Source organism: uncultured Pontibacter sp. (genome assembly GCF_947492645.1).
Taxonomy (GTDB): Bacteria; Bacteroidota; Bacteroidia; order Cytophagales; family Hymenobacteraceae; genus Pontibacter.
In genome coordinates this window covers 345,041-402,711 of record NZ_CANLMZ010000006.1, presented here as the reverse complement: position 1 = coordinate 402,711, position 57,671 = coordinate 345,041, and the positions used below count along the sequence as shown (strand labels likewise).

Annotated in this window: 46 protein-coding genes and 2 tRNA genes (2 of these 48 running past the window's edge); 17 read left to right on the top strand and 31 right to left on the bottom strand. The window is 42.2% G+C overall.

Annotated elements, in window-relative coordinates; genetic code table 11:
* The 4 genes from pckA to Q1A23_RS08280 form a co-directional block, all read left to right on the top strand.
* Nucleotides 1-935 carry the 3' portion of a phosphoenolpyruvate carboxykinase (ATP) gene (gene pckA, locus Q1A23_RS08295; protein WP_299821896.1) on the top strand. Its footprint begins 676 nt before the window's first position, so only the last 935 of its 1,611 coding nucleotides appear in the window; its start codon lies beyond the left edge, outside the window; its stop codon occupies nt 933-935.
* 147 nt (nt 936-1,082) lie between these two features.
* Nucleotides 1,083-1,802 carry a 16S rRNA (uracil(1498)-N(3))-methyltransferase gene (locus Q1A23_RS08290; protein ID WP_299821894.1) on the top strand — a complete coding sequence of 240 codons (720 nt, stop codon included), beginning with the start codon at nt 1,083-1,085 and terminating at the stop codon, nt 1,800-1,802.
* A 28-nt stretch (nt 1,803-1,830) separates the two neighbouring features.
* Complete coding sequence (locus Q1A23_RS08285) at nt 1,831-2,508, top strand: DUF4159 domain-containing protein (RefSeq protein ID WP_299821892.1); 678 nt, start codon at nt 1,831-1,833, stop codon at nt 2,506-2,508.
* A 156-nt stretch (nt 2,509-2,664) separates the two neighbouring features.
* On the top strand, nt 2,665-3,537 hold the full coding sequence (locus Q1A23_RS08280) for an FkbM family methyltransferase (protein ID WP_299821890.1): 873 nt from the start codon (nt 2,665-2,667) through the stop codon (nt 3,535-3,537).
* Between the two features lie 68 nt (nt 3,538-3,605).
* Here Q1A23_RS08280 and Q1A23_RS08275 read toward each other — a convergent pair whose 3' ends face one another.
* On the bottom strand, nt 3,606-4,124 hold the full coding sequence (locus Q1A23_RS08275) for a hypothetical protein (protein WP_299821888.1): 519 nt from the start codon (nt 4,122-4,124) through the stop codon (nt 3,606-3,608).
* A 443-nt stretch (nt 4,125-4,567) separates the two neighbouring features.
* Between Q1A23_RS08275 and smc the strand changes: the two genes are divergently transcribed.
* Nucleotides 4,568-8,104, top strand: a complete 3,537-nt coding sequence (gene smc, locus Q1A23_RS08270; RefSeq protein WP_299821886.1) for a chromosome segregation protein SMC — start codon at nt 4,568-4,570, stop codon at nt 8,102-8,104.
* A 168-nt stretch (nt 8,105-8,272) separates the two neighbouring features.
* Here smc and Q1A23_RS08265 read toward each other — a convergent pair whose 3' ends face one another.
* The 6 genes from Q1A23_RS08265 to Q1A23_RS08240 form a co-directional block, all read right to left on the bottom strand.
* Complete coding sequence (locus Q1A23_RS08265) at nt 8,273-8,617, bottom strand: MmcQ/YjbR family DNA-binding protein (protein WP_299821884.1); 345 nt, start codon at nt 8,615-8,617, stop codon at nt 8,273-8,275.
* 20 nt (nt 8,618-8,637) lie between these two features.
* Nucleotides 8,638-9,189: a 1-acyl-sn-glycerol-3-phosphate acyltransferase gene (locus tag Q1A23_RS08260; RefSeq protein ID WP_299821882.1), complete on the bottom strand. Its 552-nt coding sequence runs from the start codon at nt 9,187-9,189 to the stop codon at nt 8,638-8,640.
* 81 nt (nt 9,190-9,270) lie between these two features.
* Nucleotides 9,271-9,894, bottom strand: coding sequence for a hypothetical protein (locus Q1A23_RS08255; RefSeq protein ID WP_299821880.1), 624 nt, complete (start codon nt 9,892-9,894; stop codon nt 9,271-9,273).
* A 242-nt stretch (nt 9,895-10,136) separates the two neighbouring features.
* A complete protein-coding gene (locus tag Q1A23_RS08250) occupies nt 10,137-10,913 on the bottom strand; it encodes a patatin-like phospholipase family protein (protein WP_299821878.1) in 777 nt (258 codons plus the stop codon).
* 1 nt (nt 10,914) lies between these two features.
* Nucleotides 10,915-11,757 carry an MBL fold metallo-hydrolase gene (locus tag Q1A23_RS08245; RefSeq protein WP_299821876.1) on the bottom strand — a complete coding sequence of 281 codons (843 nt, stop codon included), beginning with the start codon at nt 11,755-11,757 and terminating at the stop codon, nt 10,915-10,917.
* Nucleotides 11,758-12,077: 320 nt separating this feature from the next.
* The gene (locus Q1A23_RS08240; RefSeq protein WP_299821874.1) at nt 12,078-13,028 is read right to left on the bottom strand and encodes an acetyl-CoA carboxylase carboxyltransferase subunit alpha; all 951 of its coding nucleotides are present in this window, start codon (nt 13,026-13,028) and stop codon (nt 12,078-12,080) included.
* A 221-nt stretch (nt 13,029-13,249) separates the two neighbouring features.
* Between Q1A23_RS08240 and Q1A23_RS08235 the strand changes: the two genes are divergently transcribed.
* A tRNA-Asp gene (locus Q1A23_RS08235) sits at nt 13,250-13,323 on the top strand.
* 55 nt (nt 13,324-13,378) lie between these two features.
* Nucleotides 13,379-13,452, top strand: a tRNA-Asp gene (locus Q1A23_RS08230).
* A gap of 595 nt (nt 13,453-14,047) precedes the next feature.
* Here the strand turns inward: Q1A23_RS08230 and Q1A23_RS08225 are convergent.
* The 8 genes from Q1A23_RS08225 to Q1A23_RS08190 all read right to left on the bottom strand — a co-directional run bounded on the left by Q1A23_RS08225 (nt 14,048) and on the right by Q1A23_RS08190 (nt 24,918).
* Nucleotides 14,048-14,791 (bottom strand): glycosyltransferase family 2 protein, encoded by a 744-nt coding sequence (locus Q1A23_RS08225; protein WP_299821872.1) that lies wholly within the window; start codon nt 14,789-14,791, stop codon nt 14,048-14,050.
* Nucleotides 14,792-14,835: 44 nt separating this feature from the next.
* A complete protein-coding gene (locus Q1A23_RS08220; RefSeq protein WP_299821871.1) occupies nt 14,836-16,560 on the bottom strand; it encodes a carbamoyltransferase C-terminal domain-containing protein in 1,725 nt (574 codons plus the stop codon).
* 108 nt (nt 16,561-16,668) lie between these two features.
* Complete coding sequence (locus tag Q1A23_RS08215; protein WP_299821869.1) at nt 16,669-17,829, bottom strand: glycosyltransferase family 4 protein; 1,161 nt, start codon at nt 17,827-17,829, stop codon at nt 16,669-16,671.
* Nucleotides 17,816-19,675: an asparagine synthase (glutamine-hydrolyzing) gene (gene asnB, locus Q1A23_RS08210; protein ID WP_299821867.1), complete on the bottom strand. Its 1,860-nt coding sequence runs from the start codon at nt 19,673-19,675 to the stop codon at nt 17,816-17,818. The genes Q1A23_RS08215 and asnB overlap by 14 nt, the downstream gene beginning before the upstream one ends.
* 518 nt (nt 19,676-20,193) lie before the next feature.
* Nucleotides 20,194-21,249, bottom strand: coding sequence for a glycosyltransferase family 4 protein (locus Q1A23_RS08205; RefSeq protein WP_299821865.1), 1,056 nt, complete (start codon nt 21,247-21,249; stop codon nt 20,194-20,196).
* Nucleotides 21,250-21,257: 8 nt separating this feature from the next.
* Nucleotides 21,258-22,640, bottom strand: coding sequence for an O-antigen ligase family protein (locus Q1A23_RS08200; protein ID WP_299821863.1), 1,383 nt, complete (start codon nt 22,638-22,640; stop codon nt 21,258-21,260).
* Nucleotides 22,641-22,720: 80 nt separating this feature from the next.
* The gene (locus Q1A23_RS08195) at nt 22,721-23,839 is read right to left on the bottom strand and encodes a glycosyltransferase family 4 protein (protein ID WP_299821861.1); all 1,119 of its coding nucleotides are present in this window, start codon (nt 23,837-23,839) and stop codon (nt 22,721-22,723) included.
* Nucleotides 23,840-23,841: 2 nt separating this feature from the next.
* A complete protein-coding gene (locus Q1A23_RS08190) occupies nt 23,842-24,918 on the bottom strand; it encodes a glycosyltransferase (RefSeq protein WP_299821859.1) in 1,077 nt (358 codons plus the stop codon).
* Nucleotides 24,919-24,977: 59 nt separating this feature from the next.
* Between Q1A23_RS08190 and Q1A23_RS08185 the strand changes: the two genes are divergently transcribed.
* Together Q1A23_RS08185 and Q1A23_RS08180 are read left to right on the top strand one after the other, a co-directional pair.
* Nucleotides 24,978-25,907, top strand: a complete 930-nt coding sequence (locus Q1A23_RS08185; RefSeq protein ID WP_299821857.1) for an NAD(P)-dependent oxidoreductase — start codon at nt 24,978-24,980, stop codon at nt 25,905-25,907.
* Nucleotides 25,900-27,012: a glycosyltransferase family 4 protein gene (locus Q1A23_RS08180; protein ID WP_299821855.1), complete on the top strand. Its 1,113-nt coding sequence runs from the start codon at nt 25,900-25,902 to the stop codon at nt 27,010-27,012. Before Q1A23_RS08185 ends, Q1A23_RS08180 begins: the two co-directional genes overlap by 8 nt.
* 139 nt (nt 27,013-27,151) lie before the next feature.
* On the opposite strand, the gene Q1A23_RS08175 is transcribed toward Q1A23_RS08180, so the two are convergent.
* From Q1A23_RS08175 to Q1A23_RS08110, 14 genes are all read right to left on the bottom strand, one after another.
* A complete protein-coding gene (locus Q1A23_RS08175; protein WP_299821853.1) occupies nt 27,152-28,339 on the bottom strand; it encodes a glycosyltransferase family 4 protein in 1,188 nt (395 codons plus the stop codon).
* A complete protein-coding gene (locus Q1A23_RS08170) occupies nt 28,340-29,500 on the bottom strand; it encodes a glycosyltransferase (protein ID WP_299821851.1) in 1,161 nt (386 codons plus the stop codon).
* 11 nt (nt 29,501-29,511) lie between these two features.
* On the bottom strand, nt 29,512-30,303 hold the full coding sequence (locus tag Q1A23_RS08165; RefSeq protein ID WP_299821849.1) for a hypothetical protein: 792 nt from the start codon (nt 30,301-30,303) through the stop codon (nt 29,512-29,514).
* A complete protein-coding gene (locus Q1A23_RS08160; RefSeq protein ID WP_299821847.1) occupies nt 30,300-31,214 on the bottom strand; it encodes a glycosyltransferase family 2 protein in 915 nt (304 codons plus the stop codon). The genes Q1A23_RS08165 and Q1A23_RS08160 overlap by 4 nt, the downstream gene beginning before the upstream one ends.
* Nucleotides 31,215-31,229: 15 nt before the next feature.
* Entirely contained in the window at nt 31,230-32,327 is a 1,098-nt protein-coding gene (locus Q1A23_RS08155; RefSeq protein WP_299821845.1) for a glycoside hydrolase family 99-like domain-containing protein, read from the bottom strand.
* A gap of 36 nt (nt 32,328-32,363) precedes the next feature.
* Nucleotides 32,364-33,515: a glycosyltransferase gene (locus Q1A23_RS08150; protein WP_299821843.1), complete on the bottom strand. Its 1,152-nt coding sequence runs from the start codon at nt 33,513-33,515 to the stop codon at nt 32,364-32,366.
* Nucleotides 33,516-33,522: 7 nt separating this feature from the next.
* Complete coding sequence (locus tag Q1A23_RS08145) at nt 33,523-34,455, bottom strand: class I SAM-dependent methyltransferase (protein ID WP_299821841.1); 933 nt, start codon at nt 34,453-34,455, stop codon at nt 33,523-33,525.
* Nucleotides 34,440-35,678: an ABC transporter ATP-binding protein gene (locus Q1A23_RS08140; RefSeq protein WP_299821839.1), complete on the bottom strand. Its 1,239-nt coding sequence runs from the start codon at nt 35,676-35,678 to the stop codon at nt 34,440-34,442. The genes Q1A23_RS08145 and Q1A23_RS08140 overlap by 16 nt, the downstream gene beginning before the upstream one ends.
* A gap of 4 nt (nt 35,679-35,682) precedes the next feature.
* Nucleotides 35,683-36,534, bottom strand: a complete 852-nt coding sequence (locus Q1A23_RS08135) for an ABC transporter permease (protein ID WP_299821837.1) — start codon at nt 36,532-36,534, stop codon at nt 35,683-35,685.
* A 132-nt stretch (nt 36,535-36,666) separates the two neighbouring features.
* On the bottom strand, nt 36,667-37,779 hold the full coding sequence (gene gmd, locus Q1A23_RS08130; protein WP_299821835.1) for a GDP-mannose 4,6-dehydratase: 1,113 nt from the start codon (nt 37,777-37,779) through the stop codon (nt 36,667-36,669).
* Between the two features lie 235 nt (nt 37,780-38,014).
* Nucleotides 38,015-38,962 carry a GDP-L-fucose synthase gene (locus Q1A23_RS08125; protein ID WP_299821834.1) on the bottom strand — a complete coding sequence of 316 codons (948 nt, stop codon included), beginning with the start codon at nt 38,960-38,962 and terminating at the stop codon, nt 38,015-38,017.
* 57 nt (nt 38,963-39,019) lie between these two features.
* The gene (locus Q1A23_RS08120; protein ID WP_299821832.1) at nt 39,020-41,404 is read right to left on the bottom strand and encodes a tyrosine-protein kinase; all 2,385 of its coding nucleotides are present in this window, start codon (nt 41,402-41,404) and stop codon (nt 39,020-39,022) included.
* 12 nt (nt 41,405-41,416) lie between these two features.
* Complete coding sequence (locus tag Q1A23_RS08115; protein ID WP_299821830.1) at nt 41,417-42,196, bottom strand: polysaccharide biosynthesis/export family protein; 780 nt, start codon at nt 42,194-42,196, stop codon at nt 41,417-41,419.
* A 129-nt stretch (nt 42,197-42,325) separates the two neighbouring features.
* Nucleotides 42,326-43,159 (bottom strand): DUF481 domain-containing protein, encoded by an 834-nt coding sequence (locus tag Q1A23_RS08110; RefSeq protein ID WP_299821828.1) that lies wholly within the window; start codon nt 43,157-43,159, stop codon nt 42,326-42,328.
* Nucleotides 43,160-43,460: 301 nt separating this feature from the next.
* Here Q1A23_RS08110 and Q1A23_RS08105 point away from each other — a divergent pair, with 301 nt between their 5' ends.
* From Q1A23_RS08105 to Q1A23_RS08095, 3 genes are all read left to right on the top strand, one after another.
* The gene (locus tag Q1A23_RS08105) at nt 43,461-43,946 is read left to right on the top strand and encodes a hypothetical protein (protein ID WP_299821826.1); all 486 of its coding nucleotides are present in this window, start codon (nt 43,461-43,463) and stop codon (nt 43,944-43,946) included.
* A gap of 41 nt (nt 43,947-43,987) precedes the next feature.
* Nucleotides 43,988-44,653: an HD domain-containing protein gene (locus tag Q1A23_RS08100; RefSeq protein ID WP_299821824.1), complete on the top strand. Its 666-nt coding sequence runs from the start codon at nt 43,988-43,990 to the stop codon at nt 44,651-44,653.
* A 133-nt stretch (nt 44,654-44,786) separates the two neighbouring features.
* Complete coding sequence (locus Q1A23_RS08095) at nt 44,787-46,781, top strand: cation:proton antiporter (protein WP_299821822.1); 1,995 nt, start codon at nt 44,787-44,789, stop codon at nt 46,779-46,781.
* A gap of 68 nt (nt 46,782-46,849) precedes the next feature.
* Here the strand turns inward: Q1A23_RS08095 and Q1A23_RS08090 are convergent, their stop codons facing one another.
* Entirely contained in the window at nt 46,850-47,449 is a 600-nt protein-coding gene (locus tag Q1A23_RS08090; RefSeq protein WP_299821820.1) for a DUF4136 domain-containing protein, read from the bottom strand.
* Nucleotides 47,450-47,707: 258 nt separating this feature from the next.
* Here Q1A23_RS08090 and Q1A23_RS08085 point away from each other — a divergent pair, with 258 nt between their 5' ends.
* The 5 genes from Q1A23_RS08085 to alr all read left to right on the top strand — a co-directional run bounded on the left by Q1A23_RS08085 (nt 47,708) and on the right by alr (nt 57,325).
* Entirely contained in the window at nt 47,708-48,538 is an 831-nt protein-coding gene (locus Q1A23_RS08085) for a DUF1206 domain-containing protein (protein WP_299821818.1), read from the top strand.
* A gap of 463 nt (nt 48,539-49,001) precedes the next feature.
* On the top strand, nt 49,002-50,366 hold the full coding sequence (locus Q1A23_RS08080; protein ID WP_299821816.1) for a sigma-54 dependent transcriptional regulator: 1,365 nt from the start codon (nt 49,002-49,004) through the stop codon (nt 50,364-50,366).
* Between the two features lie 239 nt (nt 50,367-50,605).
* A complete protein-coding gene (locus tag Q1A23_RS08075; protein WP_299821814.1) occupies nt 50,606-54,877 on the top strand; it encodes a PAS domain S-box protein in 4,272 nt (1,423 codons plus the stop codon).
* Between the two features lie 133 nt (nt 54,878-55,010).
* Entirely contained in the window at nt 55,011-56,168 is a 1,158-nt protein-coding gene (locus tag Q1A23_RS08070) for an amidohydrolase (protein ID WP_299821812.1), read from the top strand.
* A gap of 5 nt (nt 56,169-56,173) precedes the next feature.
* Complete coding sequence (alr, locus tag Q1A23_RS08065) at nt 56,174-57,325, top strand: alanine racemase (RefSeq protein WP_299821810.1); 1,152 nt, start codon at nt 56,174-56,176, stop codon at nt 57,323-57,325.
* A gap of 8 nt (nt 57,326-57,333) precedes the next feature.
* Here the strand turns inward: alr and Q1A23_RS08060 are convergent, their stop codons facing one another.
* Nucleotides 57,334-57,671, bottom strand: the final stretch of a protein-coding gene (locus tag Q1A23_RS08060) for an ion transporter (RefSeq protein WP_299821808.1). Its footprint extends 493 nt past the window's final position; the window shows 338 of its 831 coding nt (coding positions 494-831); its start codon lies beyond the right edge, outside the window; the stop codon is at nt 57,334-57,336.

Below are 57,671 nucleotides of genomic sequence, written 5' to 3'. Positions count from 1 at the left end.
TGGGTAAAGATGGTGATACAGCCATTTTCTTCGGTTTATCGGGCACAGGTAAGACAACACTTTCCGCAGACCCTAACCGCGGCCTGATTGGCGACGATGAGCACGGTTGGACAGCAGACAGCGTGTTTAACTTTGAAGGAGGCTGCTACGCTAAGGTTATAGACCTGACGCGTGAAAAAGAGCCGCAAATCTGGGATGCCATCAAGTTTGGTGCCATTGTAGAAAACACCCGTTTTGTGGATGGCACACGTACTGTGGATTACACAAACAACTCTGTAACAGAGAATACACGTACCGCCTACCCTATCAACCACATCGATAACGCGATTGAGCCATCAAGAGCCGATATTCCTAAAAATATTTTCTTCCTGACTGCAGATGCGTTTGGTGTGTTACCTCCAATCTCTAAGCTGAACACAAGTCAGGCCATGTACCACTTCATCTCAGGTTATACTGCAAAGGTAGCCGGTACTGAAGTTGGCGTTACTGAGCCTCAGACAACATTCTCTGCTTGCTTTGGAGCTGCGTTCTTACCGCTGCACCCAACAAAGTATGCCGAAATGCTTGGTAAGAAAATGGAAGAAAACAACGTGAATGTTTGGTTGATCAACACAGGTTGGACCGGTGGCCCTTATGGCGTTGGTTCACGTATGAAGCTACCTTACACGCGCGCCATGATTACGGCTGCCTTAAACGGTGAACTTGACAATGTTGAGTTTACGAAGCATCCAATTTTTGGCGTTGATATGCCAAACACTTGCCCTAATGTGCCGGATGAGGTACTTAACCCACGCAATACCTGGGCAAACAAAGAAGAGTATGACGCCAAAGCAACTGACCTGGCTTCTAAGTTTGTTAAAAACTTCCAGAAGTATGCAGACTATGCCAACGACGAAATACTGGCCGGCGCGCCTAACGTAGAAGTCACAGCCTAAACTGCTGTTGCATAACTATAAAAAGCCTCTTTGCCTTTCTGCAGAGAGGCTTTTTATTTAAACAGGCTAAGCCGGAAAGTCATAGTTTCGTATATTTAAAGAACTATCAAAGTAACACCACTAAACTAAACTTAACATTAACTAAAAGTGCACCTTTTTTATACTCCTGATATCACCAATAATGGATTCTATACTTTACCTGAAGAGGAATCGAAGCATTGTACACGTGTGCTGCGTTTGCACCACGGCGATACCGTATACTTAGTGGATGGTGTGGGAGGACTATACACAGCAGTAATTCAGGATGCCAACAACAAAAAGTGCCAGTTACAGATTATTGATAAGCAAATAGAATACGGAAAGCTACCATACTACACGCATATAGCCGTTGCCCCTACTAAAAACATAGACCGCATGGAGTGGTTTGTAGAAAAAGCCGTGGAGATAGGTGTAAGCGAAATTACGTTTTTGCTGTGCGAACACTCCGAACGCAGGCAGCTGCGCTTAGACAGGCTCGAGAAAATTGCGGTAAGCGCTATGAAACAATCACAGAAAGGCTACCTGCCCCTGCTAAACGATCTAACGCCATTTCACAGGTTTGTGCAGAAGTCGCTACCAGCGTCTACTTTTATAGCTCATTTAGAGGATGATGCAACCCAAAGTATCAAGCATTACTATACCTACGGGCAGCAGCATTGTATTCTTATTGGCCCTGAGGGAGATTTCTCAACTACTGAAATTGCGGCAGCTTATGAAGCCGGCATACGGCCTGTTACCTTAGGTAAAAGCCGGCTGCGCACCGAAACGGCTGCCTTAGTGGCATGCCATACTTTAAACGTACTCCACGACCTGAGTGCCCCTTTGTAAAACCAGTTTTTAACCTTAGTTATCCTGCATGCTGAAGCGTATTTTTTTCACGATAGTAATACTGTTAACGACCAACCTGGCTTCTGTGGCTCAGAACTACAGTTTCAGAATTGCTAAACTAAAGTATAACGGTGGCGGTGACTGGTACGCGAACAAAACATCTTTGCCTAACCTGATACGGTTCTGCAACCAGAACCTGAACATGAACATTGCCCCTGACGAGGCAGTTGTAGAGGTGGGCAGCCCTGAACTGTTTACATACCCCTTTGTACACATGACCGGGCACGGCAATGTTGTCTTCTCAGATTCGGAAGCGCTGAACCTACGCAACTACCTGCTCAGCGGCGGCTTCCTGCACATAGACGATAATTATGGATTGGACAAATACATCCGGCAGGAGATGAAAAAAGTATTCCCAGAGTATGAATTTGTAGAGCTACCCTACGACCACCCTATTTATCGCCAGAAGTTTAATTTTACCGGTGGCTTGCCTAAAATTCATGAGCACGACAACAAGCCTCCACAAGGTTTTGGCATTATTCATAAAGGCCGCTTAATTTGCTTTTATACTTATGAAACAGACTTAGGCAATGGCTGGGAGGACGCTGAAATACATAACGACCCGGAGCATGTTCGGCAGCAGGCTTTGCGTATGGGCGCCAACATCGTAACCTACGCCATCACTCATGGCGACGGATTGCAGTAACCCTGATTTAGCATTGGCACAGGTAGTTTGTGCAAATTAATTGTGGTGTAAAGATTTATCTTTCTGGTATTAATGTTTATACATCCTTTGTTAAGTATAAAAATTTATGCGTCCTTTAAGATACATACAGCTTACTATCTCACCACAAATAACCTTATGCTCCCTAAATTGCTACTTAAAAAGCTTTCCTTATTAACCGAATCAGGTGCTAAAAGTAAACTAAGGCAAGAGATCATATCCTACTACAGCAGTTTGCCCTCCGCTACAACCGACCCTGAGATAAAAGAGGCGTTGGCATACTTAAAAGATAACCGGCTGCAGGTATTCCCATACAATTTTACCTCTAAATACAAGGCCGTAGACACCAAGGTATACTTAGATAAAGCGCTGGGTATGCGGTATGTTATACACGAAGGCAAAAAGTTATACTTTAAAAGAACCTGGGGCGAGCGTAAAATTAAGCGCAATTATAGTTTCTTACTTTTAGAGCAGGATCTGATGTCGCCGCACAGGTACCTAACAGACGCTTTTGCTGTAGCCCAAGGCGATGTGGTGGCAGATGCCGGGGCTGCTGAAGGTAACTTTGCCCTTAGCGTAATCGATAAAGTCAAGAAAATTTACCTTTTTGAAACGGATAATAAATGGATTGAAGCCCTGGAAGCAACTTTTGCCCCCTGGAAAGAGAAGGTTGAGATAGTGAATAAGTTTGTAAGCAACTCAAACGATGCACATAACCTCACCCTTGATAGCTTCTTCGAAAATAAAGGCAACGTAAACTTTATCAAAGCTGATGTAGAGTGCGCAGAAGCAGATTTGCTGGAAGGTAGTAAAAAAATATTAGCTCAAGATGGCCCTTTAAAAGTGGCTATCACCACCTATCATAAGCAACAAGACCAGCAGGAGTTAAATGGTATATTGCAGGGCTATGGATTTAAAACGGAATTTTCGAAAGGCTACATGTTATTCCCGTATTACGAGCCAATAAAGCCGCCATACTTTAGGCGGGGCCTCATAAGGGCAACAAAGTAAAGCAGCAAAGGCCCGGTTATTATGCCGGGCCTTTGCTGCTTTACTTTGTTAAATTATACCTTCGTAAATCAAGTATACTTTCTGTTAAAGATTTCAGACAGGATAACAGCATCGCGAACCGTGGCGGGGTTTTGAAGCATGGCAGCATAACGGCTCGGCTTCGTATTTAGGCTTTCAGTATTGCCTTTAAATATGGGCTGCTTTCGAGCATCAGATCTTCTCTGAGCTTGGATGGCCTCAGCGGGTTTTTCCCAGGAAAGTGCCTTTGGAGCCATATCATCGTAATTTCTATACTTTGGGGCGCTTTCAACCGTCGCCATTACAGGCGGTATTACTTCCCTGGCTCTTTCTCTTGCATTTTCTACCTCGGCTCTTCCTTTCTCCATTTTTGGCTGAAGCTCACGCAAGATGTCCTCAAACGAAGTTACTGGTCTTGCAGGCTGTTGCGGCTGCACACGCCTTTGCTGTGGTTTTGCAGGTGCTTCGTCTTCCCGTGCATCAGACGAATTAAATGCCTTACGCCATTGCGAAAACAGAAAATAGGCCACAGCAGCCAGTATATAAAGTATGATTTTAAAATCGTCCATAGCAGCAGGTAGGTAGCTTTACCAAATATAGAGTTTTAGATTGGAATAAAAAATTGCACCTATTTGTAGCATATGCATAAGTAATTCACCTTGTTCAGATACTGGTCGGCGCTACTCCCGTTGCTCTTCATCCTGGCATACTTTTAATCTCCCACATAAACGTGTATACTACGCTGCTGACCTAGTTTATAACTTTACGCATCTCTTATAGTAAACGGTGCTTCCGACATAGTAACGCAACAAGGGCATACTCCTGCATCAATACCCAAACACCCTTTACTGAAAACATATAAAATAAGAAGGCCTTAGTACTGTTTTCGAAAAAGAAGCTGTGCTACCAAAATGAACCGCTTTTTCTTTACAAAGTTGAGCTAAACCAACTAGCTAATTGAGAAATTTACCTTACTTTTGAAGATAGAACAGAAGAGATTCCGCGAACGCGAATGCAAGTATCAAGATTAGAAATTAAGGGATTCAAAAGTTTTGGCGACCGTGTCGTTATAAATTTTGACAATGGCATTACCGGAATTGTGGGGCCTAACGGCTGCGGCAAATCCAACATTGTAGATGCCATTCGCTGGGTATTGGGAGAGCAGAAAACACGTAACCTCCGCTCTGATAAAATGGAGAACGTGATCTTTAACGGTTCCAAAACCCGCAAGCCAACACAAATGGCCGAGGTATCCATCACCTTTGATAATAACAGGGGTGTTTTGCCAACAGAGTACTCACAGGTAACAGTTACCAGAAAATATTACCGTAACGGTGATAGCGAGTACCAGTTAAACGGGGTAACCTGCCGTCTGAAAGATATAAACGAACTTTTCCTGGATACAGGTATCGGGTCTGACAGCTACGCCATTATCGAACTGAAGATGGTGGACGAAATCCTGAACGACAAGGAAAACTCGCGCCGCTTGCTTTTCGAGGAGGCCGCCGGCATCTCTAAATTCAGGGTGCGCAAAAAGCAGACACTTAAAAAGCTGGAAGAAACAGACGCTGACCTGGAACGCGTGGAAGATGTACTTTTCGAGATCGGGAAGAACATGAAAACGCTGGAGAGGCAAGCAAAACAAGCCATTAAGTACTTCCAGCTAAAGGAAGACTATAAAAAGCACAGCTTGGAGTATGCGCGTCGCAATATATCTCAGTACCAGAACACGCTGGAGCGCTTACAACAGGACGTAAAAAACGAAACCGAGCTAAAAGAAGGCTATGTAAGTGCTGTAACAGAAGCTGAGGACGCCATTGCCGACCAGAAAGAGGAACTGAACCGCACCCAGCAGGAACTGGCCGAAAGCCAGAAAACAATGCAGGTGCAGACAGCCAAGCTTCGCCAGCTGGAAAACGACATAAAGTTAAAGTCTGAGCGCAGCAACTACCTGAAAGAGCGCATGCAGCAGTTGCGCCAGCAAATCGGTCAGGATACTGCCAACCTGGAACACACCCAGGAAAGTATACTTGAACTGCGTGACGAACTGATACAGGTGCAGGACAAATTTGCGGAGTCCGAAGCACAGATGGCTGCTGTTAAAGAACAGCTGCAGGAAGCAAACGAGCAGAAATCCAGCCTACAGGAAGCACATCAAGCCCTGGTGCAGCAGCACAAAAACAAACAGAACGAAGTATACCAGCTAAGCAAATCCCTGGAGATTGGCCAGGTACAGATACAAAACATTAACCAGGAACTGGAGCGACTGCAACAACAGCAACTAAATGCTGACGAAGATGGCCGCATCCTGCAGGAGCAACTACAGGAAGCGCAGCAGGTACTCGAGGAAAATACCTCTGAACTGGTAAGGCTGCAGGCCCACGAAGAAACGTTGGCCCAAAGTATAGAAACAACTGAGGTGGCCATAGATGAGCTTAAGGCACAGCTGGCAGAGTTAAACAGAACACTTGATTCAAAGCAAAACCAGTACAACCTGACCAAGTCGCTGGTGGAGAATATGGAGGGCTTTCCGGAGGCAATCAAATTCCTGAGCAAATCCGACAGCTGGTCTAAACCTGCCCCACTCCTATCAGACATACTTGTATGCGAGCCTGATTATAAACCGCTTATCGAAAGCTACCTGGAGCAGTACATGAACTACTTTGTAGTGGATGAATTGCAGGATGCAGTAGATGCCGTAAGTTTACTTAAAAGCGAAAACAAGGGCCGCGCTAACTTTATCATACTTTCAGAGATTGAGGAACTGGAGCCAACGGCTACTTTTAGCGAAGGAAGCCTGAAGGCTGCTTATGAAGTTGTGTCGGCTGATAAAAAGTATAGCAACCTGATGAAGTACATGCTGCGCAATGTATACATCTCCGATGACTCTGAAGATGAATTGTACGGCAGCGAGTACAAAACCATTATACTTAAAGACGGAAGCGCCATCCGTAAACCGCTTAGCTTATCCGGTGGGTCTGTGGGTGTGTTTGATGGAAACCGCCTGGGCCGCAAGCAAAACCTGGAGAAACTGGCCACAGAGGTAACAGCCTTACAAGAGCAGGTTGATTTACTGCAGAGCCGCATCAATACCCAAAACCAGATTCTGCAAAACCACCGCAACGAGTCTAAAAAAGACGCCATTAAGCAACTGGAGAAAGATGTCTCTAAAATGCAGCAGGACTTGCTTACTGTTCGCATCAAGTATGAGCAATACCAGCAAAACCTGAAAAACTTTGACCAGAAGCGCGACGAACTGCACGAAAGACTAGTAGAGTTGCGTGAGCAAAGTATGGAAGTATCGCCGCAGGCCGAAGCCGACATGCAGGAGCTGAAACGCCTAGAGCAGGAAATAGCCAGTTTTGCCGCACAGCTGGAACAGCAGCAGGAACAAATTACTGTTATCTCCGGCAGCTATAACCAGGAAAATATACAGTATCACCAGTTTAAAAACCGCTTTACAAGCTTACAGCAGGAAATAAGCTATAAGCAGAAAACTGTTGAGGCGAACCAGGAGCGTATTAACAGCCTTAAAAGCGAACTGGCAAAAGCCGAAGAAGAAACCGTTGAGTCAAGTGAATTTATAGAAGAAAACGAAGCGGTAGTAACGCAAATGACGGAGGCGCGCCGAGAGTTCGGCTACGAACTGGAAGCAATTGAGAAAAAGTACTTCAGCCTGCGCGGTGAACTAGACGAGAAAGAGAAAACCATCCGGGAACTGCAGCGCAAACGCCAGAATGCAGACGAGCTATTAATGCGCATGCAGCAAACGCTGAGTGATACCAAAATAAAGCTCGTTTCTATTCAGGAACGCCTGGCAGCTGAATTCAACATCTCTCCGGAAGACTTTGCCACAGCACCTCCTGAGCCTGTAGAGTTAATTCCTTTATCTGATGAGGAACTGAATTACCAGATCATCTCTGTTAAATCAGCTTTAGACAAGATGGGGCCGGTTAATGCCATGGCAGCAGAGGCCTACACAGAGATTGAGGAGCGCAATAAATTTATATCAGAGCAACGCGACGACCTTATCAACGCGAAAAACACGCTCATCGACACCATCAACGAGATTGATACTGTTGCAAAGGAAAAATTCATGGAGTCGTTTGAGCAGATTAGGGAGAACTTTAAGAACGTGTTCCGCAGCCTGTTTACCGACGAAGATAATTGCGAACTGGTAGTTTCTGATCCTAAAAACCCGCTGGAGTCTAAGATTGAGATCATGGCACAGCCTAAAGGCAAGCGTCCTTTAACGATAAACCAGTTGTCTGGTGGCGAGAAAACGCTTACCGCTATTTCGTTGCTGTTTGCTATCTACTTACTTAAGCCGGCGCCGTTCTGTATTTTCGATGAGGTGGACGCCCCACTTGATGACGCGAACATCGATAAGTTCAACAACATCATCCGTAAATTCTCTGGTGAGTCTCAGTTTATAGTGGTAACGCATAACAAGCGCACCATGGCCTCTACCGATGTGATGTATGGTATCACCATGATTGAAGCCGGAATATCCAGAGTAATTCCGGTAGACTTACGCCAGATAGCATAGCTAATTTATACTTATAAAAACAAAGGGAGCCGCTTATAACAGCGGCTCCCTTTGTTTTTATAATAGTTGAAGTATGACTTAAGATTATTATAGTATAAAAACTAAATACCAGCAACTTACAATAGAGATAAAAGTCAATAACAAGGCAGTTTTATACTTGAACAAAAGCTATACTTCCAGGGCTTTGAGTTTGCTCTTGGGTAGTTTCGCCTTAACCATTTCGTAAGACTGCTTTACATATGTCTGCCACGCTTCATCGGTTATACTTGTCCATTGCTGCACCTGCACCCACTTATAGCGGGCTAAGTATGGGGCGGGCACAATTTGAGTAGACACGGTAAGCGCACCAAAATCCTCGTCTGTTACTTTAAAGGAAACCTGGTGTGGCGGATCTATACTGGTGGCACAAAACATTTTGCCGCCCACCAGAAAGCACAAATCCGCTCCCCACCTAATATCTTCTGTTGCTCCGGGCAAGCTAAGGCACAAGGCGCGCAAGGCTTCTATATTCATCTTACAATACTTCTTGACTACTACCTAACGCCATGTTCGGGATATTTGGCTGTTTTTGTGCGGTAAAAAGCCATGATAGCCTCTATGTCGGCATCAGCATCGCCGGTAGGATAAAATGCCGGCCCCACGCCTGCTTCTTTTTTGGCATAGTCCAGGTAACCAAGTATAATCGGTACGCCTGCTCCTACTGCCACATGATAAAAACCACGCCTCCATCTTGGCTGGTATTTACGCGTACCTTCCGGTGTTACCATCACACACATGTCTCCTGGCGTTTCGTTAAAAATCTGGATCATGGCATCTACCATACGGGTGTTCTTTGAGCGGTCTATCGGCAATGCTCCCATAGCCTTCAAAAGGCCGCCAAACGGAAAGCGCATAAACTCTTTTTTGATGGTGAACCGAATAGGCGCATCCATGAGGTAAAAGGCGGCGCGTGCATAAACAAAATCCCAGTTGCTTGTATGCGGGGCAGCTACCATGACACAGCGGCGCAACTCCGGAGCAAGGTTGCCATTTAATTTCCAGCCGGTAATTTTAAAGAAGAATTTAGATAAGGATTTAGCGATCATGTATAAGTAAATATATACTGCCTGTACCACAATTTACGACAGTACGAAACAAAACGTATAAATACATACATTTTGCCATATTTACAAAGCTCTTTTGATTACATGTGCTTTTTTACGCAATAAATAGGCCTGTATGCCCACGCCAAACACGGGTCCCATGGCAGTATACTTCTTATCGCGCAGCGTCTTCTGAAAGTAACGCAGGCTTAATGTCGGCTCTATCGAAAACTTTTCGTTGAAAAAGAAAGCATAGCCTACCCCTGCTGTACCCTCAAACAGATTATACTTATCGCTCAGAGAGAAATTGTTTAAGCCAACAGCTGCAGTTACTTCTCCAAAAATGCCGTTATCCAGGTAATAGCGCACAAAAGGCCCCATTAGGGCAAATGTTTGATTGTCAGGTTTGCGCTCAGGGTCAGATGTGATCGTTATACTTTCATGGTCCACAATAAAGTCGAGCCCCACCACGAAGTCGTGTTGCAGGAAGTAGCCGTTTTTGGCCCTGAAGATAACGTTTACCTTATTCCCCTCCAGGGTTTGCTGCGGTGATGAGATTTCATCCCTGATACTGTAAGCAGAGGCATTTAAAGTACCTCCAATTAAGATAGTACCTTGCTTAACTTTGGCTTTGATCAGGAAGCTTTCATTTTCCTGGGCAAAAAGGACGAACGGTAGCAAGGCTACGAGGAGTAGAAGTTTACGCATAACCAAAGACTTAGATTTTAAGCCTTTTACGTTACTATGTTAATATTAAGATGTACTTTTCTAATTTTATAGACTAAAAGTTTTACTTACTGCCTCCGCAACGGTGCATTGCAGCTCACCCCGGTTATTAGCATCTCTTTTCTGCTAGTCTTCAGGGAAGGTAGCTGGAAGGCTCCTATTGCTACGGCGCCATAGAAAGACCACTTAGGCTGCTAGTTACACCTATCGCTTGTCTGCCAATTTTACGTTCTATGAGGTTTGTTCAGCAGATGCCGTATGTGTTTTTCAAGTTTCATGGTATGCGCATACCCTATCTCAAAAATCTCATCAGCTTTCCTGAAGTTTGTCAGACGGTAATATTTAAGTTCCTGCGGCTCAATTAGCAGGTCGCAGAGGTGCATCCGGAGTTTTACGTTGTTGTTGATGGCCAGCAGCAGCGTTCGCTCCACCATCGACCTGATAGAGGTTACTTTGGCGTGATGGTTGATAGGGTTAACGTGTACCGCTATTTTAACGTCGCAGTTGGTGTGCAGCGGGTCGATGGGCAGGTTGTTTAACAGGCCCCCATCATTAAGCAGTTTGCCCTGGAACTGAATGGGATGATAAAGTATAGGAACAGCAGAAGAAGCAAGCAAAGGTTTTATCAGCTCACCGGAAGAAAAGTACGCCGTAACGCCTTCATTCATTTCGGTGGCACTCACAATTACTGGAATTTTTAGGTCTTCGAAACGGATATCAGGCCCCAGGTGCTTGTTATATAGTTTCTCTACTTCTTCCAGGTGCATCAACCCTGCCTTGCCGAAAGCAGGTCTTACAATTTTAAATATACTTAACTCTTTAATCAGTTTCAGTACCTGGTCGGGTGTATAGCCTGCCGCATACAACACACCGGCAATGGCACCAGAGCTTACACCGGAAATCATACTTATCTTGATACCCAGTTCATCAAAAGCTTTAAGCACACCCAAATGGGCTATTCCTCTTGCGCCACCACCCGACAGGGCCAAACCTACCCGCATCCTATAGCTCGCTTAATGAGAACGTGTCCTTCAGGCGAACTCCTTTTTCGGTGTGCTGAACGGTGCAGCACTCGTTTACGGCATCATGTTCAAAGTATAAAACCAAATCTTCGGTAGCAGCCATGTTCAAAAAGGCGGCTTTCTCTTCCATTGTCAGCAGCGGGCGCGTATCGTAGCCCATTACGTAGGGCAACGGTATATGCCCTGTAGATGGAAGCAAATCAGCCATAAAAGCTATCTTTCTGCCTTTGTAGGAAATGATCGGCACCATCATTTTATCTGTATGCCCATCCGCATAAAAGATCTCAAATTGCTGTATTGGCGAGGGTTGATTTGGATCGATAAACTTTAAGTTTCCGCTTTCCTGCATCGGAAGTATATTCTCTTTCAGAAAAGAGGCTTTCTCGCGTGGGTTGGGTTTGGTTGCCCACTCCCAATGGTCGGCATTAGACCAATAGGTGGCGTTTGGAAAAACCAGTTCTAAAGCGCCGTCCGCATTTTTATACTTTACGCCTCCGCCACAATGGTCAAAGTGCAGGTGCGTCAGAAACACATCTGTGATATCATTATGTGTAAATCCGGCTTTGTGCAGCGACGAACTTAAACTCGCATCCCCGTGCAGGTAATAGTGGCTAAAGAACTTTGCATCCTGCTTGTTTCCAATCCCGTTATCAATCAAAATAAGCCTCTCACCGTCTTCTATCAGCATACAACGCATGGCCCAGGTACAAAGGTTGTTCTCGTCGGCAGGGTTGGTGCGCTGCCACAGCGTTTTGGGTACTACGCCAAACATTGCACCACCATCCAATTTAAAAAAACCTGTATCAATTACGTGTAGCTTCATAGAGTTTTAGAGTTAATGAGTTTATGCTTATACTTTATACTACTAAATCAGTTTTAAAATTTGCTAAATCGCCCTGCAATGCCTCCTCAGATTAATCTAACGCACTTAACTTAGTATTTCTACCGTAGATCGAAGTCCAACTGATTACGATCTCAGGTAATAGTGCAGATTTAGCACGAAGTTCGAAATAAAACTAAGTGCTGAATTAAAAAAGGAGACTTGCCTGAGAACCAACTATAGCTAAATGTAATAAAACAAAAAGAGGTAACAAAGCCTGCCAGCTTCATTACCTCTTAATCTAACTATCATTGCTTAGGCTTCTACGCTTCAAGCACCACGCCCATGTTAGAGAACTTCTCAATGCGCTGCATGATGCGATCTTCTGCCTCTATGCCTTCCAGCTCATCAAGCATTTTCGTTATTTCTTTCTTAAGGCTGCGCATCATTTTCTGCGGCTCTGTGTGCGCGCCTCCTAGTGGCTCTTTAATGATGCCATCTATCAGCTTGTTCTGCAGCATATCGGTTGCCGTTAGTTTAAGCGCTTCGGCAGCCTGCTCTTTGTAGTTCCAGCTTCTCCAAAGTATAGAGGAGCACGACTCCGGGGAGATAACCGAATACCAGGTGTTTTCCAGCATCATTACTTTATCGCCAATAGCGATACCTAAGGCACCTCCAGAGGCACCCTCGCCAATAATGATACAGATCACAGGCACCTTCAGCATAAACATCTCTTTCAGATTGCGCGCAATTGCCTCGCCCTGTCCGCGTTCTTCCGCCTCAAGTCCCGGAAAAGCACCTGGCGTATCGATAAACGTAACGATTGGTCTTCCAAACTTCTCAGCCATCTTCATCAGGCGAAGCGCTTTGCGGTAACCCTCTGGGTTTGCCATACCAAAGTTGCGCATCTGGCGCTGCTTTGTGTTTCGGCCTTTTTGTTGCCCGATAAACATCACGCTACGGCCATCAATATCCCCGAATCCGCCTACCATTGCTTTGTCATCGCTAACGGTACGGTCGCCGTGCAGCTCTACAAACTTGCTGGCAATGCCGTTAATATAATCCAAGGTGTATGGTCTGTCCGGGTGGCGCGACAGCTGTACGCGTTGCCAACGGGTTAAATTGGCGTAAGTCTCCTTTTTAAGGTTCTTGATCTTCTCTTCAAGTGCCTTAACTGCTTCCGATACATCAACCTGGCTCTCGGTGGCCAGCTTCTTCATCTCCTGCAGTTTGTTTTCTAAGGCAGCAATCGGCTGTTCGAAATCTAAAAGCATATTCTTTCGCTGTTTACAGCTACAAATTTAACAGTTTAGCCATACACTAGTAACGAAACGTAAAATTTATGCACATCAAAAAAATAATTTTGTTGAAAATGAAGCTATTACAGAAAACTTGATAAAATATAGTGTTAAAAAGATGCTTAACACTTGCACAATCAAAATTAAGGCTATACTTTTGTATCACTTTAACGGACGAAGTTAAAGAAAAGACAAAAGGTCTGGTAGTTCAGTTGGTTAGAATGCCGCCCTGTCACGGCGGAGGTCGCGGGTTCGAGTCCCGTCCAGACCGCAGCTTACAACCTGCGGTAATAAAAGAGCAGAAGGCTCTTGCAGTACAAAATTTTGGTCCGGTAGTTCAGTTGGTTAGAATGCCGCCCTGTCACGGCGGAGGTCGCGGGTTCGAGTCCCGTCCGGACCGCTCTTTAAAAGAGCCCTTGAATTAATTTTCAAGGGCTCTTTTTTTATGTCTCTCCCTTTGGACTTCCAGGATTACTTAGTTTAATAGAGTCGTAAAAGTGCTTCTTTTAAAGCGCATACTGTTCCATACTTCCTGATCCGTATTACTAAAAACTGAAGGTACCCAATCTATCACAAAGTATAACAAACCACTCCTGAGAGGTGCTTCCGCAATTACCCTCCTCATTTTTACCTAGAACGAAAGTTCCGAAAGGCTTAACAGCCCTGTAGTGATGCACATAAAAAGTTTGCTGTAAAGCTATGGAATAAGGTAGGATTGAAAACTGGCATCGGAAGATGGGTACTCTGCTGCGGCTCGAAGGTGAACTAAATATTATATGGGTTTCAAAGTCTGAGTTTCATCTTCAGCGCCATTGTCCGGACAGGTCGCGACCTGCCCCTACGAGAATTTATTCCTATTATACAAGAAGGTTGAGGCAAGACTGATAGGTAAGACTACTGCCACGTCTATAAGGCCATGTGTGGTAGAGATAAACACGTTGATCTAGCTAATGTGTTGAAGAAGCTCGCGCTATGGTTACTAATTCATGCTAAAATCAGATAAACTGTGTCAGCTTACGGAGCGGCTTCAGGAAACGTGTATAAAAAGGTGGTTGCAGGCCATTTGTCAGCCAGGCCTGGTAATCTTCTTTATTGGCACGGATACGATTCCTGAGCGTCACATTACTTTTGCCTCCTACACGCATTTTCACCAGCTTAGCGGGAATGTACGCAGTAGATATTTTATACTTGTACAGGTAGCGCAACATTAATTCATAGTCGGCAGCGCTTTTAAATTGTGTGTTGTACAGCCCCAGGTTATTATATACTTCCCGCTTCACGTAAAAAGTGGGGTGCGGTGGCATCCAGCCGTACAGAAAGTTAGCTCTATTGTACTCTCCGGATACCCAATTCCGAACAATCTTCTCCGTATTCTCTTTCCGCACATAAAGCAAATCACCATATACACTCTCAGCGCCACTCCTGGCAAAAGTTGCTACAACCTGGGCTATGGCATCCGGTGCGTAAAAAAGATCATCAGAGTGTAGCAGCCCGATTACATCCCCTGTAGCTAACTTAATGCCTTTGTTTATAGCATCGTATAAGCCATTATCCTTTTCAGAAACAAAGGTAGAGATGCGGCCTCCGTAGCTTTTCACTACCTCTACTGTCCCATCCGTAGAGCGCCCATCTACCACAATATACTCTATATCAGGATGAGTCTGTCCCAATACCGACTCTATAGCATCGGCAATGGTTTCACGGTTGTTATAGACGATGGTAATGATGGAAACTTTCAAAGCTATTCAAGAACAAACTACAACTGGTATAAAATTAAGCGGTGCTATCTCTCAATAATAATGTTCTCAAGCACAAGCATATCCATCTTAGTTCTTAAAAAACAGTTAAGAGCTTCTGCTGGAGTATTAACAATCGGTTCATTTTCATTAAACGAAGTGTTTAATAAAATAGGAACATTTGTCTTTTTGTTAAAGGCTGATATTAACCTATAATAGCGCGGGTTATGTTCTTCATCAACAGTTTGTAGGCGTCCAGTCCCATCCACATGCGTAACTGCAGGAATTTCGTGCTGCTTATTCAGTTTAATTGGAAACACTTTTTCCATAAAAGGAACATTATCCACCTGTTCAAAGTAATCTTGCACATATTCTTTAAGAATAGAAGGTGCAAAAGGACGGAAACTCTCTCTTCTTTTAATCTTAGCATTAAGTAGTTCTTTCGCATCGGATCTTCTCGGATCAACAATAATTGAACGATGACCTAATGCTCTTGGGCCGAACTCAGCTCTTCCCTGGAACCAACCTACAACACCGGCATCAAGTAGTTTATTTGTTACACGCTCATATAGCTCTTCATCACTCAAACGTGTGTATGCTATGTTTTGATCTTTTAAAAAAGCCTCGATTTCATCATTATTAAAGCGGCTACCAGTCGATGCATGATATATTGGCTTAAGTCTAGGCTGACCGAGGATTTGGTTATACAAATAAAGTGATGATCCTAGTGCAGTTCCTGCATCATGACCCGCAGAAGGAATATAAAGTGAATTAAAAGAAGTATTTGAGAGCACTTTGCCGTTAGCTACTGAATTTTGGGCCACACCTCCAGCAATACAAACATTTTTTAAGCCTGTGCGCTTTTGAAGGTGCTCTAAAATATGAAATATCAACTCCTCAGTTATGCGTTGCACAGATGCTGCCAAATCTTTATGATATTGTGTTAGCTCCTCATTTTTATTTCTGGCAGGACCAAACTTTTGGCACATATAATCAGAGAAAATAGCTCCAATATTTGGCTCTCCACCTTCCCAACTCATTTGAACGCCCTCTTTTGCATGTCTAAAATACTTGAGGTTCAATTCAAAAAGCCCATTCTCTTTAAATATGAGCACATCGCGTAGTTGATCAACCATAGTTGGAGAGCCATAAGGGGCTAAACCCATTACCTTATACTCATCACCATATTTATCAAATCCAAGAAACTGCGTGAAAGAAGTATAGAATATACCCACCGAATGCGGATAGATAACAGAGTCTAGTATATCAATCTGGTTGCCCTTTCCGACACCAATCATTGTAGATGTAAAGTCCCCGAAGCCGTCTATTGATAGAATTGCAGCATCTTCAAAAGGGGAAGCAAAGAAGGCACTAGCCATATGGCTACGATGATGCTCAATATTTTTAACTTCTGCCTTTATGTCGGATACTTGCACCCCTAAGGCTTGAGACAGTTCTTCTTTTACATTGGCAACCTTTTTTGTATTTGCTAATCTGTCAATCAAGCTTTTAGCACTTATTAAATTTTTAGCCGCATGTATTAATTTCTTATGTATGTTAGCTGATGGATCACGGGATATGGTAATATAATCAACATCTCTTATAGATATCCCAGCTTCTTTTAAGCAAAACTTGACTGCTTCACTTGGAAACCCTGCCCAGTGTTTAATTCTTCTAAAACGTTCCTCTTCAGAGGCTGCAATTACCTCTCCATCTCTCATTATACTGGCAGAAGAATCACCATGGTACGCGTTAAGGCCTAATATGTACATATGAAATATTTTAATTCTAAGAACTAGGTTGTGTCCCCCAGACACAAATCTATAAATTATACTTGAAGAAATTTAAAACTAATTTTAACCATGCATCGTGACCGATACTTAAGAATTAAACAAACTCATATTTGCTTCAATAGCAGCCTCATTATTTAAATGCTTTTTTGCAAATTCAACTGCTCTGAGCGAATAGTTATTAAACTGCTTTGTGTCTAAAGCTGAAAACTTTTCAATAATATCGACGAAGGCTTCTTGATCAGAAAGCGGAAAATCATATCCAACGCCAATCTGGCTTAAGTTTAACCAAGGTGTTTTATCACTAATTAAAACTGGACATCCTGCTGTCAAACTTTCGAGAATTATATGACCAAAGTTTTCGCCTTGGGTAGGCAAAAACATTAAGTGGTACTGTAAAAGCTTATCAAAAACCAGGTTATTAGGAATGCTTCCACAATAATTAACTTTAACACTTGCAGGCATTTTGCTTATCAGCGACTCACATTCATTCCAGTACGCTTTATTGTAAATTGGACCATAAATATCAAAAGTAACCTGAGACTGCCCTCTATACTTGCGAAGTATTTCTAAAGCATATAGCGTATTCTTCTCTGGCGAAATTCTAGCTACGCTAACAATTTTTAATATCCCAACTTCTTTTTTTCTGTCTATAACATGTAGGCCAGCCATTGCTTTTGGTAAGTTAGGTGCAATCATGATATTGCAATCATTGCCAATTTGAGTTATTACATCCTCTTTTTCTTTGCTGTTTGTTGCATGAAAAAGCACGTGTTTATAAAGACCAACCCTACGTGCAGCCCAAATAAAAAATTTCTTCTTACCAGCTTTTACATTGATAGAACCCTCAGCCAGCATACCGCGAGTTGATACAATGATCTTAGGACATGCTAGCTTTTTAGCAATCAAGATTGGCAGAATTGAAAAGTAAAAGGAATAGACACCGTTAATAAAAACAATGTCCGGTTCGGCAGCGCGTGCTGCGGACATTAAGGCTTTATAGCTTAGGGACTTGCCTGATGTATAATATACTTGCAGGTGTTCCTCTATCCTATTCCAGGAATCTGATTCAACTTGCTCATAGGGCTCTCTTTCGCAATAATCTGTATCACGCGTAATAACCCAGAAATCAAACTCATCCTTCAGGTGCGCAATCAGGTTAGCGCATGATTGTATAGGACCGCCTGCCTTGTACCCGGGCAAAAACCAGTCGATAAAAATGAGAATGCGCGGTTTCTTACTCAATTCCATTCTCCTCCAGCCAGTTTTCCAACACAACCAAATACCATATCCTGGACCAGGTGATGCTTGCATCACCCGCATTAAATTTAGCCCATATATGCTTAAGCACCGCAGCATCTAAAAGCCCTCTTTCTCCAAGACGCTCCAGTTTATTTTCTGCAAATGTATAAAGCTCTCCTTTGAGCCATTGCTGCCATGGCAACAAGAAGCCCATTTTCGGCCTGTTAATGATATCCATTGGCAATAGATCGCCCAGCGCATCAGTTAGCAGCTTCTTAGGCGAGGCTGGATATTTATACTTGTCTGGAATACCCAGCACGTACTCCACCAGTTTATAATCCAGGAATGGCACCCGAACTTCTAAGGCATGCGCCATACTCATCTGGTCTGTATCGCGCAGCAACGTGTTCTGCATGTAGGTGGTTATCTCTGCCACAGAAACCTGGCTAAGTATAGGTAAATGGTCCTGCTGCAAGCCAGCCAGCATGTGGTGAACGCTGTTTTCCTGCAGTTGCTGCTCCCCCACCATTTCCTGTAAAAAGCTGTCGGTAAAAATCTGCCGCGTGATCGGGTAAGTATGCGACATGCCCCAGGACGAAAGCCCCAGCAACTCATTTAACTTAACGGCTGCCACCGATGGCTTTAGCTTAACAAGCGAACGGCCCAGATTGCGCCTGCCAACTAAAGGTAGGGCAGCTATCCAATTGTACCTGTTCAGCTTGTGCAACCTTTTAAACACATCGTAGCCGGCAAATAACTCATCGCCACCCAAACCGGACAGCGCCATCGTAATGCCTGCTTCCCTGGTAACCTTAGATACAATGTAAGTATTGGGTCCATCGCCACTCGGGTGGTCCATGGCTTTAAGTGCAGCCGGTATGGTTTCTAAAAAGTCCTGGGGCGTGAGTTTTATTTCGGTATGTTCTGTGTTAAACTTTTTGGCAATGGCGGCCGCATATTTTGCTTCACTATAAGCCTCCTCTTCAAAAGTGACGGCAAAGGTCTTCACTTTCTGCGCTGCCACGCGGCTCATCAGTCCGACTATGGCACTAGAGTCTATTCCTCCTGACAGGAATGCTCCAAAAGGAACATCAGCGATCATTCTGCGTTCCACAGCCTGCGTTAGCAGGTCTTTCACATCCTGCTTCACGGCCTCATAGCCCTTATGCTCGGCTTCGCGGCTATAGTTCTCTTCAGCCGACCAATACCTGCTAATTTCCGACTCGCCATGCTTCACGCTTAGCAAGTGCCCCGGCAACAGCATCTTTACACCGGCAACCATTGTATCCGGAGCATGTACTGTCTGGTAACGCAGGTAATCAGAAAGGGCAGCTTTATTTAATTTACGGGGAACAAGGCCGCTATCAAGCAAGGCTCTCACTTCAGAGGCAAAAAGCAAAAGGCTATCCTGTTGGTAATAGTAAAGCGGTTTTATTCCCAGGCGATCCCGGAAAATGAGCAGTTCATTTTTTATTTTATCCCAAAGGGCAAAAGCGAACATGCCATTAAAATGGTGCACGCAATCTTTGCCCCAGCGCTCATAAGCAGCCAGAATTACTTCGGTGTCCGTCTGGGTGCTGTAGCTATAATCCTGCAGCTCTTGTTTCAGCTCCCGGTAGTTGTAGATCTCCCCGTTAAAAACAAGCACCAGGTTACCATCGGCACTAAGCATGGGCTGGTGCCCGGCTGAAGAAAGGTCTATAATGGATAAGCGGCGTTGGCCTAGCGCAATTTTATTCTCAATAAAGCAGCCACTATCATCAGGACCGCGATGTGCGATAGCAGTATTCATGGCTGCAAGCACCGCTTTTGCCTTCTCCGGATCCGCCCCAATTACCCCTACAATACCGCACATGAATACAACTTATAATTTATGAATGATGTTTTATAAATTTTGCACACAAGATAAGGCTAATGGCGCTGATTTGCCAACTATAGCTTAGGCATTTCTAGGCACAGTTTTATTAACGTTCGGATTAGACAAATAATAAATTGTACTAAAAGCTAGTTTTTCCTCGCCTGGCTTCAGCTTAAAGGTACTGTTCAAGGTGAATAGTATCCTTCTCAGGGACAGGTCGCGACCTAAGGCTGGCAACTTAAGAAAAATTAGCCAGTTTGTCCTAAAGCTTACGCCCTTGCTGTGTGTTCTCACCAGCAAGTTGTCTGTCAGAAGACACAACAACAGCAGACAATTTACTTTAAGTTAACGGGATTATGTCGCGACCTGTCCGAATTGTGCAGGAACAAATATCATATTGAATTTAAGGAACTGGTAAATTTATCGTAGAGAATACCTTAACTTTAAACATACTTGCCTATCGGATGGGCCATTTAGCGGACAGGTTGCCGTATGTCCCAATAAAACAATTCTCTTTACTTAACCAGCTTCATTAACTTTTGTGCCCAGATAGATGGTGTATTCTGCAAAGCCAGCGCTGCACTTCGCCTTCCCATATCTAAAAGCTCCGTATCTGATTGGCGCATTATCTTTATTAGGGCACGCTTCAGGCTACTTACCTCTCCGGCCTTAAAGGTATACCCATTCATACTATCTTCCAGGAAAGCCGTGGCTGCACCAACCTTATCACTACAAATAAGCGGAAAGCCGGCAGCGGCAAACTCATGCACCACAACTCCCCAAGGCTCGAAAAGTGAAGGAAGTATAAAAACTCCTGTTTCTCCTATAAAGCGTTTCAGCTCATCCGGCTGCACAAAACCAAAATGCTTTATCTTAGCATGTACTGTTGCTTCCTGCTCCAGAGGTCCTGTTCCCAGGCACCATAATTCCCATTCATTTGGCTGCTCAGCCTGTAATGCTGTAAAGGCTTCCCATAGCGTATCCAACCCTTTTTGAGGTACGTAACGGCCCACATAAATAAAGCGTTTTGGAAATGTAGCAGCTTTAAAATGCACATGCTGTTGGTACTGCTGGTAGAATACCGGAACATTCGCTGAATAATACCCTTGAAGTATAACACCAGGTGCAAATGACAATTTACGTGCATATACAGCCTGAGGAGCACCCGCCACAAATGCATGGGTAAAAATGCGCTTTAGCGTAAAAGGTGCTAAAAGCCGGCCTGCATACTGTTTTGGTGTTCCATACCAATGGTTATCGAGGCCTAATAGAACAGGTATCTCTTTACGGAAGGCTCTGGCTACCGCCAGGTAATCTTTATCCAGCCAGCCAGAACAGAAAACTAAATCAGGGTTTAATCCCTGCGCCAGTTCAACAAGTTCCTGCCGGTTAAATTGTTCTTTATTATAGATAGTTACCCCTTCCGGTATTTTAAATTGAAAAGGTGCTTCCTTGTTTACTGGCCATCGAACAATATGCACCTCCGCCTGGTGCTCCAAAACCAAAGCATGCACACATGCCAGAAAATAGTCGGCCAGCTCAGTATAGAGGAAAAGAAATTTGTACTTCATAAAAGTGCTTAGAACTTTACCAGTCGCTTAGGAGCTACAGACGGCACAGAATTTAATTGTGGTTTTGCCTGATCCTTCACAATGTAAATAAGTAAGGTAAGCACCATAAGTAACTGTATCGTATAAGGATTAAGCGAAGCCGCCAACCAGGATTCTACCATATTAGAAGCTACTACAGCAAAGAGAATTGGAAATGCCAGGTAAGAATTTTTAGCAGCTCTTAAAAACAGCACTCCCCAGCCAAGTATAAAAAAGCTTAAGCCAATGAACCCGGTATCCAGCCAAACGGTAAGGAATGCATTATGCGCATTGCCTTCATGGCCTCTCTTACTTAATTCTGTAAAGTGTTGGCCATAAATCCATTCTGTGTAACTAAAACCTCTTCCTATCCAAAAGTTTTTCTGTATCTGCTCCCAGGCAAATTCTCTGGCAATTACTCTACCACCTGCTTTCTCTAGCGTATCAACCCTTAGAAAGTCTTCAAACCCTAATGCATGTGCAAGGGCCACGATATCTATGTCAATGGTTACTAATAGTATACCTATTGCCGCAGAAAGAATTAAACCAACTGTTCTGTTTCTTTTAGAAAGAAATTGAGTAACAAAAAAAATCAACAAAGAAATTGTTTGCCCTCTAGACCCGCTCCAAATCAGAGAAGAGAAAATTAGCGCATGAATTACATAGTTTTCACGCTTGCTGAATGCCTTAGGGAAGTAATGATTAATTGTAAAGTATAAGATGTAAAATATAAAACAAAATAAACCAAGACCGTTAGGATTACCTAATGCCCCTGAAGTTCGCCCACCCTCATTATACATTACCCATGAAGGATTTACAAAAAACATTATATACCCAGCAATTAAAATGATAACCCCTAAATAAACTACTGCTTTTAGAAAATACACTTTATGCTGATCATATAAGCTATAAAATAATATAGGGACAATAAGTATTAACAAGAAGTATGATAAAGTTTTTTGAAATCCTGTAAAAGCAACAGGGCTAAAAATAAGGCAGAAAAAGGCAAATAAGATATAGAATATAAATGGTTGGTAAAGGGATTTATTATAATTTAATTTAAATGAAATGCGCTGAGGAAACAAAAAAATTAAAAGGAGCAAGATCATCAGAAATGTCTTCAGATCTTGTGCAAAGCGTAATGCATATATTCTGCTATCAGATAATATAAGTGTAAAAAAGAAGGCAATGAATAGGTATAGATGTTTCCCCTTATTCTGCAAATATACTGCAAAGAGAATGAGAGGAGGGATTGAAAAAGGTCCAAGAGCAATTCCAACCATTAACCATAGAGCTAAAAGAACAGTTAGTTCTTTATAATTCCCAGTAAAGTGGTCAAGGTATTTACCCTCTTTTCTTATTTTAAAATTCAAAATAAAATTAATCAAGTTAACAAATGAAAGTTCTATAATTTTACTTATAGGAATTAATACAATTTGAGATATTTTCTTATCTAGTTAAGCGCTTCCTGATATATTGATTCCAAAAGAGAGGCCGTAAGAATAGGATTATGATTTCTTTTAATCTTATTGATAGAAGCCTCACCCTTCATTCGTATTATTTCTTTGTTTTTAAGAATAGTCAAAATAATTTCATGAAGATTATCAATTATTGTTTTAGATAATAATTCTCTTTCTTCTCTGTTATCTATAATGCCATTACCAAGTTCATCTTTAGGAACATTTATTACCCATCCACATTCATTATTATTAATTTCTGGCAGAGCCCTTATGTCTGTAGTAATTACAGGACAGCCTGCTGCCTGTGCCTCTAACACAGAATAACCGTAAGTATCTGCGTATGTTGGTAAAAGAGCAATGTGGCTTTTCTTTAACATATCAAGAACTGCCGTATTAGGTAAAGTTTTGTACCAGATGATAGATGAACTATTCTTTTCTATTAGGGTTACAGCTTCTAAAAAGTCGTTCTTAGTAGTTTGTGATGCATAGTCTCCATAATCCAGTTTAGAAACAATTTGGAGCTTGATCGGATATCCTTCTTCAAGTAGTTTATCGAATACGACCAGTACTTCTTTCCCTCCTTTTCTAAAGAAGTCTCCCCCAATTAGTGAGAATGTAATTAGTTCATCAAGTTCTTTCTCATCATACGAATCGATAAGTAGATGCTGTGCTGGATGTAGAACAACCATTTTGTTCTCAATCTGGTTTTTAAACCGTGGGAACTTATCTAAATATTTAAGTTGAATATTATAGGCTGATTGTGAAATAGCTATTATCTTCTTACAATGATCATTTGCTAGCAATTTTACCCCTTCTTGCTCTAACCATCCTGGGCATCGCCCCCACCGTGGTAAGGCAGTTTCAAAAGAAACGATCCATGGTTGCCTACTAAAGCTTAGAGCATTAAAGAAATGATGTAAGGCAGAACTCTTAACAACAGTAGAATGTGAAAATAGAAAAAACTTATTTGACTTATTCAACATCCTAAAATAGATAGCATTAGGGATTTTAAAGAGATCAAAACATTCTTCTACTTTAGCTTTTTTAAATGGTAAGGCAACAAAATTTCTTCTACTGTTGTAGCCGACGATGTCGTTTGTTTTGATGATCATAGCTAATGCAACATATTAAGGTAACCCGTCTTGACAGCACACCATGAATAATTTTGTAAAAAGATCTCTCTATTCCTCTTCCCTGTTCTTACAAAATCCTCATTGTTATTTAAAATAAAGTTTGAAAGATTACCATCTTTAGACATATCTACACAGTATCTTGAATCCTTTAGTATCCATCTAAATAATTCGCGATCATGAAGTATAACTGGTAGCCCTTGGCTCATAGCCTCTATTGTTACAATTCCAAATCCCTCATTCAAAGAGCAGAGAACAAAAACATCAGCAAGTGAATAGATTTCTTCAAGATTGCTTCTATCTAGAAATAAATTCAAAAATCTCTTCCCTAAAAGAAAATTTCCTTTATCAAGGATGCTTTGCTCACCTATTCCACAGATGATTAATCCCCAAGATTGATCTAACCTAGCTACTTCATTAATCAAATAATCCATGCGTTTATGATCAAAATCTATTCTGCCAACAGATAATATAATATTCTCAGCATGGAAATCATAAAAATCACGAAGTAAATTTCTATGATTATTAGTTCTTTTGATATCCGAACTTAATAGAAAGTGAGGAGTTAAAATTACATCATGCTTAAAATGTTTAGATTTATTAAAATTCTCAATATTTACTTCATGAATAACATCAGCACTATTAACGTAGTCCGTTGGTTCCATCCAAACCCCATGCCCAAATACTATTTTAGACTTCACTAAGGATAGATTTTTAAACATTCTTAGCACTTTACAAACTATAAGTTCTTGGCAGTAGATGGTTTCAAACTTCTTTTTCTTAACAACTATAAAGAGCAAAGTCCACAACGCTACAAAAAAACTTTCCCAATATAATGGCGACCCTCTAAGCTTAGATAGCTTTTTTACAATCCATGAATTTCTACCAGGTGTACCAGTAACTATATGATTATCAGAAACTACGCCACTTCTCTTTATCAAGAAAACATCCATTAAATGTGATGGTTCTTTTTTCAACACATTAAAAAGATCAAGCGCATGTGTCTCATAGCCTCTCCTTACATCGTCTAATCCAGAACAAATAATTGCTATACTTTTCACTATTAAGTTTTTTTAGTCAAAAGTATGTAAATTGAGGCATCTTTAATAGTAATAAATCAATGAAAATACTTATAACTGGTGGAGCAGGATTCATAGGATCTGCAATTATCAAAGGTTTGCAACAGCAAAACAATGAAATATTTGTTATTGATAACCTTTCTTTTGGGAAGCGATCCTTTGTAAATATACCAGATACTCACTTCTATGAGGAGGATATTCTAAATAGACAAGAGATCAGTCTTATTTTTAAAACTGTTCAGCCTGATATTGTTATTCACCTTGCCGCGATCCATTTTATACCTTATTGCAATAAGCACCCATTCGAGTCAAGCCAGATAAATATACAAGGAACAGCCAATGTGCTAGATGCGATCGCTGATAATAATATAAATGTTAAAAAAGTCTTTTTCGCTTCAACAGCAGCTGTGTATCCAATTACTGATGGTCTGATAAGTGAGACAAATCCTACAGGCCCCTTAGATATTTATGGCCTATCTAAACTCACCGGTGAACGCCTATGCAACGAATTTCATCTTAAAACCGCTGTTCCAACTATAATCTGCCGTTTCTTCAATGCTTTTGGGCCTAATGAAACGAATCCTCATCTTATCCCTGAAATTCAAAAACAGCTCTTGAATGGCACCAGAACAATTGCCTTAGGCAATCTAACACCTAAACGTGACTTTATCCATACTTATGATATGGCCAGAGCCGTGCAGATGCTTTTAGAATCAGACTTTAATGGTATTGATACATTTAACTTAGGAAGAGGGATTGAATATTCAGTAACTGAAATTGTAGAGGCGTTTGAAAGACAATTGGGTGAGAAAATAGTTGTTCAAATTGATCCGGCCCGTGTGCGAAAAGTAGAGCGTATGCATTTGCTAGCAGACGTATCTAAGCTTAAAAGTATAGGCTGGGTGCCAGAATGGGATATTGACAGAGGTATAAAAACACTTCTAGATCAGGAGGTTAATTTAAATGTCTAAAAAAGTAATATTCTGTACCGATGGCATTTTCCCTTACACCATCGGAGGTATGCAGCGCCATTCCCGGTTATTGATAGAAGCTTTAGCAAAAACAAGCTCTTTAGAACTTATTGTAATACACCCTCATAAAGAAATAGTATTCGATAAAACTTTAGGTATTCGTGAAATCTCGATAAATGAGATTGACGTAAAGAAGAACTATTTGCTGGAATGCTATAAATATTCTAAAAGAATTTTTTCCATAGTAAAGGAGCATCCAGATGCTGTAATATACTCACAGGGGCTCTCTGTTTGGTATAAATGTAGCCAACTAAGAGATAGGTTAATTGTAAACCCTCACGGGTTAGAGCCTTACCAGGGCTTAACCAAAAAAGATTACTTAATGGGTGCCCCCTTCCGGTTAATTTTCAACTACATTTTTAGCAACAGCAGGTTTATAATTTCTTTAGGCGGAAAACTGACAGATATTTTAAAATCGAATGTCAATGATAAAAGTAAAATTGTTACCATACCGAATGCAGTTAGTGCCCCAGATGCAACTCTGTTGAAGAGCAAGGCAGAAAAACCTGTTCCCATTCAGGCTCTTTTTGTATCTCGGTTTGCCCACAACAAAGGTATAGGTGTATTGATGGATGCCATTGCAAAGTTGAGCAACAAAGGCTATGAAGATAGTTTCAGGTTCAAACTGGCTGGCAAAGGGCCTCTTTACGAATATTATACTTCCAACTATAAATTTAATAACGTTGACTATTTAGGATTTGTAGACGATACTGAGTTAGAGCATCTTTATGCTGATTCGGATGTATTTGTTTTTCCGACTTTGTTCGAGGGTATGCCAACAGTAGTATTAGAGGCTATGGCAAAAGGGCTACCAATAATAGTATCAGATACTGGTGCTACGGCAGAGTTAGTAGATAAAACTAATGGTTATTTGATTCCTAAAAATGATGTAGATGCTTTAACTAAGGCTTTAACCAATTTTTCTAATTTGTCTTATCCTCAAAGAGAGGCGTTGGGTGTACATTCTGTTGTTAAAGTCAAAGCTAATTTTACATGGGTTAAAGTAGCAAAGAAGCACATTCAATTGTTTGATTCTGTGATGTAAGGCGCATAGGTTTGTATAACTTACTAAGATACTTTTGTTCCGCGTCACTACCATCAAGTAAATGGTTTCTTAATTAGTCGCTACATCGATACTTACAAAAGCGGTAGTCTTCAACTTCTAACTAGCAGCTCAAAAAAGTCTAAGTTATTGCTGCGATAACCTTTTCAGCATTCTGTAGCCATGTATGTTGAGAAAGAACCTGTTTCTTAAAGTTGTTCGAAATCTTATTCCTCAGCTGTTGACTAGATATTAATAAATCTATTGCAGTATAAATATTTTCGGAAGTTGGTTGAATTAAAATTGCATTCTCTTCATGCTTGCATACGTCCTTAACAGGAACGTTATCAGGTGCTATAATGGCCTTGCCCATTGCACCATATTCGAATATTTTAACCGGTGAACCGTACCAATTAGATTTACCCATAACACAAATGTCCATTAACTGTATATAGTTAAACACCTCTGCATGCGGAATATTACCGGTGAAAGTGACTTTATCTAAAAGTCCAGCTTTAAGAGTTTTCTCTTTTAAAGTTGGTAGAATTTCCCCATCCCCTACAATTAATAAATGTGAATCTCTCTTACCCGAGTTTATTACCTTGCCAAAAGCATCTATTAAAATATCAACCCCATGCCAGGGAAAAATAGAGCCGACGAAACCAATAACAGTCTTTTGCGCAAGCTGTAATCCTGCTCTTAGTGCTTCTACTCTGGAGGCATCAAAATTTATTTTAGCCGGATCAATTGCATTTGGAGTGATGATAAACTTATCCGCATCAAGTTTATGGGCTAGCATAAAATGCTCTTTTAGTTCACTTGATACTACAACTACCTTATCTGTACTTTCTAACTGAAGTTTCTCAGCTCTGATACCTGCTTCAGTAAAATAGCTATTTCCCTGCAGCACTTTACGTTCCTCCACATAGGGAGAATTAACTTCCAGTACATGCTTAACTCTCCATTTATTAGCTGCCCTAACTCCTGAAGTCTGTAAATAAGTAGCCCTCTCATAAATAAGGTCTGGCTGAAAGTCCTTTATATTTTTCTCAAGCACACCTGAAGCGTAATTGTCAAATCTGCCAAGCCTATAGTCCTTTGCCGACTCCCAAACATAATTAGGCACACAAGTAGCAATCAAATGTTTTAAAGGACTTCGTCCTTTGATTGCAAGGTCAGAGTTAATTAAGCTAGTTCCACCCATAATTACAGGCTTCACTTCATGACCTAGCTCCCTGAAAGCCGCAATCATTTCCCTCATGTGTGTGCCATAGCCAGAAGGACTCGCAAGATTTAAGTTAGGGTGTGACGAGTAGTAGAGAATTTTCATTTACCTTACTTGATGGAGTAAATCATTGATTTTATTAACTCGCAACTGAGGGTTACATAACTCTGCTATATGTTTTCTCCCGGCTTTACCCATCTCCTCGGCCAAGTCAGGATTCCTGAGAAGGTCAATAATTCTGTCTGCCATCGCCTCATAGTCAAACTCCTTTACCAGAAAACCTGTTTCTTTGTCCAACACATTCTCAGGAATACCATTATGTAGCGTAGATACGACAGGAAGTTCGTGAGCTGCCGCTTCAGCAAGACTTATAGCAAAGCCTTCCTGGTCCCCCGAGTTGGCTGTTACACTATGCTGTGCATAAACCCAATGCTGATTTAAAATAGGAAAGCTCTGCTCCCTATTTAAAACACCTAACATATTTACAGACGAAATAAGCCCTAAGGCTTTAATTCTATGCTGCACCAGAGACTTTAATTCGCCATCTCCTATAATTGTCAATTTACTTTGAGGAACTTTATCTTTAACAATCTTAAATGCCTGTAATAATGCTAACGGGTGTTTCTTAGCTGTAAGTCTACCTAAAAAGATAACATTAGGGTCTAGCTTCTTTCTGTCTGACCAACTGAGTGGGGTGATGCTGTTAACATCTATACCGTAGCGTATAACCCTGATCTTATCACTCTCACAGCCCAATAGCACAAGTAACTTTCTTATGTAATGCGAAGCTGCAATGATAAAACACGCCTCCTCAAATACCTTCTGTAATTTTCTAGAGTAAACAGGGTCAATTGTTGCAGAAGTAATGTCATATCCATGTACATGCACTACAAAAGGTATATTATTTTCTTTAAAATAATCTACGAGCAAAACAGCTGATGTTGCATAATCTACATAAGCTACATCAGGTTTATTAAGTATTTTCTTATTTAATGCTTTGATGGAGTAATATTGCTGAACTTTATTTTTATATTTATATCCATTACCCCCTGTTATTTGGCCAACTTTGTAGGCAAATAATGAGTTTCTTAGCCCTTCCTCCGCATAACCTATATATTGAGTTGAATCAATAAAACAGTTTTTATCAGAAACTTTTCCGCAATAATAAGTTATAGCCAGACCCTTATTTTGTAAGCCCTTAAATAAATCATAAATGAATGTCTCAGAGGGAGAGATAGAGGAATGAGAGAAATAGCCTATTTTCATATAACAGCGATCTAGCTAACTAATTTGAGATCAAAACCTATAAGATTTAGTAGCGACTTAACTAAATTGCTTAATCTAACTCTAATAGAACGCCTATGTTTTCTTGCTCTTTCTTCTCTTTCGATGATTGTAGATCTATCCCATCCAATATGTTTAACTGCATCGTTCTCTAGGTATACTGTATAAAAGCCCTTTTCTTTATAAAACTCACTAATACCGTTTTCATTTTTAAGAAAAGAATATTTTTGAGCTAACTTATAATCAGATAAGCGAACTACTGTCGGATTAAAAGAAAACCCTGTAAGATCTTCTTCTTCAATATTAGCCATATAAGCTTTATAACATTTTATACCCCCTATGTTTATAGGCCATTCCTCATATAAAATTCTTTCATGATGTATTAGCATTTCATGATGAATGCTTCTAATACCAACATGTTTTACTTTAGGATCACTACCCAGAACTGTCAATATGTCCTCGATAAATCCTGGCCTATAAAATTCCCAATCATCTTCACAATGGAAAATGTACTCAGAATTCACTAAAGAGTATACTTTATCGACACTACCTAAGTGGCCCAGTTTTGGATTATTGAAAAGAATGCTACAAAATGAACCAAATTCATCATTCAATTCCTCTAGTACATGTGAGTTGCCTGAATCCTCTATGATAAAATATTTTTCAATTGGATAAGTATTAAATTTGAGAAAAGAAGACATTGTACGCTTCAGCAAATCAATTCTTCCACAACTTGTAAGCACAAAAGTTACTTTTTTTGTTTGTGCAGTATTAAATCCACTCATTTTTTTAAAATCAGTAGTATCACATGTAACGTTAATTTATAGATATATGTACTACATAGAATCTTAGGTCTAAACCTTATGCAGGTTAAAATATATTTGAATGCTAACTTAGTCTGAGTTTTATTTAATTCAGCTAGGGCTAATGCAAATTTTGCAATTCTAGTACTTATATATGAATAAGGTAACACATCTTTATATTTATTGTAAAAGTATAAAGATGTGATGTAATAACTCAAAGCGCTCTCATTTGACCAAGTACTAGTATTATTATCATGTAAATTGTATATTACTGTAACTTTATTAATACTTATTATTGGATATTTTATAGCTATTCTAACAAACAAATCAGTATCTTCTCCATGTGTTAAATAATCACTAAAACGCTCTTCTTTAAATATAGAGTTATGAATTGCTGTAGAGTGGATAGCTTCGATATTATAAATTACTTTCAAGACATTATTTTTAGTAGAATTGTCAGAAGTCCCTTGTATAAATTCATGTTTCTTGACTATTGGTATGCCATTCAAAACCCTCTTGGGCTTAGTATGAAATAAAGCTACTGGACTATGATAACTAATAATCTCATAATGTAATGTTTCTAAATGAATTAATTCATACTGATCATCATCATCAAGTAAGCAAATATAATCGCCTGATGCTTTTGCTATTCCAAAGTTTCTAGCTTGAGAGCGTCCTTGATTTTCAGTTTTATAGTACCTAATAAACTGTCTGTTGGCTATACTTTTCTCAAATTCTGAGTAATCGTGGCTTGAACCATCATTTATAATAATTATTTCATAATCTTCAAATGTTTGATCAATAACACTTTTTAAAGCGTGCGGCAAAAGATGAGGCCTATTATAAGTGGTTATGACCACAGAAAAGAAAGGTGATTTCTTATTATTTTGCATTAATTAAACCACTTGTTAAAGTTTAAGTGCTTTGATATTTTCTTTTTGTTTCTTAATAACTTCAAGATACTCGAAACCAAACTCTGTATCTGGTTCTAAATAATTTCCTTCTGCCCATTCATTCCAAGACTTAACAAATATAATTTTATCTGCGGCAGAATATTTCTCTAGGAACTCAATAGATTTTTTTACTTGTAATTCAAAAACTTCTGGTGTAGAATTTAATAGAACAACACCTCTTTCGCCGCTCCTAGGTGTATTATCCCAATTTGGTACAATAATAGGATAAGTGTCACTAGTCCCTTTTATAAACATAGTTTGTTCTACAAGTTTACTGTGATCTACAATTTGTACACCCTCCCTTGTATCTTTACGATAGAGTTTATCAGTTATTTTTCTGATCCTTGTTTTTTGTAACCTTAAATGTGCAAAAATTTTATTAAAAGCGTTTGATACTTTTCCATCAAAACCATTCCCTTTTGTGTCCCATTCATCCGTAACAAGATTTGAAGTCATTAAATACACACCTACAAAACCTGCTTTTAATGCAGCAGTCTTTATTCTTTCAGCAAATTCCTTGGGATTAGGTAGATTTATAGCATTATAAACCATAAATAAAGGTTTACCATCAACTTTAATGTATCTAGGATCTTTAAATGCATTAAACAGATATTTGAAATGCTCCTTTTCATCTTCAATACCAGGATACTCTTGTTTGATAAGTACTTTATTAGGTGCTCCATGCCAGACTCCTGACCATGTTTCATTAGCCCAACATAAGCAAAATGGGAAATTAGGTGTTTGAGATGCCAAAACATCATCAAAAGGTTTATTAAGTAATCTTTTACCATTCCCAAACCAGTAGTGGTAATAGACAAAACCATCCACTCCGTATTCTTTAGCCATTTCTGCTTGCTGCTCTCTAACCTCAGGGACTCGTAAATCATAATAACCAAGATCTGCGGGGAACTTGGGTTGTAGGTGCCCTTTAAATAAAGGCTTAGCCTTTGTAACATTAGTCCATTCTGTAAACCCTTTTCCCCACCATTTATCGTTTTCAGGTATTGGATGAAATTGAGGTAGATAAAAGGCTAAAACCTTTGGGGCAATCATTTGATTTAATTTTAGAATGTTGAATATTTGGAAAAGTTACTTATTAAATAGAAAAGCTTCAAAACAAGGAACTGTCTTCTGTTCTGAATGCAATTCAGCATAAGTTTTATATGCATTATCTCCTAAGGTGCTTCTTAACTCCTTAGATAATATAAGCTCTGAAAGGGCCTCAACCAATTTAAGGATATCTAAATAAGGAATTACAATACCTCCTGATTTTATGACAAACTCAACAGCTCCTCCAGAGTTTTCGAAACAAATTATTGGCTTGCTTTGCATAGCAGCTTCTAATACTACAAGGGGATATGGATCTTCTCTTGAAGTAAGTAAAAAGACATCCATAATAGAAATATAATCAACTGCATTTGATACAGAGTCAATAATTACAATATCTTTTGCAACTCCTGCTTGATATGCATCATAAATTAATCGCTTAAAATCTTCCGAATTCTTATCAGCACCAATCCATAAGAACTTGATAGGTAAATTCATACCAATTTTAAGAATTTGGACAGCTACCTGAAGAAAAATATCAGAACCTTTTCGCCAATCGCAAGTTCCTGCTCCACCGATTATGATGCTGTCTTTTAAACTTAGATCATTCAGTAATTTATTTTGTTCTTCTTTTGATATCTCAACTTTAGGAATATAGTAGTGGAGTAAACTAACGTTATCACCAGTAATTCCATATTTGTTAATCAAATTATCTGCTACCGCTTTTGATGGAGCGAGAAAGTGATTGGTAAATTTTAGTGTATAATTTAACGCTTCTTGAGTAGTGAATCTTCTTATTGCATTTTCTAATTCATGCACATAGGTAAGTACCCTCCCCTTTGGCTTAATGATATTCAATAAATATCCATTAACAATGGTGTTAGAAAATATTACATCATATCTTTTTGAGTGTATAAATTTTGTAATATCAGCTTTAAGTGAGGTACTGAAACAAATACTTTGGATTCTATAAAAAAAACTAATGAATTTGTTTTTAGATGTTTTTGCTTCTTTTTGCAAAACTAAGGTATTGCCAAGTGCAGAGAATTCTGGAACTAAAGCTCCATCTTTTGCAATGATAATATCTATATTGATAGACTCATTATTATTCTTTAAATATTTTAAAAAGTGTAATAATAAAATTGGGGCCCCCGTTCTAGAAGCATCATGGGAGATTACTAGCAAATTCGGCATCTATATATTAGTTGGTTTTAATAAAACTTACATATATCGTATGCCCTCTAAGCAAGCTACGTGCTTTGGTGTGAAGCAATTTATTTATAATAGGTATTGATATTTTATTAAACAAAAGTCTCCCATACCATTTAGTTCTTCTGTAATGATTGGAATTGGCATTAATCCATGAGTTAATATGTAAATGGCTCAATGGCTCATATTTAACATCTATTAATTTTATTGGTAATATATTTTGAAGACTTTGAAAAGTTTCTAATGACCACCTTGTTTGATGGTGAGGGGGCATATCTAATAAATCATCTTCGTACTTATAAAAACAATTGGCATTTGGTACACACAGAATTAACTTACCATCATTATTCAGATTATTAATTAAGCTAGTGAGAAAAGATAAAGGATCTGAAATATGCTCAAGTACTTGAAAGGCTAATATAGCATCTGGTTTTCCTTTTAGATATTTTAAAGCTTCATTAATATCCATTAAATAAACTGGAAGATTATTCTTTGCTGCCTTTTCAACAGCATCTTTACTTGTCTCTATTCCAATTATTCTTTTATCTAACTCTAAAGCTTTCTTAACAAACGTTCCAGAACCACACCCAATCTCAATACACTTATCAATATTAGATATTTCATTCAGAGCTACTTCATATTCCCATTTACTTTCTAAATAATACCAAAAAAAATTATTTTGAAGTTCTTTATACAAGAAAGGTGTACCTTCAACTTTAGGTTCAAAAAATAATAGTTCCGTATCAAGGCATTTATATAAAGTTAACTCAGTTTCAATACATGAGTTAAATTCATCTGTAACGTCAATTTTATAAAGTAATTTCCATTTTTCAATTATTTGAACAATATTATAGGACTTTATTTTTTCGACATTATTTTTACCAGTTAATGGACTTATAACATGGGTTCTTATAAATGTTTCCATATCGCTCTCTTATCTATTGATCCAATATGTAAAGGTTCTGGTTTAGACATATATTTTTGGGATGAAACATATTCGAATACTATTGCTTCAATTTTTGAATCGTAATCCGTGTAGCTATCTCCTAGCCAAGCACTAATTTTATATAAACCAGAATGCAACTCTAAATTTTCTACTTTCACATTCACCTTTCCTTCTGTACTAGAAGTAACATGATAACCCTCAGAGTGGAATCTAGGATTCGAACCAAAGACGGGAACATTAAATGCATTATACAGAACAAATCCTATTACAGGAGGATTTATTTTGAAAGGAGACACATATTCAAAATTTAACTCTAATATAGCTTGATCAAGGAGATCATCATTTAGTTCAATTCGTTTGATTGAGGGTTTATAAATATCTGGAACATATTGAACACAATGGCTAACCCTCAAGCCTTCATAGTATTCAGCTATAATATTATCAATATGACTCTCAAGATGCACTAATCCATTTTTTAAAAGTATGCCTTTACTGCAAATTTTTTTTACTGCATCCATACTGTGGCTAACAAATAGCACAGTTCTTCCTTCTCCCATGCTTATAGACTGCATCTTCCCAATTGCCTTTTTTTGGAACTCAGCATCTCCAACTGCTAATACCTCATCTACAATAAGAATTTCTGGCTCAAGGTGCGCAGCAACTGCAAAAGCAAGTCTTACGCGCATACCAGAAGAATAACGTTTTACAGGAGTATCTATATACCTTTCGGTACCGGAAAAAGCCACAATTTCATCAAACTTTGATCGTATCTCGGCTTTGGTCATACCAAGTATGGCTCCGTTCAAAAAGATATTCTCACGACCTGTCAATTCCTCATGGAAGCCAGTACCAACTTCCAGTAAAGAAGCAATTCTACCTTTCGCTTTTATAGAACCTGTAGTAGGTGAAGTTACACGTGATAGTAACTTAAGTAGAGTAGACTTTCCAGCCCCATTTTTACCGATAATACCAAGTACCTCTCCCTGCTTAACCTCAAAGTTTATATCACGCAGCGCCCATACATACTCGCTATTTCCTTTGGTGCTGCGGTCGTTGGTTTCGCCTATTTTTAAATAAGGGTCTTCCTTGCCACGTACCTTATGCCACCATCTGTTTAAATCATGAGAAATAGTGCCTGTACCTAGCTCCCCTAACCTATACTGCTTCGATAGGTTTTCAACTTTAATAACAGTATTACTCATTCTATTAAACTGTATCCATAAATGATTTCTCTACCTTATTAAATACTACGATGCCTAAAGCTAGCACAACCGCAGCAAAAATGGTGGAGTAGCCTAAGTAAACCCACTCAAAAGTACCCTGCCCTAAAAATGCATACCTGAAGGTTTCTATGATGCTGGACATGGGGTTAGCTAAGATAAAGATTTTATACTTCTCGGGTAAGGTAGAAATTGGGTAAATAACCGGGGAAGCATACATGGCCAACTGCACTCCAAAGGTTACCAGGAATTTGAGGTCACGGTACTTCGTAGTCATGGCCGATATAAGCATGCCAAACCCTAAGCCTAAGGCAGCCATCAGCAGCACCAGGAAAGGGACAAGTATAATAACCCCATTAGGTTGTACCTGAGCTCCGGTTAATAAGAAGTATGCTAAAAGCGCCAGGAAAAGAATAAACTGCACACCGAACTTTAACAGGTTAGATACCACAATAGAAAGCGGCATGATCAGCCTAGGAAAGTATACTTTCCCGAAAATATTGGCATTCTGGGTAAAGGTGTTAGAGGTAGTGTTTAAACATTCTGCAAAATAATTCCAGCCTACAATGCCAGCCATGTAAAACAAAAGCGGCGGCACCCCATCTGTTGATATACCGGCGATATTACCGAATACAATAGTAAAGGTGATGGTAGTAAACAGCGGCTGCAGAAAAAACCAGATGGGTCCTAATATTGTCTGCTTATATACGGCCACAAAATCACGCCTTACAAACATCTGTAGCAGGTCGCGGTAGAGCCATACTTCCTTTAGCTGTAAATCAAAAAGACCGGAACTGGGTTTAATCACAAGCGACCAGTCTTCATCCTGTTCTTTCATTAAAAATCTTAAAAACGTGTGTAAGCAAAATACCTCAAAAAGATCATTAAAAGTAATGAATCCTTTTGAGGTATTAGAATTTAGAAGGATAATTTTTAATTATGCATTAAAAGTCCCCTTACAAGTACAATTTTACTCGTGGTAATTTAATATGCGGTGTCCGCCTTCCATCAGGTAGGTGTCGCGCTTAAACAGCTCCATATCTGACTGCATCATATCTTTAACCAAAGCAGGCAGATCATACTTCGGCTCCCAGCCTAGTTTCGTTTTAGATTTTGTAGCATCACCAATTAAGAGTTCCACTTCTGTTGGGCGGAAATAGTTAGGATCTACACATACAACTTCTTTTCCAAGTTCTACCTGGTATTCCGGGTTGTTGCAGGCAACTACATAGCCTTTCTCTTCTACACCCTCGCCTCTAAACTCAACATCAATGCCTACTTCGGCAAAAGACATCTTCACAAAATCACGTACAGTTGTTGTTACGCCTGTCGCAATCACGAAGTCCTCCGGAGTATCCTGCTGTAAAATGCGCCACATCGCCTCCACGTAATCCTTTGCATGGCCCCAATCGCGCTTGGCATCCATGTTACCTAAGTATAACTTATCCTGTAGGTTAAGGGCAATACGCGCAGCGGCACGTGTAATTTTGCGGGTTACGAAGGTCTCGCCGCGCAGCGGAGACTCGTGGTTAAACAGGATACCGTTGCAGGCAAACATGTTATAAGCCTCGCGGTAGTTAACTGTAATCCAGTAAGCATATAGCTTGGCTACGGCATAAGGAGAGCGCGGGTAGAAAGGCGTAGTTTCTGACTGCGGCACCGCCTGCACCAAACCATAAAGCTCTGAAGTGGAAGCCTGGTAGATTCTAGTTTTTTCTGTTAAACCAAGTATACGTACTGCCTCTAAAATGCGAAGTGTACCCAAACCATCGGCGTTCGCTGTATATTCCGGTGTATCAAAACTTACTTTCACGTGGCTCATTGCAGCCAGGTTGTAAATCTCGTCAGGCTGCGTTTCCTGGATGATGCGGATCAGGTTCGTAGAGTCTGTTAAATCGCCGTAGTGCAGCTTAAAGTTGATGTTCTTTTCGTGCGGGTCCTGGTACAGGTGGTCAATGCGCTCTGTATTGAACATCGAGCTTCTGCGTTTAACACCATGTACTTTATATCCTTTGCTTAAAAGTAGTTCTGCTAAATAGGCTCCGTCTTGTCCGGTTACGCCGGTGATAAGGGCTGTTTTCATTATGTTCTAAAATTTTCTTTGTAAAGGGTTTTCTTATTGTGGGTAGAGTTTCCTCCCCCTGCCCCCTCCAAAAGGGGACTTTGATTTATTCTTTTCTGTTAGCTAGTGCGGGAGTTACCCACTTTTACCCCCTCCAGCTATCATTTCGACTTTGAAAAAAAATCTTAATGTGGGACGTGAAATAATCCAGATCTCTCACATAGTTCGAGATGACAAATAATGGACTTCCTCTTTACTAGGCAGTCGTAACCGTAGCAGCGTGTTTCTTTTTAAAATCTTCGTAAGCGAGGGCAATACCATCACGCAGTTCTGTCTTGTGCTTAAAGCCCAGTTTGTGCAGTTTGGTCACATCCATCAGCTTTCGTGGCGTACCATCTGGCTTGGTTGTATCAAATACCAGTTCACCTTCAAATCCTGTTACCTCTTTAACTAAAAGGGCCAGATCTTTTATAGTGATGTCCTCTCCCGTTCCGATATTGATCAAGCTACGTTCGTTGTAGTTTTCCATCAGGAACAGGCAAGCTTCTGCCAGGTCGTCAGCAAAAAGGAACTCGCGTCTCGGGCTGCCTGTACCCCATACGACAACTTCAGGAGAACTGTTCTCTTTTGCCTCATGAAATTTACGGATCAGGGCCGGAAGCACATGCGAATTTTGCAGGTCATAGTTATCGTTGTAGCCATACAGGTTAGTTGGCATAACGCTGATAAAGTTGCTGTTGTACTGGTCACGGTACGACTCGCACATTTTAATACCCGCTATCTTCGCAATGGCATATGGATCGTTTGTCTGCTCCAGGGCACCGGTAAGCAAATATTCCTCTTTTAAAGGTTGCGGCGCCATTTTTGGGTAGATACACGACGAACCCAGGAACATAAGTTTTTTAACATCCGCTAAATAAGCTGAATGTATCACATTCGCTTCCATCATCAGGTTATCGTAGATGAATTCCGCTCTATAGGTATTGTTAGCGTGTATCCCGCCCACTTTTGCGGCTGCCAAAAAAACATACTCCGGTTTTTCTGTTTCAAAGAAAGCCTTTACCGCTTCCTGGTTGCGTAAGTCTAGTTCAGAAGATGTTCGTGTAATTATATTGTTATAGCCGGCTTCCTTTAGCTTCCTGCAAATGGCTGAACCAACCATGCCCCTGTGCCCTGCCACATATATTTTAGCGTTTAATTCCATAGCCTGTATATACTCTGATAATACTATATTGTTATTGGATTAATTTGTGATTTAATATTAAAACTTAAACAGCTTTTTCCACCTGCTCTGGTGCTGCTGATCCTCTGCATAATAGCCGTAGCCGTAGCCATAACCATAACCGTAGCCGTAGCTTAACTTATTATAGTTTACGTCATTAAACAGAATTGCGATTCTGGAGGCTTTACCTGTTTCGTAATGCTGCTGTATATTATTTAAGAAGCTTTTATACGTATAGTTCTGGCGCACCATATATATAGTAGCGTCAGCAATACGCATCAACTCAAGGCCATCTGATAAAATACCGACTGGCGGGGTATCAATGATAATATTATCATACTGCTGCTTCAGCTGGTCAATCAACTCACTCATGCGGCTGCTCAAAAGTAACTCCGAAGGGTTAGGCGGAATATCACCGGAGGGCATCAGGTGCAGCGACTCTTGTATTGTAGTATGAATTACATCATCCAGCGTAGTATACCCTGCCAGGTAATTGCTCAGGCCGACACTACTGTTTACCCCAAAATCGGTGTTGTTGTTCGGCTTGCGCATATCTGCGTTGATCAGGATAGTGCGCTCCCCGGATATGGCAAAAATGTAAGCCAGGTTTTTAGCAGAAAAGGTTTTGCCCTCCCCGCTGATAGATGAGGTGATCACAAAGATCTTAGCTTCCCCTTCGTTTGCCTTCGTCATGAAGCGAAGGTTTGACCGCACCGTTCTGAAGGCCTCGGCTAAGGCTGACTTAGGGCTCTGCTCCGTTAAATTACCTTTATCCTTGTTATGCCCGATCATGCCAAGTAGCGGAATAGAGGAGTATTTTGCCAGATCCTCGGTTGAGGAAATCTTATTATTTAAGAGTTCTTTTAGGAAAATAAAGCCTGCCGGTAAAAACAAACCGATAAATAAGGCGATGAGATAGTTCTGATCCGGCTTTGGAGAAATCATGGCTTTCACAGCTGCCCCATTTACAAGCTTTGCATCCGGCACCGTGGCAGCTGTGGAAATGCCGGCCTCTGCACGTTTTTCCATCAGGAATACATATAAGCCCTCGCTTAGATCATACATGCGCTGCAAGTTGATGAACCTTCTCTCAGCGGCAGGCAATTGCTGTAAAGAGCCCATCATCTTACCAATCCTGGCATTCAGATCATTGATGGCAATCTGGTTTACCCGCTGCAGGCTGCTGACGTTTTCGGAGATACCGGCCAAAAGCTCTTTTATCCTGCTCCTTGTATTCTGGATTTGGGTATTGATGAGTGGATTCTGTGTCCTCTCCTCTGATAAGGCTGTCAGCTGCAGCTGTGCCTCGATTAACTGTTGGATTAGCTGATTCAGTACCGGATCGGACACGCCAAAAGAAGAAGGCGCTATGACGCGCTCCGTAATATTACCTGAAGCAATGTAGTTTTTAAGGTAATCGAAGTATTTCCCATTAATTAGTAAACTTGCCTTTTCACGCTCCAGGTTTTGCACCTGCTCTGCTGTTTTAGATCCCTCGTCGCTCATGGTTAAACCTGTATTGGCTTTCTTAAAGGTCTCTAACCTGCTTTCAACCAGGAAAAGGGAATCGCTGATTTGCTGCAACTGCTCGTCAATAAAACTGATGGTGTTTACTGCGGTTACCTTTTTATCGCGCAGTCCACGGGCGATATACGTACGCGCATGCGCATTCAGAAAATCTACGGCTTTATCCGGGTTATCGCCAGTCGTGCTTATTTCCAGGATAGACGTTTCTTTTATAGGGGCTATTGCTAAACTGCCCCTATAACGATTTACCAGATCTTCTTTTTTGTTTAAACTAAAGAATAGCGTAAAATCAAACGGTTCATTTGGCTTTAATCGTGTAACAGTAAACTTAAAGCCATTTACATTTATCAGTTGGCCAGATCGAAACAGCTTTCCTTTGAAGGCATTGTTTAGCTCCTGGTTGCCTTCTGTGGAGAGCCTGACAGTATTGCCATCTGTCAACTCACACTTAATCAACGTGCCGTAGGGCACATTTGTAGAGGAGGAGTCCACGGTTACTGCAATCGGGCTCCAACCGTATACTTCCGTAAATTTTATCTCGCCTTCAGCAAAATAAGATACTCCAAAATTGAGGTTGTCTATTGTCTCACTAACCAGGTCGTTTGATTTAAGCAGGAAGGATTCATTGTTTAGGTTTTTCTCGTTGTTAAAAAGCTCCTTCCCATAAAGCAGGCTGGCTGGTGCCCCACCCATTGCCTGTGGTTCATTTATCAGAACCGTTGTACTTGCCTCATAAATAGGTGTCGTATACCTGTTAACGATATAAGCTGCAACCAAAGCCAGGGGAACAGAAATTGCGAACAAATACCAGTACTGCTGCAGCTTCTGGAGGATAAACTGCACATCTATCAGCGCATCCTGTTGCTGTATGGGAGCCGGAGTCATGTTTAAGCTCATAAGGGGAGTAATCTATAAAAAGCGAGCAAGCAAAAGGCTTAGCGAGGTTAATATACTTAAGCCAAAGCCAACATTCGTCAGTACATTCTCACGCACATTTTTGGCTGGAAGCGGGTCTACCACGATCATGTCGTTTGGCTGCAGGAAGAAATTGGTTTGTGCAATTGTCTGGTTATCCAGTAAACTGAAAGCATATAGTTTTGCCTGCCCGTTTTCGTAGCGTATCAGCTTGATGTTTCCCCTGTTAGAATAAGGGCTTAACCCACCCGCCGAGGCAATTGCCTCCATCAGGTTAATGTTATCCTGGTAGGTTGTAAACTGCCCTTGTCGTACTACCTCTCCTATTACGGTATACCGGAAAGTTAGCAAACGCAGGTTAACGGTGGGGTCTGATAAAAAAGGTTTCAGGGCTTCGGTAACGCGGATCCTGGCTTCAGGCATACTTAAGCCGTTCAGGTTAACTTTGCCGATAGCCGGTAAAAGAATATTGCCTTCTGTATCTAAGGTATAGCCATCCAGGATCGGGTCTGTTGCACCAAAAGTGGCTGCACCTGTGCTCAGAAAGTTATACTCTGTGGGCGTGGTACTCTGTACTTTTAACGAAAGCACATCACCGGGCTTTAAGGTATAGACAGGCTGCTTTAGCTCAAAGGTTTTCAGGAGTTCGTCGGCATTGGCTTGTTCTTTTACCTCGGGGTTGTTTTGCAACAGCACCACCTTTTTCTGTGAGACACAGGAGGAAAAGAAAATCAGGCTGGTAAGTATATAAAATGCGATAAGGGGTTTGCGCATTTGTTTTGTAGTCTTCAGGTTAAATAAAATTATGTGCTGCAGTACAGCATGGCTCAATTTACAAAGTACAAACTAAGCATTTTATTGTGTAATTTAATAGTGATAGGCCATTTTCTGGTGCAAAATAGTTTAGAAGTTGACCTGTACCCCATTAGAGATGGCATATACAAACTTTGTTACGGGCACAATGGGCTCATCTTCGTACACGCAGTTAAAGTTAGTCCGGAAAGAGAATTTGCTGTTCAGCTTAAAATTAAACGTCACGTCGCCACTTATTCTGTTCCTGAACTTATCAATCGTATCGTCATGGCCCACCTGGTAATAGGCAATGGCATCGGTGCTTATTTGTTCGCTCAGCTTTACTTTGGCGCTAAAGTAGTTTGTGGATTTCAGCAGGTCAGACACCTCCAGCACTTGGTCCAGCTCCGGGTTTTTCCACGCTTCATGCTCGTGCATCAATCCTGTACCAAAGTATAAGTTTACATCGTTGCTGCGCAAAACCGCCACCCTGATGCCGCCACCAAGCAGCGTTCTTAGCTCCAGTCCCCGTGCCTGGTCTGTTTGTGCCTGGGCAAAAAGCTCATAAGACAGTTTCCGTTTCCGGAACAGGTTTGTACGCAGATGTGAGTAACCGGTACTGGCTACTGTATTGCGCAGCTCCCTGGAATCGTAGTTTACAAGCAGGTAATTATAATAGTTAAGCAGTAAGTAGCTGTGGTTAGTAGAGATATAAGCCAGATCGCCGGTGAAAGTAAGCTGCAGGTAGTTGTTTGGATTGTTTTTGCCAGCGTTCCGGTTAAACATCGAAAAATCTACCCCTAATCTACCGGTCAGGTAATTGGCTGTGTCACGGTTTACCCGGGCCCTTTCTATGTTAAGTATCTGCGCATTAGCCTCTGGCGTTAAACCGTAAGTATAACTTAGTGTGAACAGACAAAGGAGGTATAGTTTTTTTAAAAGCATGCGAAATAATTGTACGGTATTCATTAAGTGTTCAGGTGCCAAAGTATGAAACTTCGTTCATACACAAAAAAGTTATCATGGGTGCTCGGGCTATTCATCAGCTTGCTGCGGCTTACATTTTAGTGCCGACTATGCCCTGCAAGTGCATCAACCATTCTGGGATAGCAACTTAATCAACGCACCTCCAGCTATCTGAAAGCAGCCCCTGCTACGTATGAATAAGAGTGGTGCCTGAGCCAACGGGCCTTTTAACAGGGAAACTGCACCCCGAAGTTTGAACCAGAGACAAATTTAAGTTACTATGGCAAGAAGTTCAATAAAGTTAATCAGGATATTGCGCGAAACAGCTGAACGTCTGAAAAATGGGGCGGCATACCAATGGGGACACATGGGAAGCTGCAACTGCGGCCACCTGGCGCAAAGCTTTACCAGGTATAGCAAAGGCGATATCCATAAGGCTGCCATGACCCGGCACGGCGATTGGGCAGAACAACTGCGTGATTACTGCCCACAAAGTGGCCTCCCGCTTGATCTGGTAATTGACCAGATGCTGGAACTAGGCTTTACAAGAGCTGATCTGACTCACCTGGAGCGACTAACGGATCCGGAGGTGCTACATACGCTGCCTCCGTCGCGCCAAGCCCTGAAGCACCATGTGCGCGACGATGTGGTTTTATACCTGCAGGCATGGGCGAAGCTACTGGAGAAGGAGCTACTACAAAAAATAGCATTGGATAATTTGGAAGCAGATACACATCAGAATAAGGCGGCCATACTTGATGCTTAGAGATTAATTGCGGATTTTTGGACCTGGCTATTGCACGCGTTATGTATTCTAAAGAAACAATTATCCAGGAAACTGCAGTTTATGTTAAAGAGCTTCTCTCCGGCGAGGGGTCCGGGCATGATTGGTGGCATATATACAGGGTCTGGAAAAACGCGCAAAGTATAGCTGCACAGGAACCTGAGGCAGATCTGTTTCTGGTTGAGCTTGCTGCGCTGCTGCACGACATTGGCGATCATAAATTTTATGGCGGCGATGAAACCGTTGGGCCGCGCATGGCAGCAGCATGGTTGCAAAAGTATGATTTGCCGGCGCGCGTGGTGCAGGATGTTTGCACCATTATAAAAGATCTTTCTTATAAAGGAGCAGGCACATCATCCGAAATGGCAAGTATAGAAGGCCAGATTGTGCAGGATGCCGACAGGTTGGATGCAATCGGGGCCATAGGCATTGCCCGCACCTTTGCTTACGGCGGCCACAAAAACAGGCTGCTTTACGACCCAACCATAAAACCAGAACTGCACAACTCCTTTGAGGCTTATAAAGCAAGTACTACTCCTACTATCAATCATTTTTATGAAAAGCTATTGCTGCTAAAGGATCGTATGCACACCGCTACAGCTAAGAAAATAGCAGCGCAGAGGCACCAGTACATGGAGGATTTCCTGCGGCAGTTTTACAGCGAGTGGGAAGGTGAACATACTTTTTAATGCTGAAATCCCTCAACTTACCTAAGGGTATAAAGTATACCATGAGCCCTTCTACTTAAAAGGCTATAATCTTATTTTTAGTAACGTACTGTTGCTCATTAAACGTATCTATAACCCAGCAACTTAGTACCCTATGGAGATACCGTTACTCCCCGATGTTGTGATCATACTTGGCCTGGCAGTAGTAGTTATACTATTCTTCCAGCGGTTTAAGCTGCCTACCATACTTGGTTTTCTGGCTACGGGCGTAATAGCAGGGCCTCATGGGCTCAGCCTGATACATGACCCGCACAACATTGAGATACTCGCAGAGATAGGTGTTATACTTTTGCTTTTTATTATAGGCATGGAGTTTTCGCTCCGGAGCCTGGCTATGATAAAACGCACCGTATTGCTGGGTGGGGCAACGCAGGTAGCAGGCACTATCTTACTTGTGACCGGCATTATGCTGCTGCTAAAGTTCAGCACAGGAGAGTCTGTTTTTATGGGTTTCCTTATCTCCCTGAGCAGTACGGCCATCGTGTTAAAATTATTGCAGGATAAAGGGGAAATAAACAGCCCACAAGGCAAAGTAGTGCTGGGTGTCCTTATCTTCCAGGATATTATCGTGGTGCCGATGATGCTGCTGACGCCCCTGATGGCAGGCGGCACACAAAACATTGCATGGGAGCTTTTCCTGATGGTGCTGAAAGGCATTGTGGTGATTGTATTTGTATTAGTAAGTGCCCGTTACCTGGTGCCTAAGCTGCTGTACCTGGTTGCAAGAACCAAGAGCAAGGAACTGTTTATACTTAGCATCGTGGTGATCTGCTTTGCTGTGGCCTGGTTAACTTCCAGCATGGGCTTATCGCTGGCATTGGGCGCATTCATGGCAGGCCTTATCATCTCCGAATCAGAATACAGCCACCAGGCCACCAGTAATATCCTGCCTTTCAGGGAAATTTTCACCAGCTTCTTTTTTGTGTCTATCGGCATGCTGCTGGATTTCAATTTCATGCTGCAGCACCTGCTGGTTATACTTGCTTTAACAGCCGCTACTTTTCTGCTTAAGGCGTTTGTTGCCACCGTTGCGGCACGTATCCTCCAGTACCCTGTCCGCATCTCTATACTGGTGGGGCTGTCGTTGTTCCAGGTAGGTGAGTTTGCATTTATACTTTCAAACACCGGAATTGCCAACGGCTTGCTTTCGCAGGTAACGTACCAGTACTTTTTATCGGTTTCGCTGCTTACAATGGCAATATCTCCTTTTGTGATAGGGTCTTACCACAGGATTAGTGCCGCCATTAGCAGCCTGTTGGGCAGCAACAAAGACCAGATGCCCTTTGACAGGGCTTCGCCGGCCGAGCACCACGACCTCCCCGACCTGGATGACCATATCGTAATTATAGGCTTTGGCATAAACGGACGCAATGTGGCCATGGCTGCCAGAAATGCGAACATCCCTTATGTTATCATTGAGCTGAATGCAGTTACAGTACGCCAGGAGAGGCATTTAGGAGAGCCGATCATCTATGGCGATGCGGTGCATAGTATGATCCTTTCGCATGTAAGTATACATAAAGCACGCGTAGTGGTGGTGGCCATCTCCGATCCAGAAGCTACAAAACGCATTGTAGCCGCCATCAAGTCCATTACGGATAAAGTGCATATTATCGTGAGAACCCGTTTTGTGCAGGAATCAGCAGAAAATTACAGGATTGGGGCAGACGAAGTGATACCAGAAGAGTTTGAAACCTCCATCGAGATTTTCACACGTGTCCTGTCTCAGTACCTTGTACCCAAAGATCAGATAGAAGCCTTTACCCACAGGATCAGGGCTGACAACTATGAAATGCTCCGCAGCTTAAACGGCAATACCCCTACGATGTCAAACTTAGAACTGGACCTGCCGGATATTGAGGTGGCAAGCCTTCGGGTTTATGCAGAGTTCAGGGAGTTTTTAAATAAACCCCTAATGGATGCAGACATACGCAACAAGTTCAGGATCATGCTTGTTGCCATTAAACGAGATAATAACACGCTACTGGACATCAATGGGAATACTCAGATAAAAACTGGTGATATCGTGTATGTTGTCGGTAAACCCGAAGATGTCATGTACTTTAACACGCTACTGAAAGAAGACTGATTTTATCCGGCTTAAGCTTCTTACAAGTATAAATTTAAGCAGCGACTGAAAATGGTTTCAGGCTGCGCTTATAGCTTGTTCAGTATCTCCTCAACTTCCTGCTGCACATTGCCGGCGCCGGCGTTAAAATTAGCCAGCGCACCTTCTGTCCAGCCGCGCCACACCAATTGGTTTGATGCAGGGTTTATAAAGTCAATGATCAGGGTGCCCGCTTTAAACAAGTCTACTGCTCTGTAACCCGGTAAGTTTGGGTTATTGTAGCTGTAGCGATAGCCACTCATATACGCATAACTGTAGCCAAAGCCCGGCTCAAAATTTTCAGGTTTGTCCTTCTCCAGCGGCACAGACACACTTACATCGTAAGCCACCAGTACGTCTGGGTTATCCGTAACTTTCGTGTATCCCCTTTTCTTAAGCTCAGCCTCTATGCCTTGTATAATGTGGTCATGCAAGGTGCTCTTGTAGCCTTTGTCATAAGCAGCGGTGGCGGCAGGCGCAGGCTGGTACCAGTTATAGGTGCGGTAAAGTTTTGTGTTTGCTCCTGGGGCTACAATGGCACTCGTGTTTTTTATACCAGACGTAACAACGCATGCATTACAAACCAGAACAAAAAGTACAAGTGCCGGTATTTTACTCCATTTATATAAATTCATAAAGCTCATCTTCATAAGTGTTCCCTGGGTTTGCATCCTGTTTAACTAAAATCAGAACAAATTTAAGGGCTAATTGCTAACTATAAAAAACCTATACCTGGGTATTGTAAGCCTGACTCAATAGATTTTGCCATACTGAGGCAGGTACTTGCCGCTATTACTTTACTTAATGCCCTGCAACAAAGATTCATGCAATTTCATAATAAAAGGGGCAGCAACTTAGGCTTAGCAATTACGTGTATAAAAAACCAAGCTAATTAAGTAAAGTAAAACATGAACATAGCACCTCACATTCCTGCTCCCCCGCCTAAGTGGGTAGAAAATTTTGCGCGCATCGGGTTATCAGCCAAAGGCGTAGTATACTGCCTGGTAGGTATACTTGCGTTTATGGCCGCCTTCGAACTCGGAGGAAAATCAGATCAAAATGCAGGAAAGCAGGGTGTTTTCCAGTTTATATTGGAGCAACCGTTTGGCAAATGGCTTTTGGCCGTAGTTGCGCTAGGCTTGATTTGTTATACCATCTGGCGCTTTATACAGGGGTTCCGGGACAGCGAAGACAAAGGTAGCGGAGCAAAAGGCATAGCCATGCGCCTGCGCTATATTTTTAGCGGACTGGTGTACGGTGGTCTGGCCTATGCAGCGGCCCGGATGGTGCTGGGCCAAAGTAGCGGCGGCAACGGAGACTCCCGCGAAACCATGGCAGGAGCCCTTTTACAGCAGCCCTTCGGACAGTGGCTGGTAGGTATAGTGGCAGTAGTTACTATAGGCTCCGGTTTATACCAGCTTTATTATGGCCTCACGGATAAGTATAAAAAAGACTTGCAAAGCACCGGCTTGAAAAGCGACATAGAAGGCAAAATGGTGCGCATGGGCAAGGTAGGTTATGTTGCGCGCGGCATCGTATGGCTCGTGATCGGGTACATGTTTTTAAAGGCTGCCTTAGATGCTGATGCGAACGAGGCCGGCGGCAGTAACCAGGCATTTAAGTTTTTAGAGAATTCAGCCTACGGTTCTTTTTTGCTTGGGGCTGTTGCTGTGGGGTTGGTGTTCTACGGCCTCTTCATGTTTATGAGAGCAAAGTACCAGCCTGTTGGCACAAACTAAAGATTTACGTTTTTATACGTTGCCGGCTTTAGCAATTACATTCCCCGTAAACCTAGAAGGATCTGTGGGAAACGCGGGGAGATTCCCTGCTACCCCTTCATCTGCAAGTATAAAAGCCATACAAGTATAAACTCAGGTGGCTGCACTAAGCCAGTCTTTAAAATTCTGTTTACTTGTCGTTTAACTGCTTTTGGTTTAAGTATACCAATGGGTTTTAGTTTAACAACAGCTGTAATACTTTCAGCTTTGCGTAAATCAGCAAGTATGATTTACGCAAATGGCGGTATGCCTGTATAAAGTTTTAACTGGAGGATTAAAGTATAAGCTCCTTAGAGCCGGCATTACAGCTATGTTAGCAAACGCCCCCTTTTACAAATTTATGTTAAGCATTAAATAATTCATCCTCCGAAAAGCATTATGTGTTATCTTTGGAAGCAACTGATATAATGCAGTTTGATATGACATGAAAAATTCGCCCTTCAAAATTTTTATTCTGGACGATGATGTTTGGTATAGTGAATTACTGGAGTATCATCTTTCGTTAAACCCTGATTACGAACTTAAAAAATTCCACTCTGCTAAAGAGTGTTTTGCCAGCCTTCACGAACGGCCCAATGTTATTACCCTGGACTATTCGCTGCCGGACAAAAACGGCGATGAGGTATTAAAAAGAATAAAGGAACAAAACCCCGATACAGAGGTAATCATCATCTCGGGGCAGGAAGATGTGGCCACCGCTGTTGATCTACTGAAAAAGGGAGCTTACGATTATATCGTAAAAGATGAAGAAACTCCTGAGCGCCTCTGGAGCACCATCAACAAAATAAGGGAAAACGTTTCGTTGCGCCACGAAATAACGAAACTGCGCGAAGAAATTGGCCAGAAGTATGACTTCAGCAATGTGATCATCGGCAACAGCGAACCTATTAAAAAGGTGTTTGCCATGATGGATAAGGCCGCCAAGACAAATATTACAGTAACGATAAACGGCGAAACAGGAACAGGTAAAGAGCTTGTAGCCAAAGCCATACATTACAACAGCACCCGCAAGAAAGCGCCTTATGTGGCAGTAAATGTCGCTGCTATCCCAAGAGAACTGATAGAGAGTGAACTTTTTGGCCACGAGAAAGGAGCCTTTACTGGTGCGGTGTCGCGCAGGCTGGGCAAATTTGAGGAAGCCAACAAGGGCACTATCTTTTTAGATGAAATCGGTGAGTTGGACGTAAGCCTGCAAGCAAAGCTGCTGCGCGTGCTCCAGGAGAAGGAAATATCACGTGTTGGCGGCAACACGGTTGTACCGGTTGATGCCCGCATAATTGTGGCCACCCATAAAAACCTGGCGGAAGAAGTTAAGAACGGCAACTTCAGGGAAGATTTATACTATCGCTTACTTGGCTTGCCTGTACTTTTGCCGCCGCTCCGCGACAGGGGCAGCGACATTTTAATATTGGCGAAACACTTTATCGAAGCTTTTTCCAAAGAAAACGGGCTAGATAAAAAGAGCCTTTCAGAAGCCGCCCAGAAGAAGCTGCTCTCCTACTCTTTTCCGGGCAATGTGCGCGAGCTCAGAGCTATTGTTGAACTAGCCGTTGTGCTCGCTGATGAAGAGCAGATTCAGGAACATGACATTAACCTGACAGCAGGCAATACCGAGAAAGACTTTCTGGCAACCGAACGTACCCTCAAAGCCTATACCACCGAAATTATTCAGCGCTTCCTGGACAAGTATGACTATAATGTACTTTATGTGGCAGATAAGCTGGACATAGGTAAGTCTACAATTTACAGGATGATACAAAACAAAGAGCTTACGATAAAAGATGTATAGCACCTGGTTTTGAATCTTAGGGTTCCAGGGTATTTAAAGCGTTATTTGCCGCAAGCCAAGTCTGAGCTGATATACTTGCAAACTTACCGGTTTTAACTTTCAGCTGCGGACCAATTGCCAAAATATTTATACTTTATCAACTTCATGCAGGCTTTAAAGTATAATCTTGCCGCCAAAATTTAAAATTGAATCTTTTAACACTTAAAAGCCTTAACTTTGAAATTTAATACCTTTCCGAGATGGGGCCAGAACAGGAAATTGCGGAGTTAAGAAAACAACTGGAACAGGAAAAAGCTGCCAGGCATGCTGCTGAAGCCTTGGCAGAAGCTCAGCTTGAGGTTATTGATGCTTTCAGGCAACGTGAATCCCTCCCGGTGTTTCAAGACGACGCATATTCAGATGCAACGTTATTTATCAGGTGCACTTACGAAGGAACGATCCATTTTATGGATGCTTCCGGGCAAAAGCTTGTAAACAGCCTGCCTTCCAGTAGAAGGCAGGCTTTAGAACGTTTCATCTCATCAAAAATCAAGGCAACTGCCATCAAAGTAAAGGCGTCTTTTGAAGTACGCCTGAACGGCAAAACTTACAGCGTGCACCTGTTGCCGATACCAGAAAAAGGCTACTACAGCATTTACGCCTCTGATATCACCAAACACAGCAAAGCAGAACTCACCTTACACGAGATCCGGAAATTTGTTCGCAATGTAGCCCACACTATTCCTAACATCATCTATATATATGACATACAGGAACGTAGAAGCATTTATATAAACGAACAGTTGAAGAGTGTTTTAGGCTATACCGACACAGACATTACCACCTTTAGCCGCCATGTGCTTAAAACACTTGTATCGCAGCAAGATACTGTAAAGCTATTCAAGCATGTGCAGCACATGCAGCATGTTGATGATGGCGAGGTGCTGCAGGTAGAGTACCAGGTGCGGTGCAAAGACGGAACCGTTAAAAATATGTTCTGCCGCGAAAGCGTTTTTAAGCGATCGGATGACGGGCAGGTAAAGCAGATTATCGGCTCTGCCGAAGATGTAACCGTGCTCCGGAAAAAAAGCATGGAACTGCAACGCCAGAAAGACTTCTACGAATCCATACTCAACCATATTCCATCTGATATAGCTGTTTACAATAACAAGCAGCAGTACGTTTTCCTAAACCCTGTAGCAGTAAGAGATCCTGAATTACGAAAGTGGATTATAGGCAAGACAAACAAGGACTACAGCAACTACAGAGGTGTGCCGTATGAGCGCATGAAAGTACGGGAAGCGCACCTTAACTATACTTTTGAGCAGAAAAAGCTTGTAGAGTTTGAAGAAACAACAATAGACAAAAAAGGAAACGAGCAACACCATTTGCGCCGCTTAAACCCTGTGCTTGATGATAAGAACGAGGTACAACTAGTGATAGGCCATGGCTTGAACATAACCGATTTAAGGAAAGCGCAGAACGAAATTGCAGCAAGCGAGGCAAAAAACCGCGCCATACTTGCTGCTATCCCCGATCTGATGTTCATTATAAGCAAAGAAGGCTACTACATGGACATGAAGAACGCGGATGAGCTTAAGCTGCTTGTTGCGCTTGATTCTATTATCGGGAGCCACATAAGCAGCGTAGTATCTGAAAAACTTGCCGACGAGGTGCTGGAAATGGTGCAGCGGGTGCTTGAGACAGGGCAACATGAAAAAATGGAGTACGCCCTTGATTTCGAAAGTGGCCTGCATTATTTTGAAGGGCGCTTAATTAAGTATAACGAGAACGAGGTACTCGCTATCGTAAGAGATACTACTGAAGAGCGAAAAGCGGCAGTAGAGGTAAAAGAGAAAAACGAGTTTATACGCCATGTAATAGACACGAGCCCAAGCTTGATTTTCGTTAAGGATGCAGCCGGCAAGTTTTCTCTTGTTAATAGCGAGAGTGCCAAGCTATTTGGCAGCACCGTAGAGCAGATGCTCGGCACGAATGCCTATTCGCTGTACAACAACAAGGAAGAGGCAACATTTTACAGCAACATAGACCGGCAGGTAATACAGGAAGGGCACGAAATAAAACTCGAGGAGAAATTTACCAAGGCTGACGGCGAGGTTATTTGGTTAAACACGATCAAAAAACCTATCCTAACCGCAAACGGCGAGGTACAGGTACTCTCTATTGCCACCAGCGTAACAGAGCAGCGCATCGCAAAGCAGCGCCTGCAGGAAAGCGAAGAACTGTTCCGTTTACTTTCTGAAAACTCAAAGGACCTGATAAGCCTGCACGAGCCTAACGGAAAGTATATTTATATCTCCAAAGCCTGCAAAGAATTGCTGGGCTACGATCCGGAAGAGCTTATCGGCAGTATGCCCATGGAAATTGTGCACCCCGACGATTTGGACCTTATAGCACAGAAAGGAAACCCGGATTATCTTTTAAAACACGCTAATGTGTCGTTGCAGCACAGGTTTATCCGGAAAGATGGCACCATACAATGGGTGGAGACGAATATAAAGCCTATTCTGGATGCTGCCGGTAACGTACTAAAGATACAGTCTGCTGCGCGCGACATAACGGAGCGTAAAACGGCAGAGGAAGCCCTGAAAGCCAGCGAGAAAAAGTACCGCGACTTAATTAAGTATAGCCGGGCTTATTTCTGTACTCACAACATGCAGGGGCAATTTCAGGAGGTAAACCCGCACATGCTTGACATGCTGGGCTATACTTCGGAAGAGATGGTGGGCCACAACCTGAAATCCTTTATCCCGGAAAAGCATCATGCCAACATAAATACTTACCTCGAAGACTTTAAGTCTAAAAACCTTGTAGAGGGCATTTTCACGATACTGAATAAAGAGAACAAGGAGCGATTCCTGTTTTATAAAAACTACAAGGTTGAGGAAGCTGACACAGAACCTTACATTATCTGTATTGCCCAGGACATAACGGACAGAATGTATGCGGAACGTGAACTGAAAATCGCTAAAGAAGCAGCCGAGGAATCCGCGCGCGTGAAAGAAAACTTCCTGGCCAACATGAGTCACGAAATCCGTACGCCGATGAACGGCATTATGGGTATGGCCGGCTTGTTAAAGAAAAGCCCGCTTAACAGCACACAGCAGAACTACATCGAGATTATTCAACAATCTGCAGACAACCTGCTTGTAATTATAAACGACATACTGGATATAGCCAAGATAGAGGCCGGAAGGCTTGAACTGGAGGAAATCCCTTTTAAGTTAAGCGATACCATACAAGCGGCTTACCAAACGTTAAGCTACAAAGCAGAAGAAAAGGAGATTGCCTACCGCATAGAGCCGCTTGTTTTAGAGCACAAAGTGTTTATTGGAGACCCCTACAGGTTAAACCAGGTGCTGTTGAACCTACTGAACAATGCGATCAAGTTTACCGAGGTTGGTAGTGTTACGCTAAGCAGTAAGGTGCTTGCCGAAACTGAAGACATGGTAAAGCTTGAGTTTGCCGTAGCTGACACCGGAATTGGCGTGCCATCAGATAAGACAGAGTATATATTTGAAGGCTTTTCGCAGGCTTACTCCAGTACGACACGCAAGTATGGCGGAACTGGCCTGGGCCTTAACATATGCCGCAACCTGGTAGAAATGCAGGGAGGCCGCATTTGGGTGGAAAGCGAAGAAAACAAAGGAAGCACCTTCAAGTTCGAGTTAAGTTACCCGAAGTATAAAAACGATGATTTTAACAACCAGGAAAAGCAAGCCATCGACTTTAATGGGCTAAGTGGCACCAAGGTGTTGCTGGCAGAAGACAATGAAGTGAACATCTTCTTGGCTCAATCCATTATGGAGGGCTGGAATTTTGAGGTAGATGTAGCTAGAAATGGCCTGGAGGCAGTTGAGTTGGCCAAACAGAATAACTACGATGTGATTTTGATGGACATACAAATGCCGGAAATGAGCGGCCTGGATGCCACAAAGCATATTCGATCAAGCACAGATGCACAGAAGGCCAGGGTGCCTATCATTGCCTTAACCGCCAATGCCCTGAAAGGTGATGCAGAAAAATATTTGAGCATCGGCATGAATGCTTACATATCGAAGCCTTTTGAAGAAGAACAGCTTTACATAACCATAGCTAATACCTTACCACACAAATCTATAACAAAAAACGAAGTTGCGCCAGAAAACGCGTCTCCAGAACCTGAACCGGCGCCAGAACCGCTTTACGACCTGAGCATGCTGTACAAGATATCGAGGGGCAACGAAGCCTTTATCACACGAACGAAGAACCTGATTCTGGAAACTGTGCCGGAAACCCTCACCGACCTGAACACCAAGAAACAGCAACAAGACTGGACTGGGGTAAGCGCCGCCGCACATAAACTTAAGTCAACGATTGATACCCTCCGCATAGAGAAATTGCAGGATGTGATCCGGAAAATAGAAACCGGTGCAAAGACAGAAGGCGCTTATGAGGATGTAAAGGTCAATATCTCTTACCTGAACGAAGTTATGGAAAAGGTGCTGAAGCAAATGAAAGCAGAAGTATAAACACCTTACAAATTGTATTTGCAAAGTCCCTGTGGCAAACCCGCAGGGACTTTCTTTTTTGTTACGCTTTGTTTTGAGGCACCCATTCTGCCTTTGCTTCGTAGTCATGGGCAGAACGTACATACCCATACTTATGCAGCACCCCCTCCCCAACCTGGAAAAAGTAGTAGCGCTACGCCATGCGCTGCACCAACACCCCGAACTATCTGGTAAAGAAATTTCTACGGCAGCACGTATTGTCGCTTTTTTGGAGAAGTATAAGCCTGATGAGGTAATAACCGGATTGGGAGGAACTGGCGTTGCTGCCATTTTCAAAGGCCGTTCCCCTGGTGGGCCAACCGTACTTTTCAGGGCTGAGCTAGATGCCTTGCCGATACAGGAAACGAACGAGCTGGATTATACATCTGTAATAGCAGGCACAAGCCATAAGTGCGGCCACGACGGGCACATGGCTATACTGGCTGCGCTTGCCAGCCTGCTGCACCACAGGCAGCTGGCCAGAGGCAAAGTTATACTTCTGTTTCAGCCGGCTGAAGAGACAGGACAGGGCGCTTACGCAGTACTGCAAGACCCCAGATTTGCTGCGTTGCAACCGGACTATGTTTATGCGCTGCATAATTTACCCGGCTATGCCGAAAACCAGGTTGTTGTACGCTACGGAGCTTTTGCAGCGGCCTCTACGGGCATGATTATTACGCTGCAGGGCAAAGCATCGCATGCCGCCGAACCAGAGAATGGCCTAAACCCCGGTCAGGCGATGGCAGCGCTTATACTTCGGCTAAACGAAATAATAACCCAACACCAAGACAGGTTTAGCGATTTAACGCTTCTGACTGTTATACATGCCCGCTTAGGTGAGATTGCCTTTGGCACTAATCCTGGTTTTGCAACCGTGATGGCGACCCTCCGCTCCTATCAGCAAGCCGACCTCGACTTACTAAAGTCCCTGGCTTCCGAAACAGTTAAAGAAATATCAGACAAGTATACACTAGCCTATACCAGCTCTTTTGTAGAAGAATTTCCGGCTACGGTAAACGATAGCGGGGCAATAGCAGCGGTAAAACAAGCAGCGCAAAAGCTTAAACTAGATGTGCAGGAGGCCGTACACCCGTTTAAATGGTCTGAAGATTTCGGGCATTTTACCGGTAAGTACAAAGGGGCGCTTTTTGGCCTGGGTGCAGGCCCCGAACAAGCGCAACTGCACCACCAGCACTACGACTTCCCGGACGAAATAATTCCTGCTGGCGCCAGGCTGTTTTATACTATCGCCTCAGACCTCATGAACTTATAAAGCCTATGTTTCAAAGCTCTTATATCGAGATAAGTAAATCTGCACTTCAACACAACATTAACTTTCTTAAACAGGAAATCGGACCAGACGTTCAGCTTTCGTCTGTTATAAAGGGCAACGCCTATGGCCACGGCATAGAACCGTTCGCTACGCTGGCGCAGCAATGCGGGGTAAACCATTTTTCTGTTTTTAGTGCCGATGAAGCACAGCGCCTGCTACACGTTATCAATCAGCCCGCCACCGTTCTGATTATGGGCTACCTGGACAATGCCGAGCTGGAATGGGCAATACGGCAGGAGCTGGAATTTTTCGTATTTGAGCAAGACCGGCTGTTGGCAGCAGCCAAAACCGCAAAGGCATCAGGCAAGAAAGCTATTGTGCACCTGGAGCTTGAAACCGGCATGAACAGAACGGGCTTTGAAGAAAATGCTTTAGAGGAAGCAAAAGCTATACTTCAGGAGTACGAGGAGCATTTTATACTTAAAGGCATCTGCACCCACTTTGCCGGGGCAGAAAGCATGCAAAACCATGAAAGGGTAACAAGGCAGCTACAACTGTTCCGGGAGCAGGTAACAAAGCTCAAGGCTGACGGATTTACGGCAGCTCAGTTGCATACAGCCTCGTCGGCAGCCACCATAAGCTACCCCCAAAGCCGCATGAACCTGGTGCGAGTCGGTATTATGCAGTATGGTTTCTGGCCCAGCCCCGAAACTTATTCGTATTACATGAGCCAGCGCGAACAAAAACATGACCCGCTGCACCGCCTAATAAACTGGAAGAGCCACGTGATGAGCCTAAAGCATGTTGCCAAAGGGGATTATGTGGGGTATGGCACGTCTTTCCAGGCCTCCCGGGACATGGTACTGGCCATTGTGCCTGTCGGCTACTCGTGGGGATACAGCCGCAGCCTCAGCAACCACGGCCATGTGCTGATAAAGGGGCAGCGCGCCGCTGTATCAGGCATTGTAAGTATGAACACCCTCACAGTTGACGTGACAGACATACCAAGTGTAGCAAAGGGAGATGAAGTGGTGCTGCTAGGGAAGCAAGGTGATCAAAGTATAACTGTTGCCTCTTTTGCTGAGCTAAGCACGCAGCTTAACTACGAACTCCTGACACGCCTGCCCATGAACATCCCACGCCTGGTAGTAGCCTAAAACAGAGTTTACCTGAAGTCCTGGAAGTGGAAGCCGCACTTAAAGCAGTAATGTGCCTCAAAGGGATGCCCTTCCTGGTTGCAGTTGGGGCATACTTTCGTGTTTAACGTAGACTCCCGTTCTGTTTTAGCCAACTCCACAGATACAATACCTGTAGGCACCGCAATAATGCCGTAGCCCATAATCATGATAAAGCTGGCTAAGATCTGCCCCAACGCTGACTGTGGGGCAATATCTCCGTAGCCAACAGTTGTAAGGGTTACAATAGTCCAGTAAATGCTTACAGGTATACTTGTAAAGCCGCTCTTAGCTCCTTCGATAATGTACATCAGGGAACCCACGATTA

Bases quoted from the DNA above. Each gene is read 5' to 3' on its own strand.
- Q1A23_RS08275 (WP_299821888.1), bottom strand. From the start codon at position 4,124: ATGGACGATTTTAAAATCATACTTTATATACTGGCTGCTGTGGCCTAT.
- Q1A23_RS08255 (WP_299821880.1), bottom strand. From the start codon at position 9,894: ATGCGTAAACTTCTACTCCTCGTAGCCTTGCTACCGTTCGTCCTTTTT.
- smc (WP_299821886.1), top strand. From the start codon at position 4,568: ATGCAAGTATCAAGATTAGAAATTAAGGGATTCAAAAGTTTTGGCGAC.
- Q1A23_RS08105 (WP_299821826.1), top strand. From the start codon at position 43,461: ATGGCAAGAAGTTCAATAAAGTTAATCAGGATATTGCGCGAAACAGCT.
- Q1A23_RS08075 (WP_299821814.1), top strand. From the start codon at position 50,606: ATGGGGCCAGAACAGGAAATTGCGGAGTTAAGAAAACAACTGGAACAG.
- Q1A23_RS08155 (WP_299821845.1), bottom strand. From the start codon at position 32,327: ATGATTGCCCCAAAGGTTTTAGCCTTTTATCTACCTCAATTTCATCCA.
- Q1A23_RS08195 (WP_299821861.1), bottom strand. From the start codon at position 23,839: ATGATCATCAAAACAAACGACATCGTCGGCTACAACAGTAGAAGAAAT.
- Q1A23_RS08215 (WP_299821869.1), bottom strand. From the start codon at position 17,829: ATGGAATTGAGTAAGAAACCGCGCATTCTCATTTTTATCGACTGGTTT.
- Q1A23_RS08110 (WP_299821828.1), bottom strand. From the start codon at position 43,159: ATGCTTTTAAAAAAACTATACCTCCTTTGTCTGTTCACACTAAGTTAT.
- alr (WP_299821810.1), top strand. From the start codon at position 56,174: ATGTTTCAAAGCTCTTATATCGAGATAAGTAAATCTGCACTTCAACAC.
- Q1A23_RS08285 (WP_299821892.1), top strand. From the start codon at position 1,831: ATGCTGAAGCGTATTTTTTTCACGATAGTAATACTGTTAACGACCAAC.
- Q1A23_RS08220 (WP_299821871.1), bottom strand. From the start codon at position 16,560: ATGTACATATTAGGCCTTAACGCGTACCATGGTGATTCTTCTGCCAGT.
- Q1A23_RS08240 (WP_299821874.1), bottom strand. From the start codon at position 13,028: ATGCTTTTAGATTTCGAACAGCCGATTGCTGCCTTAGAAAACAAACTG.
- Q1A23_RS08125 (WP_299821834.1), bottom strand. From the start codon at position 38,962: ATGGAATTAAACGCTAAAATATATGTGGCAGGGCACAGGGGCATGGTT.
- Q1A23_RS08260 (WP_299821882.1), bottom strand. From the start codon at position 9,189: ATGATCGCTAAATCCTTATCTAAATTCTTCTTTAAAATTACCGGCTGG.
- Q1A23_RS08080 (WP_299821816.1), top strand. From the start codon at position 49,002: ATGAAAAATTCGCCCTTCAAAATTTTTATTCTGGACGATGATGTTTGG.
- Q1A23_RS08135 (WP_299821837.1), bottom strand. From the start codon at position 36,534: ATGAAAGAACAGGATGAAGACTGGTCGCTTGTGATTAAACCCAGTTCC.
- Q1A23_RS08090 (WP_299821820.1), bottom strand. From the start codon at position 47,449: ATGAAGATGAGCTTTATGAATTTATATAAATGGAGTAAAATACCGGCA.
- Q1A23_RS08145 (WP_299821841.1), bottom strand. From the start codon at position 34,455: ATGGAAACATTTATAAGAACCCATGTTATAAGTCCATTAACTGGTAAA.
- Q1A23_RS08180 (WP_299821855.1), top strand. From the start codon at position 25,900: ATGTCTAAAAAAGTAATATTCTGTACCGATGGCATTTTCCCTTACACC.
- Q1A23_RS08070 (WP_299821812.1), top strand. From the start codon at position 55,011: ATGCAGCACCCCCTCCCCAACCTGGAAAAAGTAGTAGCGCTACGCCAT.
- Q1A23_RS08085 (WP_299821818.1), top strand. From the start codon at position 47,708: ATGAACATAGCACCTCACATTCCTGCTCCCCCGCCTAAGTGGGTAGAA.
- Q1A23_RS08160 (WP_299821847.1), bottom strand. From the start codon at position 31,214: ATGCAAAATAATAAGAAATCACCTTTCTTTTCTGTGGTCATAACCACT.
- asnB (WP_299821867.1), bottom strand. From the start codon at position 19,675: ATGTGCGGTATTGTAGGGGTAATTGGGGCGGATCCGGAGAAGGCAAAA.
- Q1A23_RS08100 (WP_299821824.1), top strand. From the start codon at position 43,988: ATGTATTCTAAAGAAACAATTATCCAGGAAACTGCAGTTTATGTTAAA.
- gmd (WP_299821835.1), bottom strand. From the start codon at position 37,779: ATGAAAACAGCCCTTATCACCGGCGTAACCGGACAAGACGGAGCCTAT.
- Q1A23_RS08175 (WP_299821853.1), bottom strand. From the start codon at position 28,339: ATGAAAATTCTCTACTACTCGTCACACCCTAACTTAAATCTTGCGAGT.
- Q1A23_RS08165 (WP_299821849.1), bottom strand. From the start codon at position 30,303: ATGAGTGGATTTAATACTGCACAAACAAAAAAAGTAACTTTTGTGCTT.
- Q1A23_RS08095 (WP_299821822.1), top strand. From the start codon at position 44,787: ATGGAGATACCGTTACTCCCCGATGTTGTGATCATACTTGGCCTGGCA.
- Q1A23_RS08120 (WP_299821832.1), bottom strand. From the start codon at position 41,404: ATGAGCTTAAACATGACTCCGGCTCCCATACAGCAACAGGATGCGCTG.
- Q1A23_RS08280 (WP_299821890.1), top strand. From the start codon at position 2,665: ATGCTCCCTAAATTGCTACTTAAAAAGCTTTCCTTATTAACCGAATCA.
- Q1A23_RS08205 (WP_299821865.1), bottom strand. From the start codon at position 21,249: ATGAAGTACAAATTTCTTTTCCTCTATACTGAGCTGGCCGACTATTTT.
- Q1A23_RS08185 (WP_299821857.1), top strand. From the start codon at position 24,978: ATGAAAATACTTATAACTGGTGGAGCAGGATTCATAGGATCTGCAATT.
- Q1A23_RS08115 (WP_299821830.1), bottom strand. From the start codon at position 42,196: ATGCGCAAACCCCTTATCGCATTTTATATACTTACCAGCCTGATTTTC.
- Q1A23_RS08170 (WP_299821851.1), bottom strand. From the start codon at position 29,500: ATGAAAATAGGCTATTTCTCTCATTCCTCTATCTCTCCCTCTGAGACA.
- Q1A23_RS08265 (WP_299821884.1), bottom strand. From the start codon at position 8,617: ATGAATATAGAAGCCTTGCGCGCCTTGTGCCTTAGCTTGCCCGGAGCA.
- Q1A23_RS08245 (WP_299821876.1), bottom strand. From the start codon at position 11,757: ATGAAGCTACACGTAATTGATACAGGTTTTTTTAAATTGGATGGTGGT.
- Q1A23_RS08150 (WP_299821843.1), bottom strand. From the start codon at position 33,515: ATGCCGAATTTGCTAGTAATCTCCCATGATGCTTCTAGAACGGGGGCC.
- Q1A23_RS08140 (WP_299821839.1), bottom strand. From the start codon at position 35,678: ATGAGTAATACTGTTATTAAAGTTGAAAACCTATCGAAGCAGTATAGG.
- Q1A23_RS08250 (WP_299821878.1), bottom strand. From the start codon at position 10,913: ATGCGGGTAGGTTTGGCCCTGTCGGGTGGTGGCGCAAGAGGAATAGCC.